Genomic DNA, 57,137 nt, shown 5'->3' with positions numbered 1-57,137 from the left:
TAAAAAATAACGAGGATTAAGTCATGAGTAACGCGATTACGATGGGTATCTTTTGGCATTTGATAGGCGCAGCCAGTGCCGCCTGTTTCTATGCCCCGTTCAAACAAGTCAAACATTGGTCATGGGAAACGATGTGGTCGGTTGGCGGGATCGTCTCTTGGCTTATCCTGCCATGGACCATTAGCGCCATGTTGCTTCCCAATTTCTGGGCCTACTTCAGTTCTTTCAGCCTCTCTACGCTGGCGCCGGTGTTTCTGTTCGGCGCAATGTGGGGGATTGGCAATATCAACTATGGTCTGACCATGCGCTATCTCGGTATGTCGATGGGGATCGGCATTGCAATTGGGATTACGTTGATTGTCGGCACGCTGATGACCCCAATTATCAACGGCAACTTTGATGTGCTGATCAATACTTCCGGCGGACGCATGACGCTGCTTGGCGTACTGGTCGCGCTGATTGGCGTCGGTATTGTGACTCGGGCCGGTCAGTTAAAAGAACGCAAAATGGGCATCAAAGCGGAAGAGTTCAACCTGAAAAAAGGGCTGGTTCTGGCGGTCATGTGCGGCATTTTCTCCGCCGGGATGTCATTTGCGATGAACGCCGCTAAACCAATGCACGATGCCGCCGCCGCGCTGGGTGTCGATCCATTGTATGTCGCCCTGCCCAGCTACGTGGTTATCATGGGCGGCGGCGCGTTAGTCAACCTGGGCTTTTGCTTCATTCGTCTGGCAAAAGTGAAAAACTTGTCGATAAAAGCCGACTTCTCGTTAGCCAAACCACTGATTATCACCAACGTGCTGCTGTCTGCGCTTGGTGGCCTGATGTGGTATTTGCAATTCTTCTTCTACGCCTGGGGCCACGCGCGTATTCCGGCTCAATATGATTATGTAAGCTGGATGCTGCACATGAGCTTCTATGTTCTGTGCGGCGGGATTGTCGGGCTGGTGCTGAAAGAGTGGAAAAACGCGGGTCGCCGTCCGGTCAGTGTGCTAAGCCTTGGCTGCGTGGTGATCATTGTCGCGGCAAACATTGTGGGTCTGGGAATGGCCAGCTAATCATGTTGGGTGCTGAGATGACGCCACTGGCTGGGCGTCATCCCGGTTTCCCGCGTGAACACCACCGAAAAGTAGTTACTGTCCTCAAAGCCGCAGCGCATGGAAATCTCACTAATCATCAACCGACTATGTTTGAGCAGATACTGCGCATGGCAAACCCGCACCTGGCGGAGATACTGGTTGATGGTCATCCCGGTCTGGCTGCGAAACTGCTGGCGCAAAACGCGCTCGCTGCACCGTTCGCGCTCGCAAAACTTATTCAGTTCGAACGCATGCTCATGGCTACCGGCTAACGCGGTGATCAGTTTATCCAGCAGCGTTTCGCTCGACGTTGCCGGGAGCGTATCCGTTGCATAACGATGCCGTTTAAGGTGGGTCACCAGTTGCCCGAACAGCAGCTCAGCCATGGTAAAAGCCTGCGCATCACGTTGATTACTTTCATGCTCAAGCTGGCTTATCACCTGTCTGACCTGGCTCATGCCAACGCTACCGAGTCGCCAGTGCGGGTGCCTCGGCGCACCATCAAATCCGGGGATCGCCCCTTGCCAGTCAACATTCAGCGTCAACCGCTCCGGGCAGTAGATGATATTTTGTAGCACAAGGTCGTTAACGGAAGTGTAGGAGTGTTTATCTTCGGCGCGAATGTAAAACAGATCGCCACGGGTTATCCGGTACGGGCGATCGTTAAGGACATGCAGGCCATTACCGCGCCAGACCAGAACCAGCTCGCAAAACTCATGGGTATGCTCAGCAAAGACATCCTGCGGATAACGATCGGCTACGGCGACAGCCTGCTGCTCATGCGCAAAAAAGTCTGATTTCAGAAGGACCAGATGGTTCGCCATCACAATATTCCCTGCCGGGTGGCGGCTACGTGTCACGTAATCTGTAGGCCGGATAAGGCGTAGCCGCCATCCGGCGTTAAGGAACATGATTATCTGAGATTCGGCGATAAAAAACGTTGATAGCTTTCGCGTTACTGGAGGCTGCTTGCCACAACGAGATCGCGCCCCTGACGAATATCGCGTGGCGACCACTTGAACTCACGGCGAAAAAGCGTCGAAAAGTGGTTACTGTCGCCGAATCCGCAGAGATAAGCGATGTCTGTCACGCTATCATCACTGTGACGAAGCAGATGCCGAGCCTTGATCAGCCGCAAGCGGTTAAGGTAGCGCTGCGGCGTCAATCCGGTTTGCTGTTTGAGCTGGCGATGCAGAGTACGCAAAGAGAGGGAAAACTTCTCGGCCAGCGCCTCCCAACATACCTCGTCGGCAAAGTTATCTTCCAGCCACGCCATCAGGAGGTTAAGCCGCGCGTCGTTATCGGTCGCTGCTTCCATCAGGCTGCTTTTACGCAGCAGCACCAGCAACTGCATAAACAGGATCTCGCGATTTGCCGCCGTTGGTGTATCCATCCCCTCACCGAGCGCTTCCATCTGCCCCACCAGTTGTCGAACCTGCTGCAACACACCCTGATTCACCCGCCAGTGCGAAGGATACTGCCCATTCTGTTCCTGAGGTAAAAGCTGATTCAGCCCAGCCAGAAATTGAAACGCATCCGGGGAGCGATACAACACATTGGTCAGGCACAGATTGTCAGTATGTTCATATAAATGCCGGTCATGATCGCGAACGAAACACACCGTACCGCCGCTGATGGTGTAAGGCTGTCCGTTGAACACATGGATCCCCGTTCCATGTTCGACCACCACAATTTCATGAAAATCATGATGATGTTCTGGAAACGCAGGTTGAGGAAGCCGCGGTTCAATAGCCACTGGCGCTTTACCTGTCGGAAAAAAATCCACGCAATGCAATATCGTCATGATGACATCCTTCCCGATCAAATGAACATGGCTGAATAGTAATTAAGGGTTATCACCCTCACCTTAAATTTTTGACGCCAAAGTGCGTAAACACGGTCAATTCTTCAAGAAATGGCGGGAAAGATCGGGAATTGCGGAAGACGTCACATCCGCTAAAACCGACCCTTTTAATAGAAATTGTGAACAGCATCACGTTCACCTTTGCCATGTTGCCAGCCGCTAATTGTGGCTGTCACTGTCAAGAAGGTACGCGTTATCTGGGGTTCTTAGACTGAGTGCAATAAAACTCAGAAGGACCTCGCTATGACTTTTCGCCATTGTGTCGCAGTCGATCTCGGCGCATCCAGTGGGCGCGTAATGCTGGCGCGTTACGACAGTGAACACCGCACCCTGACGCTGCGTGAAATCCACCGCTTCGTGAACTGCCTGCAAAAAACAGACGGTTTTGACACCTGGGACATCGACAGCCTGGAAAACGATATTCGTCTTGGCCTGAAAAAAGTCTGCGATGAAGGCATTCGGATAGACAGCATCGGAATTGATACCTGGGGCGTGGATTACGTTCTGATCGATAACGTCGGTCAACGTGTCGGTCTGCCGGTCTCTTACCGTGACAGCCGCACGACCGGCATTATGGCGCAAGCGATGGCGCAGCCGGGTAAAGGTGAAATTTACCGCCGTAGCGGCATTCAGTTTCTGCCCTTTAACACCCTGTATCAGTTGCGTGCGCTGGTTGAACAACAGCCAGAACTGCTCCCGCAGGTGGCCCATGCCCTGCTGATCCCCGACTACTTCAGCTTTCGCCTGACCGGCAAAATGAACTGGGAATACACCAATGCCACCACCACCCAGTTAGTCAATATTAATACCGACGACTGGGATGACACTCTGCTGGCGTGGACCGGAGCAGACAAAGCCTGGTTTGGTCGTCCGACACATCCGGGGAACGTAATTGGTCACTGGATTTGCCCGCAGAAAAATCAAATTCCGGTCGTAGCCGTCGCCAGTCACGACACGGCCAGCGCGGTCATAGCTTCTCCGCTGGCCGACAAAAACAGCGCCTATCTCTCTTCCGGGACCTGGTCGCTGATGGGCTTTGAGAGCAGAACGCCGTATACCAACGATGCGGCACTGGCGGCGAATATCACCAACGAAGGCGGCGCGGAAGGGCGCTACCGTGTCCTGAAAAATATTATGGGGCTGTGGCTGCTCCAGCGCGTATTAAAAGAGCGCCAGATTTCCGACCTGCCAACGCTTATCAGCCAAACGCAAGCGCTGCCGGCCTGTCAATTCCTGATAAACCCGAACGACGATCGCTTTATCAACCCCGACGATATGAGTGCAGAAATTCAGGCAGCATGCCGTGAATCAGGCCAACCCGTACCCCTGCAAAACGCCGAACTGGCGCGCTGTATCTTCGACAGCCTGGCGTTGCTGTACGCCGACATCCTGCAAGAGCTGGCACAACTGCGTGGTGCAGCATTTAGCCAACTGCACATTGTCGGTGGCGGCTGCCAGAACACCTTACTGAACCAGTTGTGCGCGGATGCCTGCGGTATTCGCGTGATGTCCGGGCCAATTGAGGCCTCCACGCTCGGCAATATTGGCATCCAGCTGATGACGCTGGACGAGCTGAACAACGTTGATGATTTCCGTCAGGTGGTGCGCGCTAACTACGAACTGACCACCTTCATTCCCAATCCTGAAAGTGAAATTGCCCGCTACCAGGCGCAGTTTCAATCACTACGACAGACAAAGGAGCTTTGCGCATGACCACTCAACTTGAACAAGCCTGGGAACTGGCAAAACTGCGTTTCGCCGCGGTAGGCATTGATGTCGAGGCGGCCTTACGCCAGCTCGATCGTCTGCCGATCTCCATGCACTGCTGGCAGGGCGATGATGTCGCCGGTTTCGAAAATCCGGAAGGTTCGCTCACTGGCGGTATTCAGGCTACCGGTAACTATCCGGGTAAAGCGCGTAACGCCACCGAACTGCGGGCCGATCTGGAGCAGGCGCTGAGCCTGATTCCGGGTCCAAAACGTCTGAATTTGCACGCGATCTATCTGGAATCTGATACGCCGGTTGCCCGCGATCAAATCAAACCTGAGCACTTTAAAAACTGGGTGGAGTGGGCGAAAGCGAACCAGTTAGGACTGGATTTCAACCCATCCTGCTTCTCACACCCGCTGAGCGCCGACGGTTTCACGCTGGCCCACGCCGATGACACCATTCGCCAGTTCTGGATCGATCACTGCAAAGCCAGCCGTCGCGTCTCGGCGTATTTTGGCGAGCAGTTGGGTACGCCATCAGTGATGAACATCTGGATCCCGGATGGCATGAAAGACATCACTGTTGATCGTTTAGCGCCGCGCCAGCGTCTGCTGGACGCGCTGGACGAAGTGATCAGCGAGAAACTCGACCCGGCGCACCATATCGATGCCGTCGAAAGCAAGCTGTTTGGCATCGGTGCGGAAAGCTACACCGTGGGCTCTAACGAGTTCTACATGGGTTACGCCACCAGTCGCCAGACGGCGCTGTGTCTGGATGCGGGTCATTTCCATCCGACCGAAGTGATTTCCGACAAAATCTCCGCCGCCATGCTGTACGTGCCGCGCCTGCTGCTGCATGTCAGCCGTCCAGTGCGTTGGGACAGCGATCACGTGGTGCTGCTGGATGATGAAACGCAGGCGATTGCCAGCGAGATCGTGCGCCACAACCTGTTTGACCGCGTACACATCGGCCTCGACTTCTTCGACGCCTCCATTAACCGCATCGCCGCGTGGGTGATCGGTACCCGCAATATGAAAAAAGCCCTGCTGCGCGCGCTGTTAGAACCGACCGAGCAACTGCGCCAGCTCGAAGCCAGCGGCGACTACACCGCACGCCTGGCCCTGCTGGAAGAGCAAAAATCGCTGCCGTGGCAGGCCGTCTGGGAGATGTATTGCCAGCGTCACGACACGCCAGCGGGCAGCCAGTGGCTGGACAGCGTGCGCACTTATGAAAAAGAGATTTTGAGCAAACGTAGCTAACCGTGACACCAGGCTTGTAGGCCCGATAACGTTCGGGCAATAAACAGGAACACCGAACATGCAAAACATTACTACTTCCTGGTTCGTCCAGGGGATGATAAAAGCCACTTCTGATGCGTGGCTGAAAGGCTGGGACGAGCGTAACGGCGGTAACCTGACGCTGCGTCTTGATGAAGCAGATATCGCGCCATTTAGCGCCGATTTCCACGAAAAACCACGCTATATCGCGCTGAGTCAGCCGATGCCGCTGCTGGCGAATACGCCGTTTATCGTCACCGGTTCGGGGAAATTTTTCCGCAACGTCCAGCTCGATCCAGCAGCCAATTTGGGCGTGGTGAAAATCGACAGCGACGGTGCGGGCTACCACATCCTCTGGGGCCTGACTCACGAGGCTGTACCGACCTCTGAACTGCCGGCTCACTTCCTCTCTCACTGCGAACGCATTAAAGCGACGAACGGTAAAGACCGCGTGATCATGCACTGCCATGCCACCAACCTGATCGCTCTGACCTACGTGCTGGAAAACAACACCGCGCTGATTACCCGCAAGCTGTGGGAAGGCAGCACCGAGTGCCTGGTGGTGTTCCCGGATGGCGTTGGTATTCTGCCGTGGATGGTGCCAGGTACAGATGAAATTGGTCAGGCGACCGCCGAGGAAATGCAGAAACACTCGCTGGTACTGTGGCCATTCCACGGCGTGTTCGGCAGTGGACCCACCCTCGACGAAGCGTTCGGTTTGATCGATACCGCAGAGAAATCCGCTGAGGTTCTGGTCAAGATTTACTCGATGGGCGGTATGAAGCAGACCATTACGCGTGAAGAGCTGATCGCACTTGGCAAACGCTTCGGCGTGACGCCGCTGGCCAGCGCCATAGAGCTGTACTGATACCTCCCCACTCAACGCCGGATGCAGCTTCGCCTTATCCGGCCTACATGACGGTGCGCATTTCACCGTAGGCCCGATAAGCGTAGCGCCATCGGGCACCAGGGAATTTTTTTAAGGAGAATAGTGATGAGCTTTATGTTGGCACTGCCAAAAATTAGCCTGCATGGCGCCGGCGCGATTGCCGATATGGCGAACCTCGTGGCGAATAAACAATGGGGCAAAGCGCTGATCGTCACCGATGGTCAACTGGTAAAGCTGGGCCTGCTGGATAGCCTGTTTGCCGCGCTGGATGAACATCAGATGTCTTACCACCTGTTTGATGAGGTGTTTCCAAACCCGACGGAAGAGCTGGTGCAGAAAGGTTTCGCGGCGTATCAGGACGCCAAATGTGACTACATTATTGCCTTCGGTGGCGGTAGCCCGATCGATACGGCTAAAGCGGTGAAGATCCTGACCGCCAACCCCGGCCCTTCTACTGCTTACTCCGGCGTAGGCAAAGTGAAAAATGCGGGTGTACCGCTGGTCGCCATCAATACCACCGCCGGTACGGCAGCAGAGATGACCAGCAACGCGGTCATTATCGACTCTGCCCGTAAGGTCAAAGAGGTGATCATCGACCCGAATATCATCCCGGATATCGCCGTGGATGACGCCAGCGTCATGCTGGACATCCCGGCATCCGTCACCGCCGCAACCGGTATGGACGCCTTAACCCACGCGGTGGAAGCCTATGTTTCCGTTGGTGCGCATCCGCTCACCGACGCTAACGCGCTGGAAGCGATTCGCCTGATCAACCTGTGGCTACCAAAAGCGGTCGACGACGGTCATAATCTCGACGCTCGTGAGCAAATGGCGTTTGGTCAGTATCTGGCGGGGATGGCCTTTAACAGCGCTGGTCTCGGTCTGGTGCATGCGCTGGCGCACCAGCCGGGCGCAACCCATAATCTGCCACACGGCGTCTGCAACGCCATCCTGCTGCCGGTAATCGAAAACTTTAACCGTCCAAACGCCGTGGCGCGCTTTGCCCGCGTAGCGCAGGCGATGGGCGTCGATACCCGTGACATGAGCGATGAAGCGGCAAGTATGGAGGCCATCAACGCGATTCGTGCACTCAGCAAGCGTGTCGGTATTCCTGCGGGCTTTAGTTCACTTGGCGTGACGAAAGAGGATATTGAGGGCTGGCTGGATAAAGCGTTGGCCGATCCGTGTGCGCCGTGCAACCCGCGCACCGCCAGCCGCGACGAGGTCCGCGAGCTGTATCTGGAGGCGTTATGATTCGCAAGGCCTTTATAATGCAGGTGAATGCCGACGCGCACGTTGAGTACCAGCGTCGGCACAATCCCATCTGGCCAGAACTGGAAGCGGTGCTGAAAGCACACGGCGCCCATCACTACGCGATTTATCTCGATCAGGCGCGCAATCTGCTGTTCGCCACCGTTGAGATTGAGTCCGAAGAACGCTGGAATGCCATTGCCAGCACCGACGTTTGCCAACGTTGGTGGAAGCATATGCGCGACGTAATGCCGGCCAACCCAGACAACAGCCCGGTCAGCGCAGAGCTAAAAGAAGTGTTTTATTTGCAGTAGTCTTGTAGGCCGGATATGGCGCTAACGCGCCGCATCCGGCACAACGCAACATAACAGTTAGTTCTGCTCAGAAACCAGAATCGCCTGGGTGTCAGGCTCCAGCGCTTTAAAGATATGCGCCTGGTCAGCGGGGTAACAAATATAGTCGCCCTCGCCTAACTCCTCCGGTGCTTCCGTCAATCCCACCATCGCCTTACCCTGCGTCACGATGATGTGTTCAACCGATCCCGGCGGATGCGGCTGTGAAATCCGATCCGCACCCGGCTGCGTCAGCAGCAGATAGATATCCCGCCGTGCCCCCGGTGGGCAGGCGGCCAGTAAAATGGCCTGATAGTGGGCCTGCTCAGCCACAACTTTTGTTCCTTCGCCGCGGCGAATCACCTGCGTTTTTTGTTCCTGCGGCTCCAGCAGGCGCGCAAAGGGAATATCCAACGCCACACACAGCGACCAGAGCGTTTCCAGGCTAGGATTGCCATTGCCCGCTTCCAATTGCGAGAGTGTCGATTTTGCAATCCCTGCGCGACGGGCAATCTCTGCCAATGACAAACCGGTGCGCTGACGTTCACGCACCAGGCTTTTCGCGATCATACTGATGGGCTGGGTCATTCACGACTCCATGTTCTTTATATCGAACGAATCGTTCGACTTGTAATATTAACTGGTCGCGTTCATTATAATGGAAATTCGTTCGATATGGCTAAAATGGTATGAAACATTATTTTTCCAGTCTCAAAGGCGACACAATAAAAGCAATATTTTTAGTCTGTCTGGCCGTCGGCGTAGTCGGCATGTCATACGGCTCGCTGGCAATGGCCTACGGCTTCCCGCTGTGGGTACCGTTTGTGCTCTCTATTACCGTGCTGGCGGGTGCATCCGAGTTTATGTTTATCGGCATCGTCGCCAGCGGCGGTAACCCACTGGCGGCTGCGGCTGCCGGTTTACTGGTCAACGCCCGACACATCCCGTTTGGCGTCACGGTGCGCGATCTTGTGGGCTCCCGGGCTGCGAGTTTCCTCGGCTGTCATATCATGAACGACGAAAGCGTAGTATTCGGCCTGTCGCAAAAAACACCCGAACAACGTAAAGCAGCCTATTGGCTGTGCGGTCTGGGCGTCGCTATTTTCTGGCCTGTTGGCACACTGATCGGCGCGGGCGTCGGCAAACTGCTCCCCGCCCCGGAAACCATCGGTCTGGATGCCGTCTTCCCTGCAATTTTATTGGCCTTAGTGGTCCCGGCCTTTAAAAACCGCACCACACTGATTCGCGCCTGTAGCGGTGCCGGGTTGTCGCTTGCCGCCATCCCCTTTGCGCCGGTCGGTTTACCGGTTTTGCTCTCACTGTTTGGCTTACTGACGAGGAAAAAATAATGGGCAACATGACGCTGTTTATCGTCGGTATCGCCATCTTATCTCTGGGAACCTATTTAATGCGTTTAGGCGGAGCGAAGCTTGGGAGTCGTTTAGCGTTCTCGGAACGCTCGCAGGCGCTGCTTTCCGACGCCGCAACGGTACTACTGTTCTCCGTTGCGCTGGCGACCACCTTTTACGAAGGCGAACACTTTGCCGGTATGGCGCGGGTTCTTGGGGTTGGCTTCGCGGTATTTCTCGCCTGGCGCAAGCTGCCGCTAATCGTGGTGATCGTTGCCGCCGCGGTGGTGACCGCATTGTTAAGGATGGCGGGAATACACTAAAAAAATAATTACCCTGGCGAAATATTCATCAGGGTAATCGCCTGTAGCGTTGTGTGTTTTACCCCACAAAACCACGCGCTAACTCGGCCCCAAATTGTCATTCCACGCTGACATATTGCCGCTCATCTCTTCGCCATCTCGCCGTTAGAATCAAATCAAATAGTTTTAACGGAGCCCCCCACATGACAACCCTTACAGCTAACTGCATTGACCTGAATATTCAGGGGAATAGCGTGTATGCCATCCTCAAGCAACTGGCAGATATGGCGTTTCAGAATGGCTATGTCTCCGATCGCAGCATTTTCCTGCAAACGCTATTGCTGCGCGAAAAGCTGCATTCCACCGGCTTTGGCTCGGGTATTGCCGTCCCGCACGGTAAGAGCGCCTGCATCAGGCAGCCCTTTGTGTTGTTCGCGCGCAAGTCAGAAAACGTGGACTGGAAAGCCAGCGACGGCGAGGACGTCAACTGCTGGATCTGCCTCGGCGTGCCACAAACCGGCGAGGACGATCAGGTCAAAATCATCGGCACCCTGTGCCGCAAAATCATTCATCAGGATTTCATCGATCAACTGAAGCAAGGTGACGCCAGCCAGGTGCTCGCCCTGCTTAATCAGACCTTAACCTCATAAGGACGCGGCTATGGAGTCATCCTTACGTTTAGTGGCGATCACCAACTGTCCGGCGGGGATCGCCCACACTTATATGGTGGCAGAGGCGCTGGAGCAAAAAGCGCGCTCGCTCGGCCACACGATTAAAGTCGAAACCCAGGGCTCAAGCGGCGTCGAAAACCGCCTGAGCAATGAAGAGATTGCCGCTGCCGATTATGTCATTCTGGCCACCGGTCGCGGCCTGAGCGGCGAAGACCGGGCACGTTTTGCCGGGAAAAAAGTCTATGAAATCGCCATTTCCCAGGCGCTAAAAAATATCGACCTGATTTTTACGCAGTTACCGACGCATTCCCAACTTTTCGCCGCCGATAGCAGCGTGAAACTGGGAAAACAGGAGGTCCAGCACGGTAGCGTAATGAGCCACCTGATGGCGGGCGTTTCCGCCGCGCTGCCGTTTGTTATCGGCGGCGGTATTCTGGTCGCCATCGCCAATATGCTGGTGCAGTTCGGTTTGCCCTATACCGATATGTCGAAAGGCGCGCCGTCGTTCACCTGGATTGTTGAATCGATCGGCTATCTGGGCTTTACCTTTATGATCCCGATTATGGGGGCATATATTGCCTGGTCGATTGCCGATAAACCCGCTTTTGCCCCAGCATTTCTGGTGTGTTATCTGGCGAACGATAAAGGCCTGCTGGGTACGCAGTCCGGCGCAGGATTTCTCGGCGCGGTCGTACTCGGGCTGGCAATTGGCTACTTTGTCCTTTGGTTTCGCAAGGTTCGCCTCGGCAAAGCGCTACAGCCACTGCTTGGTTCTATGCTGATCCCGTTTGTCACTTTACTGGTGTTCGGCGTACTGACTTACTACGTCATCGGCCCGGTGATGTCCGACATCATGGGCGGTCTGCTGCACTTCCTGAACACCATTCCTCCATCCATGAAAATGGGCGCGGCCTTCCTCGTTGGTGCGATGCTGGCATTTGATATGGGCGGGCCAATCAATAAAACGGCCTGGTTCTTCTGCTTCTCACTGCTGGAAAAACATATCTATGACTGGTACGCCATCGTCGGCGTGGTGGCGCTGATGCCGCCCGTCGCGGCGGGAATCGCTACCTATTTAGCGCCTAAACTGTTTACGCAACAGGAGAAGGCCGCCGCCAGCAGTGCGATTGTCGTCGGCGCCACCGTCGCTACCGAGCCGGCCATCCCCTACGCACTGGCCGCGCCGCTGCCGATGATTACCGCCAATACGCTCTCCGGTGGCGTTACCGGCATGCTGGTTATCGCCTTTGGAATCAAACGCCTCGCGCCGGGTTTAGGTATCTTTGATCCGCTGATTGGCCTGATGTCTCCGGCGGGATCATTTTACCTGGTGCTGGCTATCGGTCTGGCACTGAACATTTCGTTAATTATTATCCTGAAAGGGTTGTGGCTGAAACGTAAAGCCGCGCAGCAGGAGCTTGCCCATGAACATTGAGTTACTTCAGCAGTTATGCGAAGCCAGCGCCGTCAGCGGCGATGAACAGGAAGTTCGTACTCTTCTCATTAACGCGCTGGAATCCAGCGTCGATGAAATCACCTTCGACGGCCTCGGTAGCTTTGTCGCCCGCAAAGGCAACCGCGGGCCGAAGGTGGCGGTTGTCGGCCATATGGATGAAGTCGGCTTTATGGTCACGCATATCGACGAGAGCGGATTTTTGCGCTTCACCACCATTGGTGGTTGGTGGAGCCAGTCGATGCTGAACCACCGGGTCACCATTCGCACACGCAAGGGATTTAAAATCCCTGGTATTATCGGCTCCGTCGCTCCGCACGCGTTGACGGAAAAGCAGAAACAGCAGCCGCTGACCTTTGACGAGATGTTTATCGATATTGGCGCTAACAGCCACGAAGAAGTAGAAAAATACGGGATTGCGATCGGTGACTTCATTAGCCCGGAAGCCAATTTCGCTCGCTGGGGCGAAGATAAGATCGTCGGTAAAGCGTTGGATAACCGCGTCGGCTGCGCGCTGATGGCTGAGCTGTTACAAACCGTCGATAACCCTGACATTACCCTGTACGGCGTGGGCAGCGTGGAAGAAGAGGTCGGGCTGCGCGGAGCGCAAACCTCGGCCGAGCATATCAAGCCCGACGTGGTGATAGTGCTGGATACCGCAGTTGCGGGCGATGTGCCCGGAATCGACGCCATCAAATACCCGCTCAAGCTTGGCGATGGCCCTGGCCTGATGCTGTTCGATAAGCGCTATTTTCCCAATCAACAGCTGGTCGCCGCGTTAAAAGCGTGTGCCAAAAACAGCGATGCGCCTTTGCAGTTCTGCACCATGAAAACCGGGGCGACGGACGGCGGACGCTATAACGTTATGGGAGGGGGTCGTCCGGTGGCGGCACTCTGCCTGCCGACACGCTATCTCCACGCCAACAGCGGCATGATTTCCGCAGCAGATTACGACGCGCTGTTTACGCTGGTGCGCGAGCTGCTGAGCTCGCTGACGGCAGAAAAAGTGAAATCCTTCACCGACTTTCTCCAGGTGAATTAATGTTATCGGAACGCCAGTTAAAAATTGTGGATATTCTTGAACAGCAGCCGTGTCCGTTGGGCGAGCTGGCGCGACAAACTGGCGTTTCGAGTCGAACCATCCTGCGTGATATTGATTACCTCAATTTTACCCTCAGCGGTAAGGCTCGTATTCAGCCTGGCGGCAACGCGGGTTATCAACTGGATATCGTCGACAGACGCGGTTATTTTCAGCTTCTGCAACGCCATGATAATGATGACCGGTTGCTGGCCTTTCTTCTGCTTAATACCTTTACACCCCGCGTACAGCTGGCTTCAGCACTCAATTTACCTGAAACCTGGGTGGCAGATCGTCTCCCGCGTTTGAAACAGCGCTATGAGCGCGCCTTTTGTCTTGCCAGCCGCCCGGGCGTCGGTCATTTCATTGATGAACCAGAAGAAAAACGCATAATCCTGCTGGCAAATCTGCTTAAAAAAGATCCACTCTTAATTCCACTGCCAGGTATTACCCGAGACAACATCGACAGGCTCAACACTGCATGTGAAAAACTTGATGAATTCCCGTTCATCTCGGGAGAGTACCTGGCAAGTCTGGTGCTGGCAGTCTACGCCCTGCGTAATCAGCTCACCGGATCGTGGCCGGAGTGTCGGTATATATCACTGAAAAATGCGGTGGAACAAGGAGGAGTCTACCTTGGCGAAAACGCTTTCAGAACCCTGATCGGTCTTCTGGAAATCAGGCAACGTCAGGCAATGACCATCTCGGCCGATGCGGTGACCTGCTTGTTAAAAAGCGTTCCCGGCATTGCCGCGTTGAACGTTATCGATGCCCAACTGGTTGAAAATATTACTGGCCACCTGTTGAGATGCGTCTCTGCCCCGGTTTGGGTACCGGAGCATCGCCAGAGCAGTATGCATAACCTGAAGTCTACCTGGCCTGCCGCTTTCGATTTGAGTTTGCGCTTTATCGCCCTGTTGCGCGAAAAACTGGATATCCCGTTGTTCGATAGCGATCTCATCGGGCTTTACTTCGCCTGTGCGCTGGAGCGGCATCAAAACGAGCGTCAGCCGGTCATTTTATTATCCGACCAGAATGCTATCGCCACCATCAACCAACAGGCTATTGAGCGGGATGTCCTGAATTGTCGGGTGATCATTGCGCGAAATACAAGTGAAGTCAGCGCCATCAGCGAAGAAGTCACCCCGCTGTTAATCGTCAACAATAGTCACTATCTGCTTGATGAATCTCTAAAAAACACCTTAACCATCAAGAATATTATCACCGCAGCGGGTACCGAGCAGATCAAACACTTCCTTGCGACGGCCTTTATCCGCCAGCAGCCCGAACGTTTCTTTTTACAGCAGGGCTGCTTCCATTACGCCAATATGAAGGCCGAAAGCTGGCAGAGCATCATCGGTCGGATCTGCGGCCAGCTTGTGGCCCAGGGCCATATCACTGAGGACGAAGCGCTACGCATTTGCGCCCGGGAGCATGAAGGTGAAAACTTGATAGTGAATCGCCTGGCGATTCCTCATTGCTGGAGCGAACAGGAGCGTCGTTTCCGCGGTTTCTTTATCACCCTCGCACAGCCCATTTTGGTGAATAACGAACCCGTCAGTCATGTCCTGATCGCCTGTGCCGCCGCCGAGGCGCGGCATGAACTAAAAATCTTCAGTTATTTATCCAGCGTACTGAGCAGCCATCAGGCTGATACTATTGCGGGATTGACCGGATATGAAGCGTTTATTGCATTGCTCAGGCAGTAAATATCCGAAATGAAAAAAGCGCCTCAAGGGCGCTCTTTCGACAGTACTGAGGTATCTTATTTCAGCAGTTCAGCAGTCATGTGCACGCGGTTACCGGTGTAAGCCTGAGTGATTTTATAATCGCTGGCGCCTGCACGTTCAGCCTGGGCGGCAATTTTTGCTTCAGCACTTTCCAGCGTAGAACCGGTTGCAGTAACTGTCTGAGCAGCGAAAGAACCGAAAGAAGTAGCCAGAGCGATAACTGCGACAAAAGTTTTGATGCTTTTCATGATATAAACCCTTTAACTTAGTTGTTTGAGTAAGGCACCGTGCCTTGATGTGATAAATAATAGCCCTCACATCGCACAACTAAAAGCGGAAGGATTTGCCAGTCTTATTCAAATTATTTGAGAGATAAAGTGTCACGTAATCAGGAATCACAATGGCTTGCTGGCAGCCGTAGAAAAACGCAACCGGCAGGTAGTTGGTTACTTCGTCAAGGTGAACCACAAAGTAAAATTCATCTTTTGCATCATGGTGTTGCTCGTGCGGTTTATCACGCGGACAACGGCATTGAAAGGGTTAAAGAATTCTACTTTGCCGGAGAATACTGCTTTCTGTACCTGAACTGGCTAACTAACACGCCTGCCGATTACAGTCTGCAAATGATCGCCGCTGGAGAAACCACTGAAATCCCCTTGGCGTTGCTGAATGCACCGGAAAATCAGGAGATTAAGACCCAGCTACTGGTCCAGCAATTGATCTACAAAGAGAAAAAAGAGCAAATGCTGCTGCTCAATACCCCAGAGCAACGCTACCAGTACGTACAAACACACTTCCCGGACTGGGAGTCGCAGCTCACTCAGCGTGATCTCGCCAACTATATCGGCATTACCCCCGTTAGCCTGTCCCGTATTCGCCAGCGTCTTAACAAAGGTTAACGCCTTACGTTGATGCGTCGATTATTGTCCCGTCACTCTTTAATCGATGGCGACCACAATGAACGCATTTCTTCTCTCTCAGATGCTGGCTGGCATCAGCTTCTTACTGGATATTTCCGCTTTTCATTTTCAACGCCGGGCTATCACTTTAACGCTGCTCACCGGCTCTACTTCCCTGTTAGCTATCCATTTCTATCTTTTGGATCAACACGCTGCGGCTGGGCTAATGATCATTGCCGCTTGCCGCTATGCGACGGCCATCATCACGTTTCACCGCTGGGTGATGTGGGGATATATGCTGGGATCGCTGCTGTGTAGCATTTATCTTTGGCAAAATCTGTCGAGTATTTTGCCGCTGATGGGAAGCCTGTTGATGACTTTTGCGTCGTTTCAAAAACGCAGCGGAAAATTACGGGGATACACATTGTGCGGAAGCCTGTGTTGGCTACTGAACAATGTGATTGTTGGCTCGCCGGTTGCCGTAATCATGGAACTAGCATTTTCAGGCAGTATTCTGGCCGCCTGGTGGCGTCACTGCGCGACCAGACGCTGTGGATGCGTATAAATCGTCGCCCTGCCCGGTTTGCAAAAACCCACCAGCGTCAGGTTACAGCGCTCGGCAACTTCTACCGCCAGCGTTGTCGCGGCAGACACAGCAAACAGAATCTCCACGCCGCACATCGCCGACTTCTGCACCATCTCGTAGCTGGCGCGGCTGGAGACTAATACCGCGCCCTGTTGCCAGGTTTCCCCTTCGATTGCGCGTCGCCCCAGCAGTTTATCCAGCGCAACATGACGCCCAACATCTTCATGCCCGCCCGCCAGATGACCTGACGGCTGTACCCAGGCAGCCGCGTGTGTGCAGCCTGTCAGTTGCCCCACGGGTTGAAAATTATTGAGATGGCGTAAAGCGTGATCGAGATTCGCCAGATCGAATGTCTGGGTAAACGGCAGCGGCTGGACTGGCTTGCCAATGTCATTGAGCTGCTCCACGCCACAAACGCCGCAACCGGTGCGACCGGCCAGCGCGCGACGACGTTCCTTCAGCCCCATAAATCGGCGACTGGACAGCTCAACCTGCACTTCTAATCCGTTACAGGAAGGAACCACTTCCATTGCGTAGATATCCTGCGGGCGCTCAATAATGCCTTCAGAAAGTGAAAAGCCCATCGCAAAGTGCTCAAGATCTTTCGGTGACGCCATCATCACCACGTGCGAAATCCCGTTGTAAACCAGCGCAACCGGTACTTCCTCAGCGACGACATCCGGCTGAGGATGTTGCAAATCCTCGCGTTTCCAGAGGGTCAACTGGCGCGATCCTGTCAAAGTCGTCACATTTTTGATGTTTTCTCGAATAATCTTATTCACTTTCTTTTAACCATATTGGAACACGCATACCAACATTGTGGTATTCTTTACAAACCCCTCCTGGACGGAGGGAAATTCACCCAATTCTGGACCTTTGCGGTCCCGTCCGCAAAGAAAAATAACAACCACTTCCCTCACGCTCGAGTAACGGAAAAGTGAAGGGAACGTGACAATGTCGAAAAAGGAGCAAACCATGCAGGTCAGCAGAAGGCAGTTCTTTAAGATCTGCGCTGGCGGTATGGCAGGCACCACGGCAGCGGCACTGGGTTTTGCACCCGGCGTAGCGCTCGCGGAAACACGGCAATATAAACTGCTGCGTACCCGCGAAACCCGTAACACCTGCACTTACTGTTCCGTTGGCTGTGGACTGTTAATGTACAGTCTCGGTGACGGAGCAAAAAACGCCAAAGCATCCATCTTCCATATCGAAGGGGACCCGGATCACCCGGTGAACCGTGGCGCGTTGTGCCCGAAAGGGGCAGGACTTGTGGACTTCATCCACTCCGAAAGTCGCCTGAAATTCCCGGAATACCGCGCACCAGGCTCTGATAAGTGGCAACAGATTAGCTGGGATGAGGCATTTGACCGCATCGCTAAGCTGATGAAAGAAGACCGCGACGCAAACTACGTTGCACAAAACGCCGAAGGCGTAACCGTTAACCGCTGGCTTTCCACTGGGATGCTGTGTGCTTCCGCTTCCAGTAACGAAACCGGCTATTTAACGCAAAAATTCTCCCGCGCGCTCGGTATGCTCGCGGTCGACAACCAGGCACGCGTCTGACACGGACCAACGGTAGCAAGTCTTGCTCCAACATTTGGTCGCGGTGCGATGACCAACCACTGGGTCGACATTAAAAACGCCAACCTCGTTGTGGTGATGGGCGGTAACGCCGCTGAAGCCCACCCGGTCGGATTCCGCTGGGCGATGGAAGCTAAAATTCACAACGGCGCGAAGCTGATTGTGATCGATCCGCGCTTTACGCGAACCGCAGCGGTGGCTGATTTCTATGCGCCGATTCGTTCCGGTACTGACATTGCTTTCCTGTCAGGCGTCTTGCTGTACCTACTGAACAACGAAAAATTCAACCGCGAATACACTGAAGCCTATACCAACGCCAGCCTTATCGTGCGTGAGGATTACGGTTTCGAAGATGGCCTGTTCACTGGCTACGACGCGGACAAACGCAAGTATGACAAAACCAGCTGGAACTACGAGCTGGATGAAAAAGGCTTCGCCAAACGCGATGTCACCCTGCAACACCCGCGCTGCGTGTGGAACCTGCTGAAACAGCACGTCTCCCGCTACACGCCGGACGTTGTAGAAAATATCTGCGGTACGCCAAAGGCTGACTTCCTGAAGGTCTGTGAGTACATCGCAGAAACCAGTGCCAAAGATAAAACCGCGTCGTTCCTGTACGCCCTTGGCTGGACACAACACTCCGTAGGTGCGCAGAACATCCGTACCATGGCGATGATCCAGTTGCTGCTTGGCAACATGGGGATGGCCGGCGGCGGTGTTAACGCCCTGCGCGGTCACTCCAACATTCAGGGTCTGACCGACTTAGGCCTGCTGTCACAAAGCCTGCCTGGCTATATGACGCTGCCGAGCGAAAAACAGACTGACCTGCAAACCTACCTTGCCGCCAACACGCCAAAACCGTTGCTGGAAGGTCAGGTGAACTACTGGGGTAACTACCCGAAATTCTTCGTTTCGATGATGAAAGCCTTCTTTGGCGATAAAGCGACAGCGGAAAACAGCTGGGGCTTCGACTTGCTGCCGAAGTGGGATAAAGGGTACGACGTGCTGCAGTACTTCGAGATGATGAACCAGGGCAAAGTGAATGGCTATATCTGCCAGGGCTTTAACCCGGTCGCGTCATTCCCGAATAAAAACAAGGTCGTGGCTTCACTGTCCAAACTGAAATTCCTGGTCACCATCGACCCACTCAACACCGAAACGTCTACCTTCTGGCAGAACCACGGTGAGTCGAACGATGTGGATCCGTCGAAAATCCAGACCGAAGTATTCCGTCTGCCGTCCACCTGCTTCGCCGAAGAGAACGGTTCTATCGTCAACTCCGGTCGCTGGTTGCAGTGGCACTGGAAAGGCGCGGACGCCCCGGGGATTGCCGTTACCGATGGTGAAATCCTCGCCGGTATCTTCCTGCGCATGCGCAAGATGTATGCCGAGCAGGGTGGCGCGAACCCGGAACAGGTGCTGAGCATGACCTGGAACTACTCCACACCACACGAACCGGCTTCGGAAGAAGTGGCGATGGAGAGCAACGGTAAAGCGCTGGCCGACATTACCGACCCGGCAACAGGTGCAGTCATCGTCAAGAAAGGCCAACAGCTTAGCTCGTTCGCCCAACTGCGAGACGACGGCACCACTTCCAGCGGCTGTTGGATTTTTGCCGGTAGCTGGACGCCGGAAGGCAACCAGATGGCACGTCGCGATAACGCCGACCCATCAGGCCTTGGCAACACGCTGGGCTGGGCATGGGCGTGGCCGCTCAACCGACGCATTCTGTATAACCGCGCGTCTGCTGACCCGCAGGGGAATCCGTGGGATCCAAAACGTCAGATCCTGAAATGGGATGGGGCGAAATGGAGCGGGATGGATATTCCGGACTACAGCGCCGCCGCACCTGGCAGCAACGTTGGGCCGTTCATCATGCAGCCGGAAGGGATGGGACGCCTGTTTGCTATCGATAAGATGGCGGAAGGTCCGTTCCCGGAACACTACGAGCCGTTTGAAACGCCGCTGGGGACTAACCCGCTGCACCCGAACGTCATCTCTAACCCTGCCGCGCGCATCTTTAAAGGTGACGCGGAAGCACTGGGTAAAGCAGATAAATTCCCGTACGTCGGTACGACCTATCGTCTGACCGAGCACTTCCACTACTGGACCAAGCATGCGCTGCTCAATGCCATCGCACAGCCGGAACAGTTTGTGGAAATTGGCGAGAAGCTGGCGAATAAGCTCGGTATCTCTCATGGCGATACCGTCAAAGTCTCCTCTAACCGCGGCTACATTAAAGCCAAAGCAGTGGTGACTAAACGTATTCGCACGCTGAAGGCCAACGGTCAGGATATCGACACCATCGGTATTCCGATTCACTGGGGCTACGAAGGTGTGGCGAAAAAAGGCTTTATCGCTAACACGTTAACGCCATTCGTCGGTGATGCGAACACGCAGACGCCGGAATTTAAGTCCTTCCTCGTGAACGTGGAAAAGGTGTAACGGAGACGACCTATGGCTTATCAATCGCAAGACATCATTCGTCGTTCCGCCACTAACGGTTTCACCCCCGCGCCTCAGGCGCGGGACCATCAGGAAGAGGTGGCGAAGCTTATCGACGTCACCACCTGTATCGGCTGTAAAGCGTGTCAGGTGGCGTGTTCTGAATGGAACGACATCCGTGATGAAGTGGGCAACAACGTTGGGGTGTACGACAACCCGGCTGATTTGACCGCTAAATCCTGGACGGTAATGCGCTTCTCGGAAGTGGAACAGAACGACAAACTGGAGTGGCTTATCCGCAAGGATGGCTGTATGCACTGTGCCGATCCGGGCTGCCTGAAGGCGTGTCCGGCTGAAGGCGCAATCATTCAGTATGCCAACGGTATCGTCGACTTCCAGTCCGAGCAGTGCATCGGCTGTGGCTACTGTATCGCAGGCTGTCCGTTCGACGTGCCGCGCCTCAACCCGGAAGACAATCGCGTCTACAAATGTACGCTGTGCGTTGACCGTGTCGTGGTCGGGCAAGAACCGGCCTGCGTGAAAACCTGCCCAACCGGCGCGATTCATTTCGGTACTAAAGAGTCGATGAAAACGCTGGCAGGCGAGCGTGTGGCGGAGCTGAAAACGCGTGGTTACGAAAACGCGGGTCTGTACGATCCGGCAGGCGTTGGCGGTACGCACGTCATGTACGTATTGCACCATGCTGACAAGCCGAATCTGTATCATGGCCTGCCGGAGAACCCGGAAATCAGCGCCACCGTGAAATTCTGGAAAGGCATCTGGAAACCTCTCGCAGCCGTCGGCTTTGCAGCGACATTTGCGGCCAGTATCTTCCACTACGTCGGTGTAGGCCCGAACCGCGCGGAAGAGGAAGAAGACAACCTGCATGAAGAAAAAGACGAGGTGCGCAAATGAAACGACGTGACACCATCGTGCGCTACACGGCGCCGGAACGCATCAACCACTGGATCACTGCCTTCTGCTTCATTCTGGCGGCAGTGAGCGGGATGGGCTTTCTCTTCCCGTCTTTTAACTGGCTGATGCACATCATGGGCACTCCGCAACTGGCGCGAATTGTGCACCCGTTTGTCGGCGTGATCATGTTTGCCTCGTTTATCATCATGTTTTTCCGTTACTGGCACCACAATCTAATCAATCGGGATGATATCTTTTGGGCGAAGAATATTCGTAAGATTGTCGTCAACGAGGAAGTAGGTGACACGGGACGTTATAACTTCGGCCAGAAATGCGTATTCTGGGCGGCGATTATCTTCCTGGTCCTGTTGCTGGTGAGCGGAGTGGTCATCTGGCGTCCGTATTTTGCGCCTGCTTTCTCAATCCCGGTGATCCGATTCGCGTTAATGCTGCATTCATTTGCCGCAGTAGCGCTAATTGTGGTTATCATGGTGCACATTTACGCCGCCCTTTGGGTGAAAGGCACCATTACCGCGATGGTGGAAGGATGGGTTACCAGCTCATGGGCGAAGAAACATCACCCGCGCTGGTACCGTGAAGTCCGCCAGAAACAGGAAAAGTCATCTGAATGAGTATTCGCATAATCCCGCAAGATGAGCTGGAGAAGAGCGAGAAACGCACGGCGGATATGATTCCGCCGTTATTATTCCCCAGACTCAAAAATTTGTATAACCGCCGTGCTGAGCGCCTGCGCGAGTTGGCCGAGAACAACCCGCTGGGCGACTACCTGCGCTTTGCCGCGCTGATCGCCCACGCGCAGGAAGTGGTGCTGTACGACCATCCGCTGCAGATGGATCTGACCGCGCGCATCAAAGAAGCGAACGATCAGGGCAAACCGCCGCTGGATATCCACGTCCTGCCACGCGACAAGCACTGGCAAAAGCTGCTGCAGTCGTTGATTGCTGAGCTGAAGCCAGAGATGAGCGGTCCCGCGTTAGCGGTGATCGAGAATCTGGAAAAAGCCTCAGAGCAAGAACTGGAGCTAATGGCCAGCGCGCTGTTTGCCTCTGATTTTGCCTCCGTCAGCAGCGACAAAGCACCGTTCATTTGGGCTGCCCTGTCGCTCTACTGGGCGCAGATGGCAAGCCTGATCCCCGGCAAAGCCCGTGCGGAATACGGTGAACAGCGTCAGTACTGCCCGGTGTGTGGTTCAATGCCGGTCTCCAGCATGGTGCAAATCGGTACCACCCAGGGTCTGCGTTATCTGCACTGCAACCTGTGCGAAACCGAGTGGCACGTGGTGCGCGTGAAGTGCAGCAACTGCGAGCAGAGCCGTGATTTGAACTACTGGTCACTGGATAACGAACAGGCGGCAATCAAAGCTGAAAGCTGCGGCGACTGCGGGACTTACCTGAAGATTCTCTATCAGGAAAAAGACCCGAAAGTCGAAGCCGTGGCCGACGATCTCGCCTCACTGATGCTGGACGCGCACATGGAGCAAGAGGGCTTTGCCCGCAGCTCCATCAACCCGTTCCTGTTCCCGGGTGAAGGGGAGTAAGTTCTTCGCACTACCGGGCGGCGTAAGTCGCCCGGGTTATAATGTATACGGTGTGACCACACCGGATAGGCCTGCAAAATCCTTAGTATTTCGCGTAACCAGCGTAAGACGATGAATCTGTGCTGTTGCCAAAATAATGGCATCCGGCAATTTCATCCCAAATTCCTGTCTGATACTCACGCTTCGTTCAGCAATATCCTGTGAAACGCCGATCACGTTAAAAGCACCTAGCGCAACACGAGTACGGGCTTCCTGATGGTATTTTTTTGCACCCACCATCACCTCCATCCATGTAATGAGGCTGATTGCATTCTGCGGCGGCCATGTTTCTATCGCTAGTTTTGCTTCATTTCTCCCACTAAACAGATCGATGAGGATGTTGGTATCAAAAAGCGCGGATCCTTTGACCATTACCATTCCTCACGGAGTTTACGCTGGTATTCAACACCATCTTCCTCACAGCCTTGCCACAGCCCAAGAGCACGTGAAATTGTGGTTTCAGCCTGATCCTGCCTCTCAAGATACTGTTCAACGGCCTCCCGTAAAAGTTCTGCTCGCGGCAGGTTGCGCTGCACCTTGAGATCATCAAGACGTTTAATCACTTCATCTGATAAATCGAGTAAAATTCTGCCCATATCCATCCCAGCCATCATACTCATATATACCTCCAGTATATCATCAGCGATTAATTTCCACACAACATACACCTGAAAAAAGCAAGAAAATACCCTCCACGCGAACGATTTTTACTTTTGCGAGCCGCTTTCCAAAATCATACCCATCCCTATTTTTCCCATTTTCATTCTTAGTAATCCAGGTTATAAACCTGTATATCCATACAGATAAGAGTATTTAAAAATGGCACTGGAAAGCGGGATTGCGCAGTTAGTTGAGGCATTTATCGCGGCGGGACGCCCTTCTTCCCGTGAGCAGAATATTGATGACCGGAGAGCGGCCTATATTGCCAGTACGGCGCTGGCCGGAGAAACTGAAACCCGCGTACAGGTTGAAGATATTGAACTCGACGCCATAGCATTTCGCGTTATTTCGCCGCGGGGCAGCACGGGAAACCTCCCCTGCGTTATCTATTATCACGGCGGTTGCTTTGTCAGCGGTGGATTTGCCACACATGATAACCAGCTAAGGCAACTCGCCTGGTACAGCGGCTGTCGGGTCATTGCGGTGCAGTATCGCCTCGCACCAGAACATACCTTCCCGGCAGCACATAACGATGCTGAAACCGGGGCCAATATCATCTGGAAGTATGCCCAGAAACTGGGAGTAGACCGGGACAACATTACGCTTGCTGGCGACAGCGCAGGTGGACACCTGGCGCTGGTCACCGCACTACGCCTGAAAGCTGCCAGGCAATGGCAACCTGCACAGCTTATGCTGATCTACCCGATGCTGGACGCAACTGCCAGCTTTGCGAGCTATGACCATAATGGACGGGATTACATTATCACCCGCGATACACTGCTTTCGGGCTACGAAATGTATATGCCGAAAACCGATCCATTACATCCCGAAGTCAGCCCACTCTGGCGCAAAGACTTCAACGGTTTACCGCCCACGCACATCATTACTGCCGAATTCGACCCACTGCGAGATGAGGGTGAAGCCCTGTATCAACGGTTCCTGGAGCAAGGCGTGGAGTGCTCTTGCCAACGCTATCTCGGCGTTATCCACGGTTTTTTCCAGTTGGCAGGGGTGAGCCCGGCGGCACGAAATGTGATGCGAGATGTGGCCTGGCGGCTTGGCCAATAAGGATGTTCATGAGTTCTGAAATTAAGGAAGGTACCCGTCAATACAATCATCGACAGCATGCGATTTTTATCAAAATACGGATTATGGCATTTTCATAATCCGCATTTTACATCAGCAAATGAACCCAACATTACATTTTAGCCAGAGGACCTACTCTTCCTCGTTACCGCCTTCTTCATATGCGCCAAACGGTTTCGCAGGTAGCACAATGTAAGTACCTTCAAACACGACGCCCGGTGTGTCATCGCCAAACACCCCGACCTGCATCTGAACGCGCGCCTTGCGACCTCTTGCCAGGCGGTCAAGGTCACCGCTCAACGACCCCAGATCGGCAATAGCAGTTGGTTTCCCGGTGATCGGCCTGCTGTATCGGATATGCGCGTCGGCCAGGATTATTGTCCCACCCAGATGACGCTCGCGCAGCATCAGCCAGATAAGTCCCCAGCCCGTTAGCGTAGCCAGTGAAAACAGGCTACCGGCAAACAGGGTATGGTGCGGATTCTGATTGCCTGTCTCGGGCATCGTGGTGATAAATTTCTGCCCAGTGTACTGCTGAATGCGTACGCCCATTTTCTCACTCAATGGAATATGTTCGTACCAGGCTTGTTGTAGCTGTCCGCACCAGTCCCCGCGATGGAGAATATCGTCCAGCGTCGCAATGGGCTTAATCATCAAAAAGTGGCGCACCGGCGTGGTTTGCGGTGTGGTGATTTCCCCCTGGCTCACAAAACCGAGCTTGGCGAAAAATTCGACCGCATCTTCACGGGCACTACAGGTTACGCGTTTGACCCCTTCCTGACGCGCCACAGACTCCAGAGTCATCGCCATCAGCGTGCCCAACCCTTTCTCTTGCACGGAAGGGTCTACTGCCATAAAGCGTATGGAAGCTTCGTTATCCGCATTGATATACAGACGCCCTACCGCAACCAGATTCCCCTCTTCGTCCACCACCATCTGGTGATGCGCCATCGCGTCCCAGGCATCCCGTTCGGAGCCTTTTGGCTGGTGCAATGGTTTACGCAGCATCTCCCAGCGAAACTGGTAGTAGCGCTCCAATTCTTCTTCTGTTTGCGGTACTCGAAGGTGATACATAGTCGTATTCTCTCTTGTTGTCCGCGGCCATACCGGTAGCTGGTTCATACTTGTAACCAGAACGTCACCGGGCCATCATTAACCAGTGAAACCTGCATATCCGCAGCGAATCGACCAGTTTGCGTATTCATTTCCTGTTGGCGGCAACGCTCAACAAAGTACTCATACAGCGCTTCTGCACGCTCGGGCGCTGCGCCTTTCGAAAACCCCGGGCGCATGCCACGCTCGGTATCTGCCGCCAGCGTAAACTGTGAAACCACCAGTACACTCCCCCCTGATTGCTGCACATTAAGGTTCATTTTGCCTTCGGTATCGCTAAAGATTCGATAACCGAGTACACGCTCGCACAGGCGATTCGCTTTCTGTTCGTCATCATCCCTTTCGACACCTAACAGGACCAAAAGTCCTGGGCCAATTTCACCCGTCACCTCGCCCTCCACGGTGACGCTGGCACGGGTTACGCGCTGAATTAATGCAATCATGGTTGCTCTGCTTCTTCTTCTTTTGCGGCTTGTTTAAGTTTGCGGTATTCCCCGAGAGTGACAGTTATTTCCGCGCCTAGCAAGACGATACACCAGGTCCAGTATACCCAGACAAATAAAATAGGGATCACCGCCAGAACACCGTAAATGAGCTGATAAGACGGGAACATCGTGATATAGAGCGCAAATCCTTTCTTTCCGGCTTCGAACAACACAGCAGCCACAAAGGCACCAATAACCGCATCACGGTTGGGTACACGCGTAGTCGGTACGATGCTGTAAAGCAGCCAGAACGAGAGCCAGGAAAGCACCAGCGGGAAAATACGCAGGACGTTATCAATCACCGTGTTGAGATCGCTGGCCCAGCGCAATGACAACAGATAAGAGCTGATCGCCAGACTGGCCCCCGCCAACAGCGGCCCCAGCGTTAAAATCATCCAGTAGACGGCGAAAGAGTAAACTTTAGGGCGAGTACGCTTACTGCGCCAGATAGTATTCAACGCATTATCAATGGCGTACATCAACAATAACGCTGTGACAATCAGCCCGCATGCCCCGACTGCCGTCATTTTGTTCGAGTTGGCGACAAACTGTTCGATATAACGTTGAATGACGTCTCCCGTCGCCGGGATAAAGTTTGCGAAAATAAAATGACGTAACTGGACACTGACGTCGGAAAACATCGGAAATGCGGCGAAAAGCGCAAATACGACGGCAATAAGCGGCACTAATGAGAGCAACGAAACGTAGGCAAGATTCCCTGCCAGCGTCGTCATATTGTCCTCATCAATCCGCTGCCATAATAGCTTCAGCCAGTCTCGTACAGGACGCGTATGATGCCTGGCTTGCTGCTGAACATTTTTTAGCATAACAACGTCGCGAAATAGTCAGGAATGGTCTTTTTATCGACGACCTGGATACTGGTGATCCCTAACCGGTTAGCCCCTTCAATATTATCGGCGTTATCGTCAAAAAAGACCGCATCGTGCGCAGAAAAACCTTCAGACTGCAGGACGTGCTGGTAAATCCGCGCTTCCGGTTTACGCATGCCCAGGTCCTGGGAAAGGTAAATATGGTCAGCAGCCTGACGGATCTCGGGATATTCATCCGGCCAAAACGTGGTGTGCAGGCGGTTAGTATTCGACAAGACGACCACCCGATGCCCCTGCTCACGCAGCTTTTGCATGATGTCGATGACCTCAGGGCGCAAGGCGACAAAAACGGCCTGCCAGCCGTGAGAGAACTGCTCGTAACTTAGCGGCAGCGCCATCTCATGACATAGCGCCTCGGCAAAGGCTTCATCCGTTATTTCACCTCGCTCGTGCTGGTGAAAAGCCTCCCCCATGGTGAAACTTTGCTTTAGCGAAGCCAACGGTACACGACTTAGATCGCTCCATGTGCCCAACACGCGGTTGAAGTCGATATCGACAATCACATTACCCAAATCAAAGATATAGAGCATGCCCTTCTCCTTATTCGCCGTGGATGAATAACTGTAGCGGGAAAGGAGAAGTTTGACTATGCGAGAGTGATGGCTACGAAGTTATCGGGCCATCATTGGGAAGAATTACACGGCCAGAGCATCATCCTGTGAAGGACTCACCTGCACAATTTCAACCTGCTGTGACTGGAGTAAATTGTGCAATGCCGGACCTGGGTATTCATCAGTAAACAGCGCAGTCACCTGAGACACGTTACCAATTTCTACCGCGGCAGAAGCCGTATATTTCGTATGATCCGCTGCCAGCAGAATGTGTCTTGAATGGGACATCATCGTTTTCACTACGCTGGCTTCATTGACATCAAACTCCAGCAGCGCGCCATCACTTTCGATCGCGCCAACGCTGGTAACCAGATAGTCGGCCCGAAAATCAGCCACAAATGCTGAAGCAGAAGGGCCAATGATGCCGCTGTTGTGTGGGCGTAACGTTCCACCTGGTACCATAACTTCAAAACGTGGGTTGTTATACAGAATGTGCGCCACGCGTAGGCTGTTGGTAATAATGCGCAAATGATTATGGTTTAACAGCGCGCGGGCCACCTGCTCAACGGTGGTGCCAATGGTAATAAACACCGTTGATCCATCGGGAATGTAGTCAGCCACCGCTTCCGCGATGGCCTTCTTCTCTTCCGTCCAGGAAACTTCACGCTGCTCAAACGCCGTATTCACCACGCTGGAGGCTCTGCCCGCGCCACCATGATGACGCGTAATTAATCCCTGCTCGCTGAGTTTACGAATATCACGACGCACAGTTTGCGTGGACACGTCCAGCAGGCTCGCCAGCTCGTCGATATTCATATAACCGCGCTCGCTAATCAGCATCAACAGCTGATCGTGCCGCGGGTTACCGGTCAGTTCGGTAAGACTCATGAAATTTCCTCGAAAAACCATTGCCCTGGCATTTTATACAAAAAGTGACAGAAAAGATCGGGTTTGATCACAGTCAGGGATTCCGGCCCTTCCTCCCGGGCGAGTGCATTTTAACGCAGCAACCCCACTGGCAAACCTGACGGCCTCTTCTGGAGCATCGCCACCCGCCAGGCTGAATGCGAGCGCACCGTGGAAAACATCCCCAGCTCCCGTAGTATCCACAACATCGACTTTAAATCCAGATTGATGTTGCAACGTATTATTTTTTATCCAGTCACAGCCTTCGCTCCCTCGTGTCACATAGACATGACCATTTGTGAGCGTTTTTGCTTTTTTAAGTCCAGTTTCAGAATCATTTATCCCGGTTAAACGCGCCAGACCCGGTTCAGAGAACGCCGCATGATCGCTCAACGCCACCAGCTCGCTGATATCTTGTGGCGTGACGTCACCATCCAGTACCGTCATCACTCCCGCCCGACGCGCCAACGTGAACGCCTGCCTGGCGCCTTCGTGCCAGCGAACATCCGCCAACACCACATCCCACTGGGAAAAATCGATCTCATTCAGCCAGGCAGCATCCGGCAGTAAATCCGGGCTGGGATAGTTAACGATAATCCGTTCTCCTTGCGCATCAACCATAATTGCCGATTGCGAAGACTTTGCCCCCGCATAGCGCCGGGTGTAGCGGGTGTTTACCCCCAGGGATTCCAGCTCCGCCAGCAGGCTATTTCCGGTGTCGTCATCGCCCACACGGCCAATAAAGTCCACCTGCGCGCCCAGCTTCGCTGCAGCCACTGCGGCCGTTGCAGCAGGCCCGCCGCCCACTTCCGTGTAACGCTTCGCCACATACTTACCTCCTTCGGTCGGTAAACCTTCCACGTAATAGATGCGATCCATCACGGCAATACCTACACAAGCAATACGAATCATGGTCATTCCTTAGGCGTTTCAAGATGGGATCATTTTAATTTCACAAAATGTTTAAAAAGTGACGGCTGTCAATTTTTTGACCATAAATTACAAATACGATCAAAAACAGACAAAAACAAACGACCTTAAATGACAAAAAATGACATCCACGTCTCAGGAGAACGTTATGGCAGTTATAGCATTTATCGGATTAGGTCAGATGGGTTCACCCATGGCGAGCAACTTGCTGAAGCAGGGTCATCAACTCAGCGTCTTTGACGTTAACCCGGATGCCGTTCAGCGCCTGGTGGAAAAAGGAGCCCAACCTGCCAGCAGCCCGGCTCAGGCAGTAAAAGGGGCAGAATTTGTCATCACAATGCTGCCAAACGGCGATCTGGTGCGCAGCGTACTGTTCGGTGAGCAGGGTATCTGCGAAAACCTCTCCCCGCAGGCATTAGTGATTGATATGTCGACTATTCACCCACTGCAAACCGACAAACTGATCGCCGATATGCGTGACAAAGGCTTCGACATGATGGATTGCCCGGTTGGACGTACCTCCGATCACGCTATCGCAGGAACGCTGTTGCTGCTGGCAGGTGGAACGGCACAGCAGGTAGAACGCGCCACACCGGTTCTGATGGCGATGGGTAATGAATTGATCAACGCAGGCGGTCCCGGCATGGGCATTCGCGTCAAGCTCATCAACAACTACATGAGCATCGCGTTAAACGCCTTGTCTGCTGAAGCCGCCGTGTTGTGCGAAGCGCTCGGCCTCTCCTTCGATGTGGCCTTGCAAGTCATGAGCGGCACTCCCGCCGGGAAAGGCCACTTCACTACCTCCTGGCCGAACAAAGTGCTGAAAGGCGATCTTTCCCCGGCTTTTATGATCGATTTAGCTCACAAGGATCTTGGCATCGCGCTGGACGTTGCCAACCAACTACATGTGCCGATGCCGCTCGGTGCCGCCTCCCGCGAAGTCTATAACCAGGCACGCGCCGCTGGCCGTGGCCGGGAAGACTGGACGGCCATTCTTGAACAGGTTCGCGCATCCGCCGGGCTAAATAAACACACAGATAAGTAAGGACTGAACAATGACGAAGTACACCCTGAAAGATATCACCCGAGCTTCCGGCGGTTTTGCCATGCTGGCGGTCGATCAGCGCGAAGCCATGCGCTTAATGTTTGCCGCTGCGGGTGCAAAATCCCCGGTCAATGACAGCGTGCTGACCGATTTCAAAGTCAATGCGGCAAAGATCCTGTCCCCCTATGCCTCCGCCATTCTGGTCGATCAGCAGTTCTGCTACCGCCAGGTTGTAGAGCAAAACGCGGTAGCCAAAAGCTGCGCCATGATTGTGGCCGCTGATGAGTTTATTCCGGGTAACGGAATTCCGGTCGATAGCGTAGTGATTGATAAAAAAATCAACCCGCAGGCTGTGAAGCAAGATGGCGCCAAGGCTCTCAAATTGCTGGTGCTGTGGCGTAGCGATGAAGATGCCCAACAGCGCCTGGACATGGTGAAAGAATTCAATGAGTTATGCCATTCCAATGGGCTGCTGAGCATCATCGAGCCGGTTGTTCGCCCACCGCGTCGTGGCGATAAGTTCTGCCGTGAACAGGCCATCATCGATGCCGCGAAAGAGCTGGGCGACAGCGGTGCCGATCTCTACAAGGTCGAAATGCCGCTGTACGGCAAAGGAACCCAACAGGAATTGCTTAGCGCCTCTCAGCGCCTGAATGAAAACATCAACATGCCGTGGGTCATTCTCTCCTCTGGTGTGGATGAAAAACTGTTCCCACGCGCGGTCAGCGTAGCAATGACCGCAGGCGCATCCGGCTTCCTGGCCGGGCGTGCGGTCTGGTCATCCGTCGTGGGTCTGCCGGATACCGAACTGATGCTGCGTGATGTTTCCGCACCGAAGTTGCAGCGTCTGGGCGATATCGTCGACGAAATGATGGCCCGCCGCTAATAGAGGATCAAAGCATGAAATGGTTTAACACCTTAAGCCACAACCGCTGGCTGGAACAAGAAACCGATCGCATCTTTAACTTTGGTAAGAACGCGGCGGTGCCCACCGGGTTTGGTTGGTTAGGAAACAGTGGTCAGGTCAGAGCGGATATGGGAACACATCTGTGGATCACCGCCCGCATGCTGCACGTCTATTCCGTTGCCGCCTCCATGGGTCGCCCAGGTGCATATCAACTCGTAGACCACGGCATTAAGGCGCTGAACGGCGCGCTACGCGACACACGCTACGGCGGTTGGTACGCCTGCATCAATGACGAAGGCGTGATGGATGCCTCCAAGCAGGGTTATCAGCATTTCTTCGTTTTACTTGGCGCGGCAAGCGCGGTCACTACCGGTCATCCACAGGCCAGAAAATTGCTGGATGACGCCATCGAGGTGATTGAGAAGTACTTCTGGAGCGAAGACGAACAAATGTGCCTGGAGTCCTGGGACGAAGCCTTCAGCCAGACAGAAGATTATCGCGGCGGCAACGCTAACATGCACGCGGTCGAGGCTTTCCTGATCGTGTATGACGTTACTCATGACCGTAAATGGCTCGATCGCGCACTGCGTATCGCTTCGGTGATTATTCACGACGTGGCCCGTAGCGGGGAGTACCGCGTCAATGAACACTTCGATTCACAGTGGAACCCAATCCGCGATTACAACAAGGACAACCCAGCTCACCGTTTCCGCGCCTACGGTGGCACGCCGGGTCACTGGATCGAGTGGGGCCGCCTGATGCTGCATCTGCATGCTGCGCTGGAAGCTCGCTTTGAAACGCCTCCTGCCTGGCTGCTGGAAGATGCAAAAGGACTTTTCCACGCCACTATCCGCGACGCCTGGGCACCGGACGGCGCAGACGGTTTTGTCTATTCGGTGGATTGGGACGGCAAACCGATCGTTCGCGAAAGAGTGCGCTGGCCGATAGTCGAAGCGATGGGTACCGCCTACGCCCTGTACACCCTCACAGGCGACAGCCAGTACGAAGCCTGGTACCAGAAATGGTGGGATTACTGCATCACCTACCTGATGGATTACGAGACCGGTTCATGGTGGCAGGAGCTGGACACCGATAACAAGGTGACCACCAAAGTCTGGGACGGCAAGCAGGATATTTATCACCTGCTGCACTGCCTGGTGATCCCACGTCTGCCGCTGGCTCCGGGCCTTGCTCCGGCTGTTGCCGCCGGTCTGCTGGATATCAACGCTAAATAAGTAACAAGGTGGGCTGCCATGCATAGCGGTGGAAAAACCATTCATCTTCAGGCCGGACACTATCAGGCGAAAATCGTCACGGTTGGCGCTGGGCTAGCGGAATTGACGCACCGTGGACGTCATATCGTTATTCCCCACAAACCGGAAGAAATGCCGCTGGCACACTTGGGGAAAGTGTTAATCCCCTGGCCAAACCGCGTTGTAGACGGCAGCTATCACTATAACGGCAAGGATTACCAGCTTGCCGTTAACGACTCGGTTTCACATACCGCCATTCATGGGTTACTGGCCTGGCGGGACTGGCAGATTAACCAGCAGTCGGCATCGGAAGTGTCGCTGACGATTTTTCTGCCGCCTTCTTATGGTTATCCCTTCGCGCTGGTTTCAGAGGTGATTTACCGACTGGAGGCAACCCGTGGACTGCACGTTTTTATCCACACACAGAATGTGGGTGACGAAATCGCGCCGTATGGCGCGGGAGCACACCCCTATTTGACCTGCAATCTGCAACCTATTGATGACTGTGAATTAACACTCCCGGTGAGTGAAGAAACATGTGATGAACGATATTTCACCACGCCGCAACGCATTGCGCAGACCGCTATCGATCATACGTTCAGGACTATGCCACCTGACGCTGAGTGGGAAGTCAGGATGACCAGCCCATCGCAAAACATGTCCACTTTTTTACGCAGCCACCAGCCCTGGTTGCAAGTGTATACCGGCGAAAAATTAGCACGGCGTGGCCTGGCGGTTGAACCGATGACCTGCCCGCCAGACGCCTTTAACTCCGGAATTAGCCTGATTCATCTCGCGCCCGGAGAACAACATCAGATGCATTTTTTAATCGGCAGTGAATAACAGATTTCCGACAAATTACCGAATTACCCTATTTTTACGGAGACGACAATGAATTCGCTACAACAACGGTCAACCGCCATAGAACTCACATCATTACCTGATGGATTTGCTTTAACGTACCACCAGCGCCTGATTTTACGCCACAGCACAGAAACGCCCTGCCTGTGGGTCGGCGCTGGCGTTGCCGACATTGACATGTTTCGCGGCAACTTCAGCATTAAAGACAGGCTCAATGAGAAGATTGCTCTGACTGGCGCCACGGTAAGCGAGTCCCCAGACGGCTGGCGGGTGCATTTCAGCCGCGGTGATACCATCAACGCCACGCTGCATATTTCCACCGATGAACAGGGTCGCCTGAAGCTGGATCTGCACAACGGCGATCTCAACCATAACCGCATCTGGCTGCGTCTGGCCGCCAGGGCGGACGATCATATTTACGGCTGCGGCGAACAGTTCTCTTATTTCGACTTACGCGGTAAGCCGTTCCCGCTGTGGACCAGTGAACAGGGCGTGGGCCGAAACAAAAACAGCTATGTCACCTGGCAAGCCGACTGTAAAGAGAACGCCGGTGGCGACTACTACTGGACCTTCTTCCCACAGCCGACCTTCGTCAGCACGCAGAAGTACTACTGCCACGTTGATAACAGTTGCTATATGAATTTCGACTTCAGCGCGCCGGAGTATCACGAACTGGCGCTGTGGGAGGACAAAACCACCCTGCGCTTTGAGTGCGCTGATACCTACATCTCTCTGCTGGAAAAACTGACTGCGCTGTTAGGACGCCAGCCGGAGCTGCCGGACTGGATCTACGATGGCGTCACGCTCGGTATTCAGGGCGGTACTGAGGTTTGCCAGAGCAAACTGGACACCATGCGTAACGCAGGCGTGAAAGTAAACGGCATCTGGGCGCAGGACTGGTCCGGGATCCGCATGACCTCCTTTGGCAAGCGCGTGATGTGGAACTGGAAGTGGAACAGCGACAATTATCCGCAGTTGGATAGCCGTATTAAGCAATGGAAAGAAGAAGGCGTGCAGTTCCTCTCCTACATCAACCCGTATGTTGCCAGCGATAAAGATCTCTGTGCCGAAGCGGCCAAACACGGTTATCTGGCGAAAGATGCATCCGGCGGCGATTACCTCGTAGAGTTTGGCGAGTTTTACGGCGGCGTGGTCGATCTGACCAACCCGGAAGCCTACGACTGGTTCAAAGAGGTCATCAAGAAAAACATGATCGAACTGGGCTGCGGCGGCTGGATGGCAGATTTTGGCGAATACCTGCCGACAGATACGCATCTGCACAACGGCGTCAGCGCCGAGATCATGCACAACGCCTGGCCCGCACTGTGGGCGAAATGTAACTACGAAGCGCTACAGGAGACCGGCAAACTCGGCGAGATCCTGTTCTTTATGCGTGCGGGTTACACCGGCAGCCAGAAATACTCCACCATGATGTGGGCGGGCGATCAGAACGTGGACTGGAGCCTTGACGACGGTCTGGCTTCCGTCGTTCCTGCAGCGCTGTCGCTGGCGATGACCGGTCACGGTCTGCACCACAGCGATATCGGCGGCTACACCACCCTGTTTGACATGAAACGCAGCAAAGAACTGCTGCTGCGCTGGTGTGACTTCAGCGCCTTCACGCCGATGATGCGTACCCACGAGGGTAACCGCCCAGGCGATAACTGGCAGTTTGATGGTGATGCTGAAACCATCGCCCACTTTGCACGAATGACCGCCGTGTTTACCACCCTGAAACCGTATCTCAAACAGGCCGTCGCGCAAAACAGCGCTACCGGTCTGCCGGTGATGCGCCCGCTGTTCCTGCATTACGAAGACGATGCGCGTACCTATACCCTGAAATATCAGTATCTGCTGGGACAAGATCTTTTGGTCGCGCCGGTTCACGAGCAAGGCAAGTCCGACTGGACCCTGTATCTGCCGGAAGATAGCTGGATAAATGTCTGGACCGGGGAAACCTATCAGGGCGGTGAAATTACCGTGGATGCGCCGATTGGCAAGCCTCCGGTGTTTTATCGCGCGAAGAGTGAATGGGCGTCACTGTTTGCCACTTTACGCAACATCTAATACGGCTCGCCCGTGGGGAGACTCACGGGCACATGGAGAATAATAATGAGTCAGACTTCTTCTAATCCGGCAACCCTACGCTTGCCGTTCAAAGAAAAACTCGCCTATGGGATGGGTGATTTAGGTTCCAATATCCTGCTGGACATAGGTACGCTCTATTTACTCAAGTTTTATACCGATGTTCTTGGTTTACCTGGAACTTATGGCGGTATCATTTTCCTTATCGCCAAGTTTTTTACCGCGTTTACCGATATGGGGACTGGGATTATGCTCGACTCGCGCCGCAAAATCGGCCCGAAAGGCAAATTCCGCCCGTTCGTTCTGTATGCCGCATTTCCAGTGACGCTGCTGGCGATTGCGAACTTTGTCGGTACACCATTTGAAGTCACCGGTAAAACGGTGATGGCAACGGTACTGTTTATGCTGTACGGACTGTTCTTCAGTATGATGAACTGCTCTTACGGTGCGATGGTCCCCGCGATCACCAAAAACCCGGACGAACGCGCCTCGCTGGCTGCCTGGCGACAGGGCGGAGCCACTCTTGGCCTGCTGCTGTGCACCGTCGGTTTTGTGCCAGTAATGAACCTGATCGAAGGCAACTCACAGTTGGGCTATATCTTCGCTGCCACCTTATTCTCTCTGTTCGGCTTGCTGTTTATGTGGCTGTGCTATGCCGGGGTTAAAGAACGCTACGTGGAGGTGAAACCCGTTGATGCCGCGCAAAAACCGGGATTGCTGCAATCCTTCCGCGCCATCGCAGGTAATCGCCCGCTGTTTATTCTGTGCGTTGCCAACCTTTGCACACTTGGCGCGTTTAACGTCAAGCTGGCGATTCAGGTCTATTACACCCAGTACGTACTGAACGACCCGATCCTCCTTTCCTGGATGGGCTTTTTCAGCATGGGCTGTATCTTCATCGGCGTCTTCTTGATGCCGGGAATGGTCAGACGTTTCGGCAAGAAAAAGGTCTACATCGGCGGTTTGTTGATTTGGGTCGCGGGCGATCTGCTGAACTACTTCTTTGGCGGCGGTTCCGTCAGCTTTGTCGCTTTCTCGTGCCTGGCGTTCTTCGGCTCAGCATTCGTCAACAGCCTGAACTGGGCGCTGGTCTCCGACACGGTGGAATATGGCGAATGGCGTACCGGCGTACGTTCGGAAGGAACGGTATACACCGGCTTCACCTTCTTTCGTAAAGTGTCACAAGCGCTGGCAGGATTCTTCCCCGGCTGGATGCTGACGCAAATCGGCTACGTCCCCAACGTGGTGCAATCTGCCAGTACGGTCGAAGGGTTGCGTCAGCTGATCTTTATTTATCCCTGCGCGTTGGCGGTGATCACCATTGTAGCTATGGGCTGTTTCTACAACCTTAACGAGAAGATGTATGTCCGCATCGTTGAAGAGATAGAAGCGCGTAAACAAACCGTTTGATAATAATAATGAATAGCGCTCTACGGGGCGCTATTGAGGAGCGATTATGTCTTTTCATGATCCGCTAACGCTAAAACTGAGCCTGCGTGAAAAATTCGCCTACGGAGTGGGTGACTTCGGCTCAAATTTGATGCTGTGTATCGGCACACTGTATCTGCTTAAATTTTATACCGATGAACTAGGGATGCCGGCCTGGTACGGTGGGATTATCTTTTTGGTGGCGAAGTTCTTCACCGCCTTCACCGATATTCTGACCGGCGTGTTGCTGGACTCAAGGCGTAATATTGGCGCAAAGGGGAAATTCAGACCCTTTATTTTGTATGCGTCATTTCCTGTCGCCGTCGTCGCCAGCGCACAGTTTTTAGCGACAGGATTTACGCTAACAGTGAAAACGGGGCTGGCAACGGTGTTGTTCATGCTGTTCGGCCTGTTCTATAGCCTGATGAACTGTTCCTACGGCGCGATGGTGCCTGCAATTACTAAAAATCCACATGAACGCGCTCAGCTCGCCGCCTGGCGTCAGGGCGGCGCTACCGTAGGCCTGTTACTGTGTACCGTTGGCTTTATGCCGATTCAGGCGCTATTTGTCAGTTCGCCTTCGCTGGGGTATCTGATTGCCGCACTGCTCTTCTCTGTCTGCGGATTGTTCAGTATGTGGTGGTGCTTTAGCGGTGTGAAGGAACGCTATATCGAAATCGTGCCGGATCACCATAAACCCAGTATTCTCAAATCGTTCTGCGCCATTTTCCGTAACCCTCCACTACTGGTGCTATGTGTTGCCAACTTGTGCACGCTGGCGGCATTCAACATTAAGCTGGCAATTCAGGTGTATTACACCCAGTACGTGCTGAACGATATACATCTGCTGTCGTGGATGGGTTTCTTCAGCATGGGATGCATTCTGGTTGGGGTACTGCTGGTTCCCACAGCTGTAAAACGCTTCGGTAAAAAACAGGTTTACCTCGGCGGTCTGGCGCTATGGGCAATCGGCGATGTGCTGAACTTTTTCTGGGGCAGCACGTCATTTTTATTCGTGATGTTTTCTTGCATGGCCTTCTTCGGAACCGCTTTTGTTAACAGCCTGAACTGGGCGCTGGTTCCGGATACGGTCGATTATGGCGAATGGAAGACGGGGATCCGTGCGGAAGGCTCGGTATATACGGGTTATACCTTTTCGCGCAAAATTTCCGCGGCGCTCGCAGGCTTCCTGCCTGGGATTATGCTGACACAAATCGGTTATATCCCCAACATAGCCCAGAGCGATGCTACCCTGCTCGGTTTGCGTCAACTCATCTTTCTCTGGCCTTGCGGACTTGCAATTATTGCAGCACTCACAATGGGCTTCTTTTATAAACTCAACGAAACACGTTTTGCTTTTATTATTGAGGAAATCAGCCAACGGAAGAAAAACAACATCCAACCGGACCCTATTACCAATAAAAAGAATACCTCTGCTGTAAACGTATAAAAATAATAGCCGCCTATTCCATCCAAATGGATGGCGGCCTCCCTACGCTTAAAAAATGGATTTATCATGAAAAAATTAACGACAATAATTTTCTTATCCTCTGTGGTATCAACCTCTGCTTTCGCTGGAGCCTATGTAGAAAACCGCGAAGCATATAACCTGGCGTCCGATCAAATAGAGGTCATGATGCGCGTCGGCTATAACTCTGATATGGGTGCGGGCATCATGCTCACCAACACCTACACGATGCAACGCAAGGATGAGCTAAAACACGGCTATAACGAAATAGAGGGCTGGTATCCGTTATTTAAACCAACAGATAAATTAACAATCCAACCTGGCGGGCTAATAAACGATAAGAGTATTGGTTCTGGCGGCGCTGTTTATCTGGATGTTAACTATAAATTTACACCATGGTTTAATCTTACCGTGCGTAATCGATATAATCATAATAACTACAGTTCAACCGACCTGAACGGTGACCTGGATAATAATGATACCTATGAAATAGGTAACTACTGGAACTTTGCCATTACTGATAAATTTTCCTATACCTTTGAACCGCACTATTTTATGCGAGTCAATGACTTCAATAGCAGCAACGGAAAAGATCATCACTGGGAAATTACCAATACCTTTAAATATCGGATCAATGAACACTGGTTGCCCTACCTGGAATTACGCTGGTTAGATCGCAATGTTGAACCCTATCATCGCGAACAAAACCAGATTCGTGTTGGGGCAAAGTATTTCTTCTGATACTGCTGATGATAAAAAAAGCCGCTGATAATCAGCGGCTTTTTTATGCTTACCTGAGAAAGAGCGTTAATTACTCTTCTTTCGCGCCACGCATTGCACGGCGACGATCGTTTTCAGTCAGGTGACGCTTACGAATACGGATAGAGGTTGGAGTAACTTCTACCAGTTCGTCGTCATCGATGAATTCCAGAGCCTGCTCCAGAGTCATCTTAACCGGCGGAACCAGAACCGTTGCTTCGTCAGTACCGGACGCACGCATGTTGGTCAGTTTCTTACCGGTCAGGCAGTTTACAGTCAGGTCGTTAGAGCGGCTGTGAATACCGATGATTTGGCCTTCGTAAACTTCAGCACCGTGACCCAGGAACAGCTTACCGCGGTCCTGCAGGCTGAACAGTGCGAACGCAACTGCTTTACCCTGGCCGTTGGAGATCAGTACGCCGTTCTGACGCTGACCCACATCACCCGCACGAACATCGTCGTAGTGGCTGAAGGTGGAGTACAGCAGACCGGTACCGGAAGTCATGGTCATGAATTCTGAACGGAAGCCGATCAGACCACGGCTTGGGATCACGTAGTCAAGACGTACGCGGCCTTTGCCATCTGGATTCATGTTTTTCAGGTCGCCTTTACGCTCACCCAGAGCCTGCATGACAGAACCCTGATGCTGCTCTTCGACGTCCAGCGTTACGTTTTCGAACGGCTCTTGTTTACGGCCATCGATTTCGCGGAAGATAACTTTCGGACGGGAAACCGCCATTTCGAAACCTTCACGACGCATGTTTTCAATCAGAACAGACAGGTGCAGCTCACCACGACCGGATACGCGGAACGCATCCGCATCTTCGGTTTCTTCAACGCGCAGCGCAACGTTGTGCACCAGCTCTTTGTTCAGGCGGTCAAGGATCTGACGAGAGGTAACATATTTACCTTCTTTACCACAGAACGGAGAGGTGTTTACGCAGAAGAACATGGTTACGGTCGGTTCATCAACGGACAGAGCCGGCAGCGCTTCGACGTTCTGCGGATCGCAGATGGTGTCGGAGATGTTCAGTTCGCCCAGACCGGTGATCGCGATGATATCGCCGGCTTCGGCAATATCGCTCTCGATACGTTCCAGACCCAGATGAGTCAGAACTTTACCGACTTTACCGTTACGGGTTTTGCCTTCGCTATCAATGATAGTGATCTGCTGGTTAGGTTTAACTTTACCGCGTTTAATGCGGCCGATACCGATTACGCCAACGTAGTTGTTGTAGTCCAGCTGAGAGATTTGCATCTGCAGCGGGCCATCAAGATCTACGTTCGGAGCCGGTACACGATCAACGATAGTCTGATACAGCGGAGTCATGTCTTCAGCCATATCTTCGTGATCCAGACCTGCGATACCGTTCAGCGCGGAAGCGTAAACGATCGGGAAGTCCAGCTGTTCGTCGGTAGCGTCGAGGTTAACGAACAGGTCGAATACCTGATCAACAACCCAGTCAGGACGCGCGCCAGGACGGTCAACTTTGTTGATAACAACAATTGGCTTAAGGCCATGGGCAAAGGCTTTTTTGGTCACGAAGCGCGTCTGCGGCATCGGACCATCCATTGCATCCACCACCAGCAGCACGGAGTCGACCATGGACATTACACGTTCAACTTCACCACCGAAGTCGGCGTGCCCCGGGGTATCAACGATGTTGATGCGGTAGTCATTCCATTTGATAGCGGTGTTTTTAGCGAGGATGGTAATCCCACGCTCTTTCTCCAAATCGTTGGAGTCCATCACGCGCTCTTGGGTTTCAGCACGTGCATCGAACGTACCGGATTGTTGGAGCAGCTTGTCTACCAGGGTCGTTTTACCATGGTCTACGTGCGCGATGATGGCGATGTTACGCAAATTTTCGATCACAACTTTGCCTCAGGCATTTTAGAAATAGCGCGTTATTGTACACGGATTAATCGCAGTACAAAACAGGATCACAAACATCCTCCGCAAACAAGTATTGCAGAGTTTCTTTGTGATCACATTCACGGAGCGTTAAAAGGGGTAATCTGACATGCTTTGCACCAATATGGTGCTTAATGTTCACATTAAAGCACTATAATGGTGCAATACAACCTTCATGGTGCAGCCCCTTTGCACGATAGTGCGCATGATAACGCCTTTTAGGGGCAATTTAAAAGTTGGCACAGATTTCGCTTTATATTTTTTACGGCGACACGGCCAATTTTTTGCAGAATTGAAGACTTCGTTACCACGACGACCATGACCAATCCGGGAGAGTAAGTATGTCCGCTGAACACGTTTTGACGATGCTGAACGAACACGAAGTGAAGTTTGTTGATTTGCGCTTCACTGATACCAAAGGTAAAGAACAGCACGTCACTATTCCTGCTCATCAGGTAAATGCCGAATTCTTTGAAGAAGGCAAAATGTTTGACGGCTCCTCAATCGGTGGCTGGAAAGGCATTAACGAATCAGACATGGTTCTGATGCCAGATGCGTCTACTGCACTCATCGACCCGTTCTATGAAGAGTCCACCCTGATCATCCGTTGCGATATCCTGGAACCTGGTACACTGCAGGGCTATGACCGCGACCCGCGCTCCATCGCAAAACGCGCTGAAGAGTATCTGCGTTCTACCGGCATCGCAGACACCGTTCTGTTCGGGCCAGAGCCAGAATTCTTCCTGTTTGACGACATCCGTTTCGGCGCGTCTATTTCCGGTTCCCACGTGGCAATCGATGACATCGAAGGCGCATGGAACTCCTCCACCAAATACGAAGGTGGTAACAAAGGTCACCGTCCTGGTGTGAAAGGCGGTTACTTCCCGGTTCCTCCGGTAGATTCTTCTCAGGACATCCGTTCTACCATGTGTCTGATCATGGAAGAGATGGGCCTGGTTGTTGAAGCGCATCACCACGAAGTGGCGACCGCTGGCCAGAACGAAATCGCGACCCGCTTTAACACCATGACCAAAAAAGCGGACGAAATTCAGATCTACAAATACGTCGTGCACAACGTTGCGCACCGTTTCGGTAAAACCGCGACCTTTATGCCAAAACCGATGTTCGGTGATAACGGTTCCGGTATGCACTGCCACATGTCCCTGTCCAAGAACGGCGTAAACCTGTTCTCTGGCGACAAATATGCGGGTCTGTCTGAGCAGGCGCTGTTCTACATCGGCGGTGTAATCAAGCACGCTAAAGCGATCAACGCCCTGGCTAACCCGACCACCAACTCCTATAAGCGTCTGGTCCCAGGCTACGAAGCGCCGGTAATGCTGGCTTACTCTGCCCGTAACCGTTCTGCTTCTATCCGTATTCCGGTTGTTGCTTCTCCGAAAGCGCGTCGTATTGAAGTGCGTTTCCCGGACCCGGCTGCTAACCCGTACCTGTGCTTCGCAGCACTGCTGATGGCTGGTCTTGACGGCATCAAGAACAAGATCCACCCGGGCGAAGCCATGGACAAAAACCTGTACGACCTGCCGCCGGAAGAAGCGAAAGAGATCCCACAGGTTGCTGGTTCTCTGGAAGAAGCACTGAAAGAACTGGATCTGGACCGTGAGTTCCTGACTGCAGGCGGCGTGTTCACCAATGAAGCGATCGATGCGTACATTACGCTGCGTCGCGAAGAAGATGACCGTGTGCGTATGACTCCGCACCCGGTAGAGTTTGAGCTGTACTACAGCGTTTAATCGTTTGAGTTGCCGTGGAACTTTTAGCCTGCTCAGGCAGGCTTGAGATCGATGGCGAATGATAGGACGCCTGATGGCGCAAGCTTATCAGGCCTACCGGTAACATCACCTTGTAGGCCGGATAAAGCAAAGCCGCCATCCGGCATCTGCGTTTGCCAGTCATCTGTAGCCCATCCCAGGATGGGCTTTTTTCTCCACTAACAACCTGCTTTCTCGCGCTTTTTTGATGTAAAAAGCTATAATGCACTAAATTGGTGCAACACTTTTCAGGAGACTGCTGAATGGCAACCGGCACGCTGCCCGATGCTGGGCAGATCCTCAATTCTTTAATCAACAGCATTTTGCTCGTCGACGATGAGCTGGCGGTACATTACGCCAACCCGGCGGCACAGCAGCTGCTCGCCCAAAGCTCCCGCAAACTGTTTGGTACACCGCTTCCCGATCTGTTGAGTTATTTCTCCTTAAACATCGGACTGATGCGAGAGAGCCTGGAAGCAGGCCAGGGCTTTACGGATAACGAAGTGACGCTGGTGATAGACAGCCACTCACATATCCTGTCAGTGACCGCTCAGAGGCTGCCTGATGGCCTTATCCTGCTGGAGATGGCGCCAATGGATAACCAGCGCCGTCTGAGTCAGGAGCAGCTCCAGCACGCCCAGCAGATTGCCGCCCGCGATCTGGTGCGCGGTCTGGCGCACGAAATCAAGAACCCTTTAGGTGGATTACGCGGCGCAGCGCAGCTACTCAGCAAAGCGCTTCCGGACCCGGCGCTGACCGAATATACCAAAGTCATTATTGAGCAGGCCGACCGCCTGCGTAATCTGGTCGACCGTCTGCTGGGACCACAACAACCTGGCATGCATGTCACTGAAAGTATTCACAAGGTGGCGGAGCGCGTGGTGGCGCTGGTCTCAATGGAGCTCCCGGAAAACGTCACGCTGATTCGTGATTACGACCCGAGTCTGCCCGAACTACTGCACGATCCGGACCAGATCGAGCAGGTTCTGTTAAACATCGTGCGCAATGCTTTGCAGGCGCTGGGAGCGGAAGGCGGTGAGATCATTCTGCGTACCCGCACCGCGTTTCAGCTCACGCTGCACGGCGTACGTTATCGCCTGGCGGCACGGATTGATGTTGAGGACAACGGTCCGGGTATTCCCTCGCATTTGCAGGACACGCTGTTCTACCCAATGGTCAGCGGTCGCGAAGGCGGTACCGGGCTTGGATTATCCATCGCCCGCAATTTAATTGATCAACATTCCGGCAAAATTGAATTTACCAGTTGGCCGGGTCATACCGAGTTCTCGGTTTACCTGCCTATCAGGAAATAAGGTGACGTTTATGCAACGAGGAATAGTCTGGGTCGTTGATGACGATAGTTCCATCCGTTGGGTGCTTGAACGTGCGCTCGCAGGGGCAGGGCTAAGCTGTACCACATTTGAAAGTGGTAAAGAGGTGCTGGACGCGCTGGCCAGCAAAACGCCTGACGTACTGTTGTCGGATATTCGCATGCCGGGCATGGACGGTCTGACGCTGTTAAAACAGATTAAACAGCGGCATCCGATGCTTCCGGTCATCATAATGACCGCGCACTCCGATCTGGATGCTGCCGTCAGCGCCTATCAGCAAGGGGCGTTTGATTATCTGCCCAAACCTTTTGATATTGATGAAGCCGTGGCGCTGGTCGAACGTGCCATCAGCCATTATCAGGAACAGCAGCAGCCGCGCAATGTTCAGATCAACGGCCCAACAACCGACATCATCGGCGAAGCGCCGGCAATGCAGGACGTCTTTCGCATTATTGGCCGCCTGTCCCGATCGTCAATCAGCGTATTGATTAACGGGGAGTCCGGGACCGGTAAAGAGCTGGTCGCCCATGCGCTGCACCGTCATAGCCCGCGCGTCAAAGCGCCGTTTATCGCCCTGAACATGGCGGCAATCCCAAAAGATTTGATCGAATCTGAGCTGTTTGGTCACGAGAAAGGCGCGTTTACCGGGGCGAATACCATTCGTCAGGGGCGCTTTGAACAGGCTGACGGCGGTACGCTGTTCCTCGATGAAATTGGCGATATGCCGCTGGACGTGCAAACGCGTTTATTGCGCGTATTAGCCGATGGACAGTTTTACCGCGTTGGCGGCTATGCGCCCGTGAAGGTGGACGTACGTATTATCGCCGCCACGCACCAGAATCTGGAACTACGCGTACAGGAAGGCAAATTCCGCGAGGACTTATTCCATCGTCTGAACGTCATCCGCGTGCATTTGCCGCCACTGCGTGAACGTCGGGAAGATATCCCACGTCTGGCGCGCCATTTCCTGCAGGAGGCCGCGCACGAACTGGGGGTTGAAGCCAAACAATTACACCCGGAGACCGAGGCGGCGCTGACCCGTTTGGCCTGGCCGGGTAACGTGCGTCAGCTTGAGAACACCTGCCGCTGGTTAACCGTCATGGCGGCCGGGCAGGAAGTACTGATTCAGGACTTACCAGCCGAGCTGTTTGAAACCACCGTGCCTGACGCACCGTCCCATATGCAGCCAGACAGCTGGGCAACCCTGTTGGCACAGTGGGCAGACCGGGCCTTGCGTTCCGGTCATCAAAACCTGCTTTCTGAGGCTCAACCGGAAATGGAGCGCACGCTGTTGACCACCGCGCTACGTCATACCCAGGGGCACAAACAGGAAGCCGCACGCCTGCTTGGCTGGGGCCGTAATACCTTGACGCGTAAGTTAAAAGAACTCGGAATGGAGTGACGATTCGTCACTGTGTAAAGATTGATAATTGAGCGCAAATTGCTGCTATTTTGCGCTTTACTGTTCCGATGAGTTAAGTATGATCGTGCCCGGCAAACGGGGGAAGTCATCATGCTGGAATCAATGATTAATCTACTGTCGAGCGGTGCGGTCGAAAGCCATACGCCACAAACTGCGGTTGCCGCAGTGCTGTGTGCGGCGCTGGTTGGGCTGTTCAGCTGAAGGCGCGCCGGATGGCGCTAACGCTTATCCGGCCTACAGATTATTGCGACGTGTAGGCCCGGTAAGCGTAGCGCCACCGGGCAACCCGGTTAAATGACGCGGGAGAACTGCTGCATGCGTGCTTTCTGCCGCAGATAGGCATCAAAGCACATGCAAATATTACGGATCAACAGGCGCCCCTTCGGCGTAACCTGAATCCCCTTCTCATCCACATCCACCAGCCCATCTTTCGCCAGCGGTGCCAGCAGTTTCAGGTCTTCGGCAAAATAGTCAGCGAAGTTCAGAGCCCATTGCTGTTCCACAGCGGCATAGTCGAGGCGGAAGTTACAGATCAGGAGCTTAATAACATCACGACGAATGCAGTCATCGCGGGTCAGGGCAATTCCGCGCCACAGTGCGTCCCCCTGCTCGTCTACCTGCTGATAATAGCGCTTCAGCTCTTTCTGGTTCTGCGCATAGTTGTCACCAATCATACTAATGGCTGACACGCCCATTCCCAGCAGATCGGTATCACCCTGGGTGGTATAACCCTGGAAATTACGATGCAGCACACCCTTGCGTTGAGCAATCGCCAGCTCATCATCCGGCCGAGCAAAGTGATCCATACCAATGAACTGATAACCGGTTTCGGTCAGTGAAGAAATGGTTTCCTGCAGGATATCCAGCTTCTGCTGCGCGCTGGGCAGGTCGGCGTCTTTAATCTTGCGCTGAGCGGCAAACAGCGTCGGCAGGTGCGCGTAGTTGAAGACGCTCAGTCGGTCTGGATTCAGCTCAGCAACGCGTTTCAGGGTGAAGGCGAAACTTTCCGGCGTCTGTTTTGGCAAACCATAAATCAGATCGATATTCGTTGAGGTAAAGCCAATCTCACGCGCATGATTCAGCAGCGCAAAGATAAACTCCTCATCCTGCTCACGGTTCACCAGGCGCTGAACTTCTTTATTGAAGTCCTGCACCCCCATGCTCAGGCGGTTAAAACCTTCAGCGCGTAAATGATCGAGCACATCCAGCTCAATTTCACGCGGATCCACTTCGATCGAGATTTCGGCGTCGTCGTTAAAGTTAAAGTTGCCACGCAGCAGCGACATCAAACGGCTGATTTGCGCTTTATTCAGATACGTTGGCGTGCCGCCGCCCCAGTGCAGCTGACTGACATGACGTCCGGCAAACAGCGGTGCGCGATGAATAATTTCTTGTTCTAAGACATCGAGGTATTGATCGGCTTTATGCTGCTGGCGAGTCACGACCTTGTTACAGCCACAGAAATAACACAGCTTGTGGCAGAACGGGATGTGAACGTACAGCGAGAGAGGACGCTCAGGATAACGCGCCACGGCCTTTAGAAATGCTTCAGTGCCGTAGTCTTCAGAAAACTCCAGCGCGGTCGGGTACGAGGTATATCGTGGCCCGGAATAGTTATATTTCTGGATCAGGGCCAGGTCCCAGTCTATTAACTGCTCTGACATGCTCACTCCTTCCGATGGCGTCTCTGGCGGGTACGGCGTACCGACTTAACCCCAGTACGGGTGATAAGTCGGTTGCGCAGCCACTTCTGTCGCCGCGACAACCGCTGTAGTTTAACGAATAACCACACCAGATAACATATAACCGGAAGGGTTATAAGCAGGACGGGAAGACCCACGGTGTAAAACCGTTAGTTGCCGCCTTTCAGCAGGCGCATCATGTCTTCCTGCTTTTCTTCTTCTTCCTCTTCTTCCTCGTCATCGTAAGAAAGACCCAGCTTTTGCATCAGCTCATCAATGCGGTCCAGCTTGGCATCAACCCAGGACTGATCTTCCGCGCTCAGGGTCTCTCCTGCTTCAAGACGCTCCAGCAGCGCATCCAGGCGCTCATCCGTTTCCAGTAAATCCAACTCAGCCTGTGGTGAAAGCATAGGTTTCTCACTCTTCGGTTTGTGCTGTTTGGTGACTTTTTCGGTCACGCCCAATGGAATGGGGGTTTTGCTGCCAATACGAGGATCTTTTTGCTTATTTTGGTTTCCGCCACCAGATGCGCCTTCGCTACCGGACGCACGGCTACCTGCCGCATGACCACGGTGTTTTTTCTGGCGCTTACGGTCGCGAGCTTCCTGGTTAATTTCTTCGCGTGTTTTACGACGCGCTTTTGCAGGACCTTTACCGCGTGGTGTAGAAGTTGGTTTCATCATGATTCGTCTTTGGCTGTTTTATTCAGTATATAATTGCGCCGGAATCTAGCAGAAATAAAGAAAAAAGGCGACAGAGTAATCTGTCGCCTTTTTTCCTGACTCTCAACCCTTACGGGCTCTACAATCCCTGTTGGCTATCAACACACCCTGTTTTTCCCTTAGCCTCTAACATTCCGTGTTGTTTCCATTTCCTTTTACTAACGTCTCCGGACGTTTGTCTTCCTGACAATCCTGTGTCTTCGCCTCCTGGCGCTCCTGACCCTCATCCTGAGTCGTCTATCCTGTCAGCTTCCTCGCTATGGACGCTACTTTACCGTTTTGGTTTAAACGTACAAGTAACCTGGGTAACAATTTCTGATTTTAAGAATAGCGCCCAAATGTAACTCTATGATTTATTTTATTTCTGTCATTTTTTACTCTGTCATCTCGTATAGAAACTGTCGGCAATGTCTCACAAAGCGCGTGGTTTTTACTCACACAGCCCACTCGTCGAAAAACCAGCCTTTTGCTGGGGTTCAGGTATAATCGCTGCAAAGCCCTGATTGATGGAGAGGACTGCTTTGACTAACTTGAATTATCAACAGACGCACTTTGTGATGAGTGCGCCTGATATTCGCCACTTACCTTCCGACACGGGTATAGAAGTGGCTTTTGCTGGCCGTTCCAACGCAGGCAAATCCAGTGCGCTAAATACCCTGACGAATCAAAAGGGTCTGGCGCGTACATCTAAAACGCCAGGTCGTACTCAGCTCATCAACCTGTTTGAAGTCGTTGACGGCAAACGCCTGGTCGATTTGCCAGGATACGGTTATGCCGAAGTTCCAGAAGAGATGAAGCGTAAATGGCAGCGCGCGCTGGCTGAATATCTGGAAAAACGTCAGAGCCTGCAAGGTCTGGTGGTACTGATGGATATTCGTCACCCGTTAAAAGATCTCGATCAACAGATGATCCTGTGGGCGGTTGAGAGCAACGTTCAGGTTCTGGTACTGCTGACTAAAGCAGATAAGCTGGCCAGCGGTGCACGCAAAGCGCAGTTGAATATGGTACGCGAAGCCGTACTGGCATTTAACGGTGATGTGCAGGTAGAAGCATTTTCATCGCTGAAAAAGCTGGGTGTGGACAAACTGCGGCAAAAACTGGATAGCTGGTTTAGTGAACTGGCACCGGTTGAAGAGATGCAGGACGGGGAATAACCCACCGTATTGCCGGATGGCGCCGCTGCGCGTCTTATCCGGCCTACAGCATGTACAAAACTTTTCTTTCGCACAATAAAAAACGCCCCAGTCATTACTGACTGGGGCGGCTAAAATATTCAGCCAAATCCGATTACGTGAAGTAAAAGGTCTGAAAGATAGAACATCTTACCTCTGTACCCTACGAGAATAACTTTACTCTTTTTTGAGCAGCTCAGAAAGCACTTTTTGTAATTTTTTTTCATTCCTTACATAGGGAATTCTAATGGACATCACAAAAAGTTCTCTCTTATGTTGCTTAGTTACGAAAAAGAGCCGTTATTCAGTAAACCCTTAGTGCGCCTGATCCCAGTTTTCGCCACTACCGACTTCCACCAGCAACGGCACGTCAATCTGGGTCTCGTTTTCCATCAGTTGGTGGATCTTTTTAGAGACGCTTTCGAGGTCATCTTTATGCACTTCAAACACCAGTTCATCGTGTACCTGCATGATCATACGCACACGCGGTTGCTCGGTTTGCAGCCATCTGTCCACCGCAATCATCGCTCGTTTGATAATGTCTGCGGCAGTACCCTGCATCGGGGCGTTAATTGCCGCGCGTTCTGCACCTGCACGACGAGCACCATTACTGGATTTAATATCCGGTAAATAGAGACGGCGACCTTCCAGCGTTTCTACATAACCCTGCTCTTTCGCCTGCGCGCGGGTGCGTTCCATATATTCCAACACGCCAGGGTAGCGTTCGAAGTAGAGATCCATGTACTTCTGTGCTTCTTTACGCGGAATATTCAACTGGCGCGCCAGACCAAAAGCGCTCATCCCGTAGATCAAACCGAAGTTGATGGCTTTCGCGCTGCGGCGCTGCTCGCTGGTCACAGAATCAAGCGGTAAACCAAAGACTTCTGCCGCCGTTGCGCGGTGAATATCTTTCCCTTCGGCAAACGCGGTAAGCAGACCTTTATCACGTGAAAGGTGCGCCATGATACGCAGTTCAATCTGTGAGTAGTCCGCAGAGACAATCACGTAGTCTTCTGGCGCAATGAACGCCTGACGAATACGACGACCTTCGTCATTACGTACCGGGATGTTTTGCAGGTTCGGATCCGTTGAAGACAAGCGACCCGTTGCGGTAACTGCCTGATGATAGGAAGTGTGCACGCGCCCGGTCTTCTTGTTAATCATCAACGGAAGCTTATCCGTATAGGTCGACTTCAGTTTTGCTAACCCACGATATTCCAGGATAACTTTCGGCAACGGATAATCCAGCGCGAGCTCTTCCAGCACTTCTTCTGACGTTGATGGCGCGCCGCCAGGGGTTTTCTTCAGCGGCTTAATACCCTGCTTTTCAAACAGGATGGTTTGCAGTTGCTTGGTGGAAGACAGGTTAAACGCTTCTCCGGCGATCTCGTGCGCTTTTTGCTCCAGCTCGTTCAAACGCAGCGTCAGTTCTTCTGAATGCTTGTGCAGAACAGCCGGATCGATTTTCACACCGTTGCGCTCAACACGAGACAAAACTGGCACCAGCGGCATATCGATATTTTCAAAGACGTTCAGTGGCCCTTTATGCTGCTGTAATTCTGGCCACATTTTCAGATGCAGCTGTAGCGTAACGTCGGCGTCTTCCGCAGCGTAACGCCCGGCTTCTTCCAATGCTATCTGGTTAAAGGTCAGCTGGTTTTTGCCTTTTCCAGCGATCTCTTCAAAGGTGATGGTTTTATGTTTAAGCCAGCGGTCCGACAGGCTGTCCATATCGTGTCGGCCAGCGACGCTGTTAAGAATGTAGGATTCAAGCATGGTGTCAAAGGTGATGCCGCGCAGCTCGATGCCATAGTTCGCCAGGATACCACGATCGTACTTCAGGTTCTGCCCGACTTTGTGCGCGTTCTCATCTTCCAGCAGCGGCTTCAGCAGCTGCAGCGCGCGATCGCGAGCTATTTGATCGGGGGCATCCAGGTAATCGTGGGCAACAGGAACATATGCCGCCACACCCGGTTCAATGGCAAAAGACAGGCCAACCAGATTCGCGGAAATATTGTCCAGGCTGTCAGTTTCAGTATCGAAGGCAAAGACAGATGCTTTTTTCAGCTTCGCGATCCACTCTTCCAGCGTCGCTTCGTCCAGAATCGTCACATAGTTATCATACGAAAGAACCGTAGCCGGCTCCTCAGGCGTTTCATCGACGACAATAGTTTCTTGCGGTTTTGCAGCCGGCTTCGTCCCTTTCGCCTGTAGCCATTTACCCGCTTCAACGTCAGTAACCCAACGTTTGAATTCATACTGTTTAAACAGGCCAAGCAGTTCTTCTGCTGCCGGTTGACGGACTTCCAGCTGCTCGCAGGTCAACTCCAGCTCAACATCCGTTTTGATAGTAGCCAATTGATAAGAGAGGTACGCCACCTCTTTATTCTGCTCGAGTTTGCCCGCCATGGTTTTCGCACCACGGAAAGTCAGCCCCGCAATTTTGTCTGATTCAGCATAGAGAGTATCCAGCCCACCCAGCCCCTGCAGCAGAGCCTGCGCAGTTTTTTCACCTACGCCTGGAACGCCAGGAATGTTATCTGAGGAATCCCCCATCAGCGCCAGGAAATCGATGATCAGTTCCGGCGGGACACCGTATTTATTCACCACTTCATCCGGGCCGAGGATCGTATTGGTCATGGTGTTGATAAGAGTGATATTCGGCGTCACCAACTGAGCCATATCTTTATCACCAGTGCTAATCAGCACCGGACGACCCACCTTCTCCGCTTCCCGCGCCAGCGTACCGATGACATCATCCGCCTCCACGCCAGAAACCGCCAGCAATGGCAGCCCCATCGCTTTTACCATCGCATGCAGAGGTTCAATCTGCGCACGCAGATCGTCCGGCATGGGTGGGCGGTGCGACTTATAGTGTTCGAATAACTCATCACGGAAGGTTTTACCCTTGGCGTCGAATACCACCGCCGCGTGGGTCGGCTGATATTGCAAAATCAAGCTACGCAGCATGTTGAGGACACCGTACATCGCGCCCGTAGGTTCTCCTGCGCTGTTAGTCAGCGGTGGGAACGCGTGGTATGCGCGATACAGGTAAGATGAGCCATCTACAAGGATAAGTGGGTTTTCTGGGATCTGAACCATAATGTCCGTGCCTGTTTATCAGATTATGGGTAAAGGATGCCACAGACAGGATGAAAACATGAGTTTTTCGCCGCATTTGTCGAAAAACTTTTGTAGATCTTCTGCTTTGCTCGCAAAGACAGCTGTGGATAACTTTGTGAATAAATAATTTACAGCTCTTTAAATATAACAAGGCAATTATTGACTCATAATATTTTTATATGTATTTCAATGAATTAAATAAATACACAGCATTTTATCCCATTTTTACAGCTTATATCCTGATGTGGATAGATATTCCTCTTTTTTCTATTGAGGGAAGATCCATCATTTGGTTCGTTTTCTGATAAAATCAGCCCCTTGCGCCTCTTTCGCGCACTGTCTATGGCTAACCTTTTGAATAATTTAATTATGACGAGAATACTCGCTGCGATAACGCTGTTGCTGAGTATCGTATTGACCATATTGGTCACGATTTTTTGTTCTGTGCCGATCATCCTTGCCGGGGTTGTGAAACTCCTTTTGCCTATTCCTGTCGTCTGGCGAAAGGTTTCTGTCTTCTGTAATTTCATGATGTACTGCTGGTGTGAAGGTCTGGCGCTACTGCTGCACCTTAATCCACGGCTAAAGTGGGATGTTGAAGGACTGGAAGGTCTTAGCAAGAAAAACTGGTATCTGCTCATTTGTAATCATTACAGCTGGGCCGATATCGTTGTGCTTTGCGTTCTGTTCCGTAAGCACATCCCGATGAATAAATATTTCCTCAAGCAGCAGTTGGCCTGGGTACCCTTTATTGGCCTGGCCTGCTGGGCGCTGGATATGCCGTTTATGAAACGCTATTCACGTGGCTATCTGCTTCGCCATCCGGAACGCCGTGGTAAAGATGTCGAAACAACGCGTCGTTCCTGCGAGAAATTTCGCGTACACCCGACAACCATTGTGAATTTTGTCGAAGGTTCGCGCTTTACCAAAGATAAACGTGAGCAAACCCGCTCGCCCTATCAAAACCTGCTCCCTCCTAAGGCGGCCGGTATTGCAATGGCATTGAATGTACTGGGTTCACAGTTCGATAAAATGTTGAACGTCACGTTGTGCTATCCGGAAAACAGCAGTCGACCGTTCTACGACATGCTGAGCGGTAAGTTAACGCGGATTGTCGTGCGGGTGAATCTGGAGCCAATTCATGAAGAGTTGCACGGTGATTACGTGAACGATAAGGGATTCAAGCGTCGGTTTCAGCTCTGGCTAAATACGCTATGGAGTGAGAAAGACGCGCAGCTCGACGCGATTAAAGCCTCAAATAAAAAAGCCGGTCAGTGACCGGCTTTTGCTTTTATTTCTGACCAACCAGGTACTTCACGGTATCCGCATACTGTTGTACGAAGATATCCATGCTGCTGGTATCCATGCCCTGCGGGTTGACCTGATATTTGCCATTCACGAACATCGCCGGAACGCCCTGCAGCTGTAAATCAGCCGCCGCTTTTTCCTGCTGTGCCACAAGTGATTTCACCACGAAGCTGTTCCATGCCGCATCATAATCTTCGCCTTTAATACCTGCGTCGACAAACACTTTACGGATATCAGCAACAGACTGAACGGTCTGGGTTTTCTGAACGCCTTCAAACAGCGGAACGGTGACCTGATCTTCAACACCCAGCGCCATTGCAACCGCCCATGCCTGCGTCAGATCTTTACCCAAAGGCCCGAGAAACTCGACGTGGTATTTGGTCATCTTGGTGCCTTCCGGCAGCTTTTTCTTCACATTATCAGATACGTGAAGCACTTCTTCAAACTGGTAGCAGTGCGGGCAGTAGAAGGAGAAGAACTCCAACACTTGCGGTTCACCCGCAACTGGCTTTTCCAGAGTGATGTATTGTTTGCCATCCTGGAACTGCGCTGCAGATGCGCTAAAAGCTAAGACCATACCAGCCAGCGCCAGCCATATTTTTTTCATGTTCAAGTTTCTCCGATTAATACATTGGCGTTAATTGTAAGGGGGGCTCTTGCAGAATTTTTGCCTGCTCAATAAAGGTCGCGGTCTGACGATGCCAGTAATCTTCCCCGGTTAACCACGGGAAGTTTTTTGGAAATGCAGGGTCAGCCCAACGTCGAATTAGCCAGGCAAGATAATAAACTAAACGCATAGCGCGTAAAGGTTCTATCAGTCCGATTTCAGAGATGTCGAACTCACTAAACTCTTCATAAGCCTCGATAATGGTTTCAAGCTGCATACGTTGTTCAGCTTTATCGCCATTGAGGAGCATCCATAAATCCTGAATAGCTGGACCGTTGCGGGCATCATCTAAATCGACAAACATCGGGCCATCGCGCCACAGAATATTACCGGCATGACAATCACCGTGCAGGCGTAACGTGGTTAAACGCGTATGCCAGCGTTCAGTAACGATCGCGATAAGCGCATCCGTTGCCTTCAGGAAGGCCGCTTTTTGCCCTGATGGGATTAGCTGTGCGTGTTCAAAAACTTTACGCGGCTCAGTCAGGTATTCTTCAAGGCCGATCGTTGGGCGGAAGGCAAAAGTACGCTTGCATCCGGTCTGGTGCATACGCCCGAGATAGCGCCCCACCGCCTCCATCTGATCGATGTTGTCGGCTTCAAACTGACGTCCACCGACGCTGGGAAAGATCGCATAATGGAAACCCTGATGGCTTAATAGCGTTTGACCGCTGAATTCCAGCGGAGCAGCTACCGGGACTTCATCGTTTACCAGTTCCAGAGCAAACTGGTGCTCTTCCTGGATCTGATCGACAGACCAACGTTCAGGGCGATAAAACTTAACGACAAAGCGTCGACGGTCTTCGTCCTGGAATTGATAGACACGGTTTTCATAACTGTTAAGCGGGGTAAGCCCGGAGTCCACCCGGATCCCCTGCTCAAACAGTGCATCCATGATGGTATCCGGGTGTAGCGTCTGGAAATTAAAAGCGTTGTCGTTCATCCCATCATCCGGAAAATACTACGAATGATTCAGGATATCATTTCGCAGCGCTTTCGGTGGCGGCGATTACAAGCTTTTACTCTTTAATTACGCCACGTGCGCGGAGTAGTGCAGTTTTAAAATCTTCTTCATAATCTTTCTGAATACCTGGAATGACCGCATCTTTCGCCGAGTCACGCATTTTCAGGTGATAGATCAGAATGTCATCAGTTAAATCCGCCAGTTCACCGTCAAAACCTGACTCTTGCGCCAGTTTCTGTAAAAATTGCATCAGGTTAAGATCGGGTTCCTTCTGCCAGGCAGGCTGGAGGAGTTCAATAACTTCATTCAGACGTTTACATTTCATGGTTGTGCTCCTTAGGCTCAATACAGATACGTTAGCAGGGTCAATCCCACATTAAAAGAGGCGATATCAGTGATTCTGGATAGTGCAATAACAGGGGTTGTGCTGGCTGGCGGTAAGGCCAGACGGATGGGCGGAACCGATAAAGGTCTGCTAGAGCTGGACGGTAAACCTCTTTGGCGACATGTGGCCGACATTCTCGCTTTGCAGGTCGAAACCGTGGTGGTTAATGCCAATCGCCACAGGGATATATACCAGCAAAGCGGCCTGAAAGTTATTCCCGATTCATTGGCCGATTTCCCTGGCCCACTGGCCGGGATGCTATCGGTATTCCTGCAGCAAACGGGGGAATGGTTTTTGTTCTGCCCGTGCGATATGCCCTATATTCCTCACGATCTGGTCGCTCGTTTAAAAGAGCAGCGCAAAGCAGCACCGGTTGTCTGGGTGCATGATGGTGAAAGAGATCACCCAACCATTGCGCTGATGCACCGCTCTATGCAGCCTTTACTGCAGGATTATCTTCAGTCCGGTGAACGACGCGTTATGGTCTTTATGCGTCTGGCTGGCGGTCATGCTGTCGATTTCAGCGATCATAAAGATGCGTTCGTAAACGTGAACACCCCCGAAGAGCTCGCAAAATGGCAGGAAAAATCATGATCCCATTACTCGCCATTGCGGCATGGAGCGGCACGGGAAAAACCACGCTGCTCAAAAAGTTGATCCCGGAACTACGTGCCAGAGGTATACGTCCCGGTTTGATTAAGCATACTCATCACAAGATGGATGTCGACAAGCCCGGTAAAGATAGCTATGAGTTACGCAAAGCCGGTGCAGCACAAACGCTGGTCGCCAGCCAGCAACGTTGGGCATTAATGGTAGAAACACCGGAAGAGCCCGAACTGGATTTAGCGTATCTGGTAAGCCGGATGGACGCTTCGACGTTGGATATGGTGTTGGTCGAGGGATTTAAGCATGAACCTGTCGATAAGATCCTACTTTTCCGCGAAGGCTGCGGGCATAGTCCTGAGGAATTGGTGATGGACGACTATGTTATAGCGGTTGCCAGTGACGTTCCGCTGGCGGCGGATGTTCCATTGTTAGATATCAACAACATACAGCAAGTAGCTGATTTTGTTACGCAATGGGCCAGAAGATAACTGCGATGTCGTGATGTGCCTGATGCGCTGCGCTTATCAGGCCTGCACAATACGTTCAGCCCGGCGGTTTTACCCCGCACACACGCAAAAAAGCCCATCCGTCAGGATGGGCTTCTTCACTTTATTTGATGCCTGGCAGTTCCCTAC

At 52.8% G+C, this 57,137-nt stretch carries 56 protein-coding genes and 1 pseudogene; 35 read left to right on the top strand and 22 right to left on the bottom strand.

What is annotated here, in order from left to right:
* Positions 1 to 23 precede the first annotated feature (23 nt).
* A complete protein-coding gene (gene rhaT / locus OGV89_RS03515; RefSeq protein ID WP_003840477.1) occupies positions 24 to 1,058 on the top strand; it encodes an L-rhamnose/proton symporter RhaT in 1,035 nt (344 codons plus the stop codon).
* Here rhaT and rhaR read toward each other — a convergent pair.
* Both rhaR and rhaS read right to left on the bottom strand, forming a co-directional pair.
* Positions 1,055 to 1,903 carry an HTH-type transcriptional activator RhaR gene (rhaR, locus tag OGV89_RS03510; protein ID WP_003840475.1) on the bottom strand — a complete coding sequence of 283 codons (849 nt, stop codon included), beginning with the start codon at positions 1,901 to 1,903 and terminating at the stop codon, positions 1,055 to 1,057. The genes rhaT and rhaR overlap by 4 nt on opposite strands.
* 131 nt (positions 1,904 to 2,034) lie before the next feature.
* Positions 2,035 to 2,883 carry an HTH-type transcriptional activator RhaS gene (rhaS, locus tag OGV89_RS03505; RefSeq protein ID WP_003840473.1) on the bottom strand — a complete coding sequence of 283 codons (849 nt, stop codon included), beginning with the start codon at positions 2,881 to 2,883 and terminating at the stop codon, positions 2,035 to 2,037.
* 303 nt (positions 2,884 to 3,186) lie between these two features.
* Here rhaS and rhaB point away from each other — a divergent pair, with 303 nt between their 5' ends.
* From rhaB to rhaM, 5 genes are all read left to right on the top strand, one after another.
* Positions 3,187 to 4,656, top strand: a complete 1,470-nt coding sequence (gene rhaB / locus OGV89_RS03500) for a rhamnulokinase (protein ID WP_016151265.1) — start codon at positions 3,187 to 3,189, stop codon at positions 4,654 to 4,656.
* Positions 4,653 to 5,912 (top strand): L-rhamnose isomerase, encoded by a 1,260-nt coding sequence (rhaA, locus tag OGV89_RS03495; protein ID WP_003847877.1) that lies wholly within the window; start codon positions 4,653 to 4,655, stop codon positions 5,910 to 5,912. The genes rhaB and rhaA overlap by 4 nt, the downstream gene beginning before the upstream one ends.
* A gap of 58 nt (positions 5,913 to 5,970) precedes the next feature.
* Complete coding sequence (rhaD, locus tag OGV89_RS03490) at positions 5,971 to 6,798, top strand: rhamnulose-1-phosphate aldolase (RefSeq protein ID WP_003847879.1); 828 nt, start codon at positions 5,971 to 5,973, stop codon at positions 6,796 to 6,798.
* A 126-nt stretch (positions 6,799 to 6,924) separates the two neighbouring features.
* Positions 6,925 to 8,073: a lactaldehyde reductase gene (fucO, locus tag OGV89_RS03485; protein WP_003847880.1), complete on the top strand. Its 1,149-nt coding sequence runs from the start codon at positions 6,925 to 6,927 to the stop codon at positions 8,071 to 8,073.
* A complete protein-coding gene (gene rhaM / locus OGV89_RS03480) occupies positions 8,070 to 8,384 on the top strand; it encodes an L-rhamnose mutarotase (protein WP_003847882.1) in 315 nt (104 codons plus the stop codon). Before fucO ends, rhaM begins: the two co-directional genes overlap by 4 nt.
* 57 nt (positions 8,385 to 8,441) lie before the next feature.
* Here rhaM and OGV89_RS03475 read toward each other — a convergent pair whose 3' ends face one another.
* On the bottom strand, positions 8,442 to 8,990 hold the full coding sequence (locus OGV89_RS03475) for a helix-turn-helix domain-containing protein (RefSeq protein ID WP_003028726.1): 549 nt from the start codon (positions 8,988 to 8,990) through the stop codon (positions 8,442 to 8,444).
* A gap of 101 nt (positions 8,991 to 9,091) precedes the next feature.
* Between OGV89_RS03475 and OGV89_RS03470 the strand changes: the two genes are divergently transcribed.
* From OGV89_RS03470 to OGV89_RS03445, 6 genes are all read left to right on the top strand, one after another.
* The gene (locus tag OGV89_RS03470; protein WP_003028720.1) at positions 9,092 to 9,751 is read left to right on the top strand and encodes an AzlC family ABC transporter permease; all 660 of its coding nucleotides are present in this window, start codon (positions 9,092 to 9,094) and stop codon (positions 9,749 to 9,751) included.
* Positions 9,751 to 10,074, top strand: coding sequence for an AzlD domain-containing protein (locus OGV89_RS03465; RefSeq protein ID WP_003847885.1), 324 nt, complete (start codon positions 9,751 to 9,753; stop codon positions 10,072 to 10,074). The genes OGV89_RS03470 and OGV89_RS03465 overlap by 1 nt, the downstream gene beginning before the upstream one ends.
* Positions 10,075 to 10,256: 182 nt before the next feature.
* A complete protein-coding gene (locus OGV89_RS03460) occupies positions 10,257 to 10,703 on the top strand; it encodes a PTS fructose transporter subunit IIA (RefSeq protein WP_003847887.1) in 447 nt (148 codons plus the stop codon).
* 10 nt (positions 10,704 to 10,713) lie between these two features.
* Positions 10,714 to 12,159, top strand: coding sequence for a PTS fructose-like transporter subunit IIBC (locus OGV89_RS03455; RefSeq protein WP_003847888.1), 1,446 nt, complete (start codon positions 10,714 to 10,716; stop codon positions 12,157 to 12,159).
* Positions 12,149 to 13,219, top strand: coding sequence for an aminopeptidase (locus tag OGV89_RS03450; protein WP_003847889.1), 1,071 nt, complete (start codon positions 12,149 to 12,151; stop codon positions 13,217 to 13,219). The genes OGV89_RS03455 and OGV89_RS03450 overlap by 11 nt, the downstream gene beginning before the upstream one ends.
* Entirely contained in the window at positions 13,219 to 14,964 is a 1,746-nt protein-coding gene (locus OGV89_RS03445; RefSeq protein WP_003847892.1) for a putative frv operon regulatory protein, read from the top strand. The genes OGV89_RS03450 and OGV89_RS03445 overlap by 1 nt, the downstream gene beginning before the upstream one ends.
* A 56-nt stretch (positions 14,965 to 15,020) precedes the next feature.
* Here OGV89_RS03445 and OGV89_RS03440 read toward each other — a convergent pair whose 3' ends face one another.
* Positions 15,021 to 15,233 (bottom strand): YdgH/BhsA/McbA family protein, encoded by a 213-nt coding sequence (locus OGV89_RS03440; protein ID WP_003825262.1) that lies wholly within the window; start codon positions 15,231 to 15,233, stop codon positions 15,021 to 15,023.
* 129 nt (positions 15,234 to 15,362) lie between these two features.
* On the opposite strand from OGV89_RS03440, the gene OGV89_RS03435 reads away from it, so the two are divergent.
* A complete protein-coding gene (locus OGV89_RS03435) occupies positions 15,363 to 15,884 on the top strand; it encodes a Crp/Fnr family transcriptional regulator (RefSeq protein WP_048234217.1) in 522 nt (173 codons plus the stop codon).
* Positions 15,885 to 15,942: 58 nt separating this feature from the next.
* Positions 15,943 to 16,449, top strand: a complete 507-nt coding sequence (locus OGV89_RS03430) for a YgjV family protein (RefSeq protein ID WP_044701822.1) — start codon at positions 15,943 to 15,945, stop codon at positions 16,447 to 16,449.
* Here OGV89_RS03430 and fdhD read toward each other — a convergent pair.
* Positions 16,416 to 17,252, bottom strand: coding sequence for a formate dehydrogenase accessory sulfurtransferase FdhD (gene fdhD, locus OGV89_RS03425; protein WP_071681347.1), 837 nt, complete (start codon positions 17,250 to 17,252; stop codon positions 16,416 to 16,418). The genes OGV89_RS03430 and fdhD overlap by 34 nt on opposite strands.
* 193 nt (positions 17,253 to 17,445) lie before the next feature.
* Between fdhD and fdnG the strand changes: the two genes are divergently transcribed.
* The 4 genes from fdnG to fdhE are packed head-to-tail and all read left to right on the top strand — an operon-like array spanning position 17,446 to position 22,969.
* A complete protein-coding gene (fdnG, locus tag OGV89_RS03420) occupies positions 17,446 to 20,496 on the top strand; it encodes a formate dehydrogenase-N subunit alpha (protein ID WP_085951592.1) in 3,051 nt (1,016 codons plus the stop codon).
* 12 nt (positions 20,497 to 20,508) lie between these two features.
* Entirely contained in the window at positions 20,509 to 21,411 is a 903-nt protein-coding gene (gene fdoH / locus OGV89_RS03415; RefSeq protein WP_003028691.1) for a formate dehydrogenase O subunit beta, read from the top strand.
* Positions 21,408 to 22,043, top strand: coding sequence for a formate dehydrogenase cytochrome b556 subunit (gene fdoI / locus OGV89_RS03410; RefSeq protein ID WP_003028686.1), 636 nt, complete (start codon positions 21,408 to 21,410; stop codon positions 22,041 to 22,043). Before fdoH ends, fdoI begins: the two co-directional genes overlap by 4 nt.
* The gene (gene fdhE, locus OGV89_RS03405; protein ID WP_003028685.1) at positions 22,040 to 22,969 is read left to right on the top strand and encodes a formate dehydrogenase accessory protein FdhE; all 930 of its coding nucleotides are present in this window, start codon (positions 22,040 to 22,042) and stop codon (positions 22,967 to 22,969) included. Before fdoI ends, fdhE begins: the two co-directional genes overlap by 4 nt.
* 36 nt (positions 22,970 to 23,005) lie before the next feature.
* On the opposite strand, the gene OGV89_RS03400 is transcribed toward fdhE, so the two are convergent.
* Both OGV89_RS03400 and OGV89_RS03395 read right to left on the bottom strand, forming a co-directional pair.
* Positions 23,006 to 23,380 carry a type II toxin-antitoxin system VapC family toxin gene (locus OGV89_RS03400; protein WP_003840448.1) on the bottom strand — a complete coding sequence of 125 codons (375 nt, stop codon included), beginning with the start codon at positions 23,378 to 23,380 and terminating at the stop codon, positions 23,006 to 23,008.
* Positions 23,380 to 23,622 (bottom strand): ribbon-helix-helix domain-containing protein, encoded by a 243-nt coding sequence (locus OGV89_RS03395; RefSeq protein ID WP_043018956.1) that lies wholly within the window; start codon positions 23,620 to 23,622, stop codon positions 23,380 to 23,382. The genes OGV89_RS03400 and OGV89_RS03395 overlap by 1 nt, the downstream gene beginning before the upstream one ends.
* A gap of 205 nt (positions 23,623 to 23,827) precedes the next feature.
* Between OGV89_RS03395 and OGV89_RS03390 the strand changes: the two genes are divergently transcribed.
* Complete coding sequence (locus OGV89_RS03390; RefSeq protein WP_003840443.1) at positions 23,828 to 24,736, top strand: alpha/beta hydrolase; 909 nt, start codon at positions 23,828 to 23,830, stop codon at positions 24,734 to 24,736.
* A gap of 150 nt (positions 24,737 to 24,886) precedes the next feature.
* On the opposite strand, the gene fabY is transcribed toward OGV89_RS03390, so the two are convergent.
* From fabY to OGV89_RS03360, 6 genes are all read right to left on the bottom strand, one after another.
* Positions 24,887 to 25,828 carry a fatty acid biosynthesis protein FabY gene (fabY, locus tag OGV89_RS03385; protein WP_003825286.1) on the bottom strand — a complete coding sequence of 314 codons (942 nt, stop codon included), beginning with the start codon at positions 25,826 to 25,828 and terminating at the stop codon, positions 24,887 to 24,889.
* A gap of 44 nt (positions 25,829 to 25,872) precedes the next feature.
* Complete coding sequence (dtd, locus tag OGV89_RS03380; RefSeq protein WP_044714708.1) at positions 25,873 to 26,310, bottom strand: D-aminoacyl-tRNA deacylase; 438 nt, start codon at positions 26,308 to 26,310, stop codon at positions 25,873 to 25,875.
* Positions 26,307 to 27,179 carry a virulence factor BrkB family protein gene (locus tag OGV89_RS03375; RefSeq protein ID WP_003028669.1) on the bottom strand — a complete coding sequence of 291 codons (873 nt, stop codon included), beginning with the start codon at positions 27,177 to 27,179 and terminating at the stop codon, positions 26,307 to 26,309. Before OGV89_RS03375 ends, dtd begins: the two co-directional genes overlap by 4 nt.
* Complete coding sequence (gene yihX / locus OGV89_RS03370; RefSeq protein WP_016151258.1) at positions 27,173 to 27,772, bottom strand: glucose-1-phosphatase; 600 nt, start codon at positions 27,770 to 27,772, stop codon at positions 27,173 to 27,175. Before yihX ends, OGV89_RS03375 begins: the two co-directional genes overlap by 7 nt.
* A gap of 105 nt (positions 27,773 to 27,877) precedes the next feature.
* Entirely contained in the window at positions 27,878 to 28,681 is an 804-nt protein-coding gene (locus OGV89_RS03365; RefSeq protein WP_003847907.1) for a DeoR/GlpR family DNA-binding transcription regulator, read from the bottom strand.
* A 33-nt stretch (positions 28,682 to 28,714) separates the two neighbouring features.
* Positions 28,715 to 29,611, bottom strand: a complete 897-nt coding sequence (locus OGV89_RS03360) for a sugar kinase (protein ID WP_220758140.1) — start codon at positions 29,609 to 29,611, stop codon at positions 28,715 to 28,717.
* 166 nt (positions 29,612 to 29,777) lie between these two features.
* On the opposite strand from OGV89_RS03360, the gene yihU reads away from it, so the two are divergent.
* The 8 genes from yihU (at position 29,778) to ompL (ending at position 39,417) form a co-directional block, all read left to right on the top strand.
* The gene (gene yihU, locus OGV89_RS03355) at positions 29,778 to 30,674 is read left to right on the top strand and encodes a sulfolactaldehyde 3-reductase (RefSeq protein WP_003847911.1); all 897 of its coding nucleotides are present in this window, start codon (positions 29,778 to 29,780) and stop codon (positions 30,672 to 30,674) included.
* Positions 30,675 to 30,684: 10 nt separating this feature from the next.
* A complete protein-coding gene (gene yihT / locus OGV89_RS03350) occupies positions 30,685 to 31,560 on the top strand; it encodes a sulfofructosephosphate aldolase (RefSeq protein ID WP_003028656.1) in 876 nt (291 codons plus the stop codon).
* 14 nt (positions 31,561 to 31,574) lie between these two features.
* Entirely contained in the window at positions 31,575 to 32,816 is a 1,242-nt protein-coding gene (yihS, locus tag OGV89_RS03345; protein ID WP_137376918.1) for a sulfoquinovose isomerase, read from the top strand.
* Between the two features lie 18 nt (positions 32,817 to 32,834).
* The gene (locus OGV89_RS03340) at positions 32,835 to 33,677 is read left to right on the top strand and encodes an aldose-1-epimerase (RefSeq protein ID WP_264859370.1); all 843 of its coding nucleotides are present in this window, start codon (positions 32,835 to 32,837) and stop codon (positions 33,675 to 33,677) included.
* A gap of 48 nt (positions 33,678 to 33,725) precedes the next feature.
* Positions 33,726 to 35,762: an alpha-glucosidase gene (locus OGV89_RS03335; protein ID WP_003847919.1), complete on the top strand. Its 2,037-nt coding sequence runs from the start codon at positions 33,726 to 33,728 to the stop codon at positions 35,760 to 35,762.
* A 45-nt stretch (positions 35,763 to 35,807) separates the two neighbouring features.
* Positions 35,808 to 37,190: an MFS transporter gene (locus OGV89_RS03330; protein ID WP_003028647.1), complete on the top strand. Its 1,383-nt coding sequence runs from the start codon at positions 35,808 to 35,810 to the stop codon at positions 37,188 to 37,190.
* A 46-nt stretch (positions 37,191 to 37,236) separates the two neighbouring features.
* Complete coding sequence (locus tag OGV89_RS03325) at positions 37,237 to 38,658, top strand: MFS transporter (RefSeq protein WP_003028645.1); 1,422 nt, start codon at positions 37,237 to 37,239, stop codon at positions 38,656 to 38,658.
* Positions 38,659 to 38,724: 66 nt separating this feature from the next.
* A complete protein-coding gene (ompL, locus tag OGV89_RS03320) occupies positions 38,725 to 39,417 on the top strand; it encodes a porin OmpL (RefSeq protein ID WP_003028643.1) in 693 nt (230 codons plus the stop codon).
* A gap of 70 nt (positions 39,418 to 39,487) precedes the next feature.
* On the opposite strand, the gene typA is transcribed toward ompL, so the two are convergent.
* Complete coding sequence (typA, locus tag OGV89_RS03315) at positions 39,488 to 41,311, bottom strand: ribosome-dependent GTPase TypA (RefSeq protein ID WP_003028641.1); 1,824 nt, start codon at positions 41,309 to 41,311, stop codon at positions 39,488 to 39,490.
* A 380-nt stretch (positions 41,312 to 41,691) separates the two neighbouring features.
* Between typA and glnA the strand changes: the two genes are divergently transcribed.
* From glnA to OGV89_RS03295, 4 genes are all read left to right on the top strand, one after another.
* A complete protein-coding gene (gene glnA / locus OGV89_RS03310) occupies positions 41,692 to 43,101 on the top strand; it encodes a glutamate--ammonia ligase (protein WP_003028638.1) in 1,410 nt (469 codons plus the stop codon).
* 281 nt (positions 43,102 to 43,382) lie between these two features.
* On the top strand, positions 43,383 to 44,432 hold the full coding sequence (gene glnL / locus OGV89_RS03305) for a nitrogen regulation protein NR(II) (protein WP_003028636.1): 1,050 nt from the start codon (positions 43,383 to 43,385) through the stop codon (positions 44,430 to 44,432).
* Positions 44,433 to 44,442: 10 nt separating this feature from the next.
* Positions 44,443 to 45,852: a nitrogen regulation protein NR(I) gene (gene glnG / locus OGV89_RS03300; protein ID WP_003028633.1), complete on the top strand. Its 1,410-nt coding sequence runs from the start codon at positions 44,443 to 44,445 to the stop codon at positions 45,850 to 45,852.
* A 111-nt stretch (positions 45,853 to 45,963) separates the two neighbouring features.
* On the top strand, positions 45,964 to 46,074 hold the full coding sequence (locus tag OGV89_RS03295) for a YshB family small membrane protein (protein ID WP_003028631.1): 111 nt from the start codon (positions 45,964 to 45,966) through the stop codon (positions 46,072 to 46,074).
* A gap of 89 nt (positions 46,075 to 46,163) precedes the next feature.
* On the opposite strand, the gene hemN is transcribed toward OGV89_RS03295, so the two are convergent.
* The 3 genes and pseudogenes from hemN to OGV89_RS03280 all read right to left on the bottom strand — a co-directional run bounded on the left by hemN (position 46,164) and on the right by OGV89_RS03280 (position 48,589).
* Positions 46,164 to 47,537: an oxygen-independent coproporphyrinogen III oxidase gene (gene hemN, locus OGV89_RS03290; protein ID WP_003847923.1), complete on the bottom strand. Its 1,374-nt coding sequence runs from the start codon at positions 47,535 to 47,537 to the stop codon at positions 46,164 to 46,166.
* Between the two features lie 188 nt (positions 47,538 to 47,725).
* A complete protein-coding gene (gene yihI, locus OGV89_RS03285; RefSeq protein WP_003028627.1) occupies positions 47,726 to 48,235 on the bottom strand; it encodes a Der GTPase-activating protein YihI in 510 nt (169 codons plus the stop codon).
* Positions 48,236 to 48,403: 168 nt separating this feature from the next.
* Positions 48,404 to 48,589: pseudogene (locus tag OGV89_RS03280) on the bottom strand (hypothetical protein).
* Between the two features lie 209 nt (positions 48,590 to 48,798).
* Between OGV89_RS03280 and yihA the strand changes: the two are divergent.
* Positions 48,799 to 49,431, top strand: coding sequence for a ribosome biogenesis GTP-binding protein YihA/YsxC (yihA, locus tag OGV89_RS03275; protein WP_003847926.1), 633 nt, complete (start codon positions 48,799 to 48,801; stop codon positions 49,429 to 49,431).
* 119 nt (positions 49,432 to 49,550) lie between these two features.
* On the opposite strand, the gene spfP is transcribed toward yihA, so the two are convergent.
* Both spfP and polA read right to left on the bottom strand, forming a co-directional pair.
* Positions 49,551 to 49,598 carry a small protein SpfP gene (gene spfP / locus OGV89_RS22975; RefSeq protein ID WP_071892919.1) on the bottom strand — a complete coding sequence of 16 codons (48 nt, stop codon included), beginning with the start codon at positions 49,596 to 49,598 and terminating at the stop codon, positions 49,551 to 49,553.
* A gap of 166 nt (positions 49,599 to 49,764) precedes the next feature.
* A complete protein-coding gene (polA, locus tag OGV89_RS03270; protein ID WP_003847928.1) occupies positions 49,765 to 52,551 on the bottom strand; it encodes a DNA polymerase I in 2,787 nt (928 codons plus the stop codon).
* Positions 52,552 to 52,914: 363 nt separating this feature from the next.
* Between polA and yihG the strand changes: the two genes are divergently transcribed.
* Positions 52,915 to 53,850: a 1-acylglycerol-3-phosphate O-acyltransferase, YihG family gene (gene yihG / locus OGV89_RS03265; RefSeq protein WP_003028622.1), complete on the top strand. Its 936-nt coding sequence runs from the start codon at positions 52,915 to 52,917 to the stop codon at positions 53,848 to 53,850.
* A gap of 13 nt (positions 53,851 to 53,863) precedes the next feature.
* On the opposite strand, the gene dsbA is transcribed toward yihG, so the two are convergent.
* The 3 genes from dsbA to OGV89_RS03250 form a co-directional block, all read right to left on the bottom strand.
* Complete coding sequence (dsbA, locus tag OGV89_RS03260; RefSeq protein WP_003028621.1) at positions 53,864 to 54,487, bottom strand: thiol:disulfide interchange protein DsbA; 624 nt, start codon at positions 54,485 to 54,487, stop codon at positions 53,864 to 53,866.
* A 16-nt stretch (positions 54,488 to 54,503) separates the two neighbouring features.
* Positions 54,504 to 55,490, bottom strand: coding sequence for a serine/threonine protein kinase (locus tag OGV89_RS03255; protein WP_003847930.1), 987 nt, complete (start codon positions 55,488 to 55,490; stop codon positions 54,504 to 54,506).
* 76 nt (positions 55,491 to 55,566) lie between these two features.
* Positions 55,567 to 55,836, bottom strand: coding sequence for a YihD family protein (locus OGV89_RS03250; protein WP_003028616.1), 270 nt, complete (start codon positions 55,834 to 55,836; stop codon positions 55,567 to 55,569).
* Positions 55,837 to 55,905: 69 nt separating this feature from the next.
* Between OGV89_RS03250 and mobA the strand changes: the two genes are divergently transcribed.
* Positions 55,906 to 56,490, top strand: a complete 585-nt coding sequence (mobA, locus tag OGV89_RS03245) for a molybdenum cofactor guanylyltransferase MobA (RefSeq protein WP_003028614.1) — start codon at positions 55,906 to 55,908, stop codon at positions 56,488 to 56,490.
* On the top strand, positions 56,487 to 56,990 hold the full coding sequence (gene mobB, locus OGV89_RS03240; RefSeq protein ID WP_286558142.1) for a molybdopterin-guanine dinucleotide biosynthesis protein MobB: 504 nt from the start codon (positions 56,487 to 56,489) through the stop codon (positions 56,988 to 56,990). The genes mobA and mobB overlap by 4 nt, the downstream gene beginning before the upstream one ends.
* Positions 56,991 to 57,137: the final 147 nt, after the last annotated feature.

This window comes from Citrobacter sp. Cf125 (assembly GCF_030333935.1).
Classification (GTDB): Bacteria; Pseudomonadota; Gammaproteobacteria; order Enterobacterales; family Enterobacteriaceae; genus Citrobacter; species Citrobacter freundii.
This window is presented reverse-complemented; position numbering and strand designations above follow the sequence as displayed.

Excerpts from the sequence above, each read along its gene's own strand:
- fdoH (WP_003028691.1), top strand. The coding sequence starts at position 20,509 with ATGGCTTATCAATCGCAAGACATCATTCGTCGTTCCGCCACTAACGGT.
- fucO (WP_003847880.1), top strand. The coding sequence starts at position 6,925 with ATGAGCTTTATGTTGGCACTGCCAAAAATTAGCCTGCATGGCGCCGGC.
- yihT (WP_003028656.1), top strand. The coding sequence starts at position 30,685 with ATGACGAAGTACACCCTGAAAGATATCACCCGAGCTTCCGGCGGTTTT.
- OGV89_RS03460 (WP_003847887.1), top strand. The coding sequence starts at position 10,257 with ATGACAACCCTTACAGCTAACTGCATTGACCTGAATATTCAGGGGAAT.
- yihX (WP_016151258.1), bottom strand. The coding sequence starts at position 27,772 with ATGCTCTATATCTTTGATTTGGGTAATGTGATTGTCGATATCGACTTC.
- rhaS (WP_003840473.1), bottom strand. The coding sequence starts at position 2,883 with ATGACGATATTGCATTGCGTGGATTTTTTTCCGACAGGTAAAGCGCCA.
- polA (WP_003847928.1), bottom strand. The coding sequence starts at position 52,551 with ATGGTTCAGATCCCAGAAAACCCACTTATCCTTGTAGATGGCTCATCT.
- OGV89_RS03330 (WP_003028647.1), top strand. The coding sequence starts at position 35,808 with ATGAGTCAGACTTCTTCTAATCCGGCAACCCTACGCTTGCCGTTCAAA.
- rhaB (WP_016151265.1), top strand. The coding sequence starts at position 3,187 with ATGACTTTTCGCCATTGTGTCGCAGTCGATCTCGGCGCATCCAGTGGG.
- OGV89_RS03430 (WP_044701822.1), top strand. The coding sequence starts at position 15,943 with ATGAACGCATTTCTTCTCTCTCAGATGCTGGCTGGCATCAGCTTCTTA.
- OGV89_RS03360 (WP_220758140.1), bottom strand. The coding sequence starts at position 29,611 with ATGATTCGTATTGCTTGTGTAGGTATTGCCGTGATGGATCGCATCTAT.
- OGV89_RS03250 (WP_003028616.1), bottom strand. The coding sequence starts at position 55,836 with ATGAAATGTAAACGTCTGAATGAAGTTATTGAACTCCTCCAGCCTGCC.
- yihG (WP_003028622.1), top strand. The coding sequence starts at position 52,915 with ATGGCTAACCTTTTGAATAATTTAATTATGACGAGAATACTCGCTGCG.
- ompL (WP_003028643.1), top strand. The coding sequence starts at position 38,725 with ATGAAAAAATTAACGACAATAATTTTCTTATCCTCTGTGGTATCAACC.
- OGV89_RS03335 (WP_003847919.1), top strand. The coding sequence starts at position 33,726 with ATGAATTCGCTACAACAACGGTCAACCGCCATAGAACTCACATCATTA.
- OGV89_RS03455 (WP_003847888.1), top strand. The coding sequence starts at position 10,714 with ATGGAGTCATCCTTACGTTTAGTGGCGATCACCAACTGTCCGGCGGGG.
- rhaD (WP_003847879.1), top strand. The coding sequence starts at position 5,971 with ATGCAAAACATTACTACTTCCTGGTTCGTCCAGGGGATGATAAAAGCC.
- fdoI (WP_003028686.1), top strand. The coding sequence starts at position 21,408 with ATGAAACGACGTGACACCATCGTGCGCTACACGGCGCCGGAACGCATC.
- OGV89_RS03440 (WP_003825262.1), bottom strand. The coding sequence starts at position 15,233 with ATGAAAAGCATCAAAACTTTTGTCGCAGTTATCGCTCTGGCTACTTCT.
- rhaA (WP_003847877.1), top strand. The coding sequence starts at position 4,653 with ATGACCACTCAACTTGAACAAGCCTGGGAACTGGCAAAACTGCGTTTC.
- OGV89_RS03390 (WP_003840443.1), top strand. The coding sequence starts at position 23,828 with ATGGCACTGGAAAGCGGGATTGCGCAGTTAGTTGAGGCATTTATCGCG.
- yihU (WP_003847911.1), top strand. The coding sequence starts at position 29,778 with ATGGCAGTTATAGCATTTATCGGATTAGGTCAGATGGGTTCACCCATG.
- OGV89_RS03375 (WP_003028669.1), bottom strand. The coding sequence starts at position 27,179 with ATGCTAAAAAATGTTCAGCAGCAAGCCAGGCATCATACGCGTCCTGTA.
- OGV89_RS03465 (WP_003847885.1), top strand. The coding sequence starts at position 9,751 with ATGGGCAACATGACGCTGTTTATCGTCGGTATCGCCATCTTATCTCTG.
- rhaM (WP_003847882.1), top strand. The coding sequence starts at position 8,070 with ATGATTCGCAAGGCCTTTATAATGCAGGTGAATGCCGACGCGCACGTT.
- yihS (WP_137376918.1), top strand. The coding sequence starts at position 31,575 with ATGAAATGGTTTAACACCTTAAGCCACAACCGCTGGCTGGAACAAGAA.
- hemN (WP_003847923.1), bottom strand. The coding sequence starts at position 47,537 with ATGTCAGAGCAGTTAATAGACTGGGACCTGGCCCTGATCCAGAAATAT.
- OGV89_RS03450 (WP_003847889.1), top strand. The coding sequence starts at position 12,149 with ATGAACATTGAGTTACTTCAGCAGTTATGCGAAGCCAGCGCCGTCAGC.
- OGV89_RS03475 (WP_003028726.1), bottom strand. The coding sequence starts at position 8,990 with ATGACCCAGCCCATCAGTATGATCGCGAAAAGCCTGGTGCGTGAACGT.
- glnA (WP_003028638.1), top strand. The coding sequence starts at position 41,692 with ATGTCCGCTGAACACGTTTTGACGATGCTGAACGAACACGAAGTGAAG.
- OGV89_RS03340 (WP_264859370.1), top strand. The coding sequence starts at position 32,835 with ATGCATAGCGGTGGAAAAACCATTCATCTTCAGGCCGGACACTATCAG.
- OGV89_RS03400 (WP_003840448.1), bottom strand. The coding sequence starts at position 23,380 with ATGGTCAAAGGATCCGCGCTTTTTGATACCAACATCCTCATCGATCTG.
- dsbA (WP_003028621.1), bottom strand. The coding sequence starts at position 54,487 with ATGAAAAAAATATGGCTGGCGCTGGCTGGTATGGTCTTAGCTTTTAGC.
- rhaT (WP_003840477.1), top strand. The coding sequence starts at position 24 with ATGAGTAACGCGATTACGATGGGTATCTTTTGGCATTTGATAGGCGCA.
- OGV89_RS03445 (WP_003847892.1), top strand. The coding sequence starts at position 13,219 with ATGTTATCGGAACGCCAGTTAAAAATTGTGGATATTCTTGAACAGCAG.
- mobB (WP_286558142.1), top strand. The coding sequence starts at position 56,487 with ATGATCCCATTACTCGCCATTGCGGCATGGAGCGGCACGGGAAAAACC.
- OGV89_RS03470 (WP_003028720.1), top strand. The coding sequence starts at position 9,092 with ATGAAACATTATTTTTCCAGTCTCAAAGGCGACACAATAAAAGCAATA.
- OGV89_RS03255 (WP_003847930.1), bottom strand. The coding sequence starts at position 55,490 with ATGAACGACAACGCTTTTAATTTCCAGACGCTACACCCGGATACCATC.
- fdhE (WP_003028685.1), top strand. The coding sequence starts at position 22,040 with ATGAGTATTCGCATAATCCCGCAAGATGAGCTGGAGAAGAGCGAGAAA.
- dtd (WP_044714708.1), bottom strand. The coding sequence starts at position 26,310 with ATGATTGCATTAATTCAGCGCGTAACCCGTGCCAGCGTCACCGTGGAG.
- yihI (WP_003028627.1), bottom strand. The coding sequence starts at position 48,235 with ATGAAACCAACTTCTACACCACGCGGTAAAGGTCCTGCAAAAGCGCGT.
- rhaR (WP_003840475.1), bottom strand. The coding sequence starts at position 1,903 with ATGGCGAACCATCTGGTCCTTCTGAAATCAGACTTTTTTGCGCATGAG.
- glnL (WP_003028636.1), top strand. The coding sequence starts at position 43,383 with ATGGCAACCGGCACGCTGCCCGATGCTGGGCAGATCCTCAATTCTTTA.
- fabY (WP_003825286.1), bottom strand. The coding sequence starts at position 25,828 with ATGTATCACCTTCGAGTACCGCAAACAGAAGAAGAATTGGAGCGCTAC.
- OGV89_RS03395 (WP_043018956.1), bottom strand. The coding sequence starts at position 23,622 with ATGATGGCTGGGATGGATATGGGCAGAATTTTACTCGATTTATCAGAT.
- OGV89_RS03295 (WP_003028631.1), top strand. The coding sequence starts at position 45,964 with ATGCTGGAATCAATGATTAATCTACTGTCGAGCGGTGCGGTCGAAAGC.
- glnG (WP_003028633.1), top strand. The coding sequence starts at position 44,443 with ATGCAACGAGGAATAGTCTGGGTCGTTGATGACGATAGTTCCATCCGT.
- OGV89_RS03365 (WP_003847907.1), bottom strand. The coding sequence starts at position 28,681 with ATGAGTCTTACCGAACTGACCGGTAACCCGCGGCACGATCAGCTGTTG.
- OGV89_RS03325 (WP_003028645.1), top strand. The coding sequence starts at position 37,237 with ATGTCTTTTCATGATCCGCTAACGCTAAAACTGAGCCTGCGTGAAAAA.